We start from the raw sequence: 57,456 nt of genomic DNA on the forward strand, positions 1-57,456 counted from the left end.
CGTGATTTGTTCAAGCAGTTAATGGAAGATTTGGGGCAACCCATTCCAGAATCTGAAATCGTCAATACCGTGGAAGAAGCCGTTGCCTTTGCAAATAGCATCGGCTATCCAGTCATCGTCCGTCCTGCCTTTACCCTTGGGGGAACCGGTGGCGGTATGTGTGCCAACGAAGTAGAACTCCGTGAGATTGCAGAAAATGGTTTGAAACTCTCTCCAGTAACTCAATGTTTGATTGAGCGTTCGATTGCTGGATTTAAGGAAATCGAGTACGAAGTCATGCGTGATAGTGCCGATAATGCTCTCGTGGTATGTAACATGGAAAACTTTGACCCTGTTGGCATTCATACAGGGGATTCGATTGTCTTTGCCCCAACTCAGACCTTGTCAGATATTGAGAACCAACTGCTGCGTGATGCGAGCCTAAGCATTATCCGTGCCCTCAAGATTGAAGGAGGCTGTAATGTGCAGCTGGCCCTTGACCCGCATAGCTTTAAATACTATGTCATTGAGGTAAATCCGCGCGTGTCTCGCTCGTCAGCTCTTGCTTCAAAGGCAACAGGTTATCCGATTGCCAAACTCGCTGCTAAGATTGCGGTAGGCTTGACCTTGGATGAGATGATTAACCCTGTCACAGGTTCGACTTATGCCATGTTTGAGCCAGCTCTTGATTATGTGGTGGCGAAAATCCCTCGCTTCCCATTTGATAAATTTGAAAAAGGTGAGCGCCGTTTGGGAACGCAGATGAAGGCGACAGGAGAAGTCATGGCAATCGGACGCAATATCGAAGAAAGTCTCCTAAAAGCTTGCCGCTCCCTTGAAATCGGCGTAAGTCACAATGAAATGCCAGAACTAGCTCAGATATCTGACGATACTCTGATGGAAAAAATCGTGAAACCACAAGACGACCGTCTCTTTTATGTGTCTGAAGCCATTCGCCGAGGTTACAGTATCGAAGAATTGGCTGACTTGACCAAGATTGATGTTTTTTTCTTGGATAAACTGCTTCATATTGTAGAAATCGAGCAAGCATTACTAGAAAATGTGGGGGATATAGCTGTCCTCAAGCGTGCCAAGCAAAATGGATTTGCAGATGTGAAAATTGCCCAACTCTGGGGACAGTCGGAAGAGCAGATACGCCAACTTCGCTTGGAGCACAAACTCGTTCCTGTCTACAAGATGGTAGATACTTGTGCTGCTGAGTTTGAAAGTGCCACTCCCTATTTTTATTCGACCTATGGGTTTGAAAATGAATCTATCCAATCAGAGAAGGAAGCTGTCTTGGTGTTAGGGTCTGGTCCCATTCGGATTGGACAGGGGGTTGAGTTTGACTATGCGACAGTTCACTCTGTCAAAGCTATTCAGGCAGCAGGTTATGAAGCCATCATTATGAATTCAAACCCAGAGACGGTTTCAACAGACTTTTCTGTTTCAGATAAGCTCTATTTTGAACCCTTGACCTTGGAAGATGTGCTCCATGTCATTGACTTGGAACAGCCCAAAGGGGTCATCGTTCAGTTTGGAGGTCAGACGGCCATTAACCTAGCAGAGCCTTTAGCGAAAGCAGGGGTGACCATTCTAGGGACGCAGGTGGCGGATTTAGACAGAGCAGAGGACCGAGATTTATTTGAACAAGCCTTGAAATCGTTAGATATTCCACAACCGCCAGGGCAGACTGCAACGAATGAAGAAGAAGCTGTTGAAGCTGCTCGCAAGATTGGCTTTCCTGTCTTGGTGCGTCCGTCCTATGTTCTTGGTGGCCGAGCCATGGAAATCGTTGAAAATGAGGACGATTTGCGTTCTTATATGCGGACAGCTGTTAAAGCCAGCCCTGAGCATCCTGTTCTTGTCGATTCTTATATCGTAGGACAAGAATGTGAAGTGGATGCTATTTCAGACGGAAAAGATGTCCTTATTCCGGGAATTATGGAGCATATTGAGCGAGCAGGGGTTCACTCTGGGGACTCGATGGCTGTTTACCCACCGCAAACCTTGTCGACAAAAGTTCAAGAAACCATTGCGGATTATACCAAACGGCTAGCCATTGGCTTAAACTGTATCGGCATGATGAATATTCAATTCGTTATCAAGGATGAAACGGTTTATGTGATTGAGGTTAATCCACGTGCCAGTCGTACCGTGCCCTTCCTCTCTAAAGTGACAGATATTCCAATGGCTCAAGTGGCTACTCGCTTGATTTTGGGAGAAAGTTTGGCAGAAATTGGCTACGGAGATGGTCTGTATCCAGAAAGCCCTCGGGTGCATATCAAGGCACCGGTCTTCTCCTTTACCAAACTAGCCAAGGTTGATAGCCTTTTAGGACCAGAAATGAAGTCAACTGGTGAGGTCATGGGAACAGATACCACCCTTGAAAAAGCCCTCTATAAAGCCTTTGAAGCGAGCTACCTGCACTTGCCGACTTTTGGAAATGTTGTCTTTACCATTTCTGATGACAATAAGGAAGAAGCTCTTGCACTAGCCAAGCGATTTGCGACTATTGGCTACGGGGTACTAGCAACTTCAGGCACAGCATCCTACTTTGGAGAACATGGGGTGCTTGCCCAAGTTGTTGAGAAAATTGGGGACAATGATAGCCAAGACATCCCAGCTTTTGCCCGTCAAGGCAAAATCCAAGCCATTATCAATACTGTTGGCACCAAGCGAACAGCTGGGCGAGACGGAGTGGCTATTCGTCGGGCTGCTGTAGAGCATGGCATTCCACTCTTTACCGCTATTGATACAGCAGAAGCCATGCTAAAAGTACTAGAAAGCCGCAGCTTTATGACAGAAGCGATTTAAAAAAGAATGAATGCTCATTTCCTAAAAGCCATTTCTTGTGATAGAATGGCTTTTTTTGAGCAAAAGACTTGCCAAGTTGATTTTTTTATGATAAACTTGTTCTTGTAATTGATACAACAACAAAAAGGAGAACGTCATGACAAAAGAATACGACAAAAAATTTTCGGTATCTATTTTACTTTGGATGAGAGAGGACAAGCCTCGGCAAGAGGGAATGGACTATTGGTCTGGCCCACATTCACAGATTATCGCTGCCTCACCAGGGCTGTCAGAATACCGCCAACAACATCTTAGTGAAACCCAGCATAGTTTTTGGCCAAGTACAGCTGGTCTTGAAACAAGTATTTCACCTGACCGTCGAATAGATGGCATTGCAGAAGTCACCTTTGACAATCTGTTGTCACCAGTTGCAGGTCGTCATCAAACAGCCTTGGCTTTTCAAGATGAAGTAAATGTCTTTCGTCGAACACTGATGCACATGGGCTTTCCCTTTTCATCCAGATGGTTTAAAACGGCTGAGCAGTCAGGCAGTCAGCTACGAGATGTCCTTTACATCCGTCGAAAAGAAGATGTCAGCAGTGCTTCCTTTAAAAAATTTATCAACGACAGTTTAGCTCCTGAAATTTCAAAAGTAGCTGGAGTAGCGGAAACACGCTCTCAAGTCTACATGCCTTGGAACAAGGCAACTTGGGACACGCCACACGTTGCGCATGACAATCCCAAAGTAGAACATCTACATGCCTCCATTATCATTGGTTTTAGAAATCAGGAAGCCAGAGAAGAATTTTACAAGACAGTTGCTCCTAAGCTAAATCATCAACTGATTTCCTATGCCTCAGCAGTTCATGCCTATCAAATTGATCAGACCTTGACCTATGTTGAAAATGGGCAGAAGAGACCCCTGTAGTTGATTTTCAGGAATTTTCTTGATAGATTGCTCGATATTTTTGAAAAAATTGAGCAAAAGACTTGCCAAGTTGATTTCCTTATGCTAAACTTGTTCTTGTAACGAATACAAGAACAGAAAGGAGGCACTATGGATACAAAATTTTCTGTTGCACTCCATATTTTAACCATGATTAGTGAAAGTAAGGAAGTTCTGAGTTCGCAGGCCTTGGCTGTGAGCGTTGGAACCAATGCAAGCTATATCCGTAAGGTCATTGCGCTCTTGAAAAACGCAGGGCTAATTACGTCCCAGCAAGGTCGCTCAGGCTATCAGCTAAGTAAGAACCATAAAGAAATATCCTTATTGGAGATTTATTTGGCTACTCAGGAAGTAGACCATATCCGTCTTTTTCAAATTCATCAAAATGCCAACAAAGAATGCCCTGTTGGGAAACATATTGAAAAAGCGATGGTTCCAATTTTTACGAATGTAGAAAAACATTTAGAAGATGAATTAGCCAATCAGACCTTGGAACAGGTCATTGCGAATCTTTATCAAATTGCTAATAAAACACGAATCTGACCTTACAATCGGGTATTATGGCAATGATAGATAGCAACGATGAAAGCTGGCTTTGTAACTTTTTGCCAAATAAAGAATTGGAGAGAAAATATGAAATTTACTGTTAAAGAAATAAAAGATAAAGAAGTAAAGGAAAAGATTTCTAAGGAAGTTCTTTATGATCTTCCAGAATGGTTTGGTATGCCAGAAAGCACAGAAGAATATATCACTGATTCACAAGACAAACCTTTCTTGGCATCTTTTTATCAAGATGAGATTGTAGGATTTATAGTTTTAAATACTACAAGTCCAGACTGTGCGGATATATTTGTAATGGGAATAAAAAAGAAGTTTCATCGACAAGGTGCAGCAACACAATTAAATGAAGAGTACGAAAAATTAGCTAAGGATTTGGGATATACCTATTCCCAAGTGAAAACAGTTCAATCTGGGCATTATAAAGAATATGATATAACAAATAGTTTTTATACTTCGGTAGGTTATAAGGAGTTAGAAGTCTTTCCAACCTTATGGGATGAATGGAATCCTTGCCAAATTTATATTAAATATTTAGGTAATTAAAAATATATAAATAATGATAGGTCTCCAGACGTGACTTGAATATAGTTTCTACAAGTATTGATTTGACTATACGATGTCACAAGGAGATTTTCTTACAAACAACATAGACTTGTAATTGATACAAATACAAAATTTTGGTATGAGCGAAGCTGCTTTGACTTGAACCACTGGAGGAAAATACCGGAGTGCGTGGAACGCACAAAGGAATTTTCTGAAGTGGACGTCAAGCCAAGCTGAGCGAACCCAAATAAGAAAAGGAAGAGATAATATGAAAGCAGCACAACACACAACGTATGATAAAAAGAACATTACACTAACCGTAACTGAAATTGCTAAACCGTCGATTACTAGCAACCAAGTTCTCATCAAGGTGACAGCAGCAGGAGTCAATCCGCTCGATAACATGATTTCACGGGGAGAAGTCAAGATGATTGTTCCTTATGAACTACCACAAACAGCTGGGAATGAAGTGGTTGGCTTGGTAGAAGAAGTAGGATCTAATGTGACGAAATTTGCAGTTGGAGACCGTGTTTTTGGTCGTCTTCCTCTCGATAACATCGGTGCTTTTGCGGAATATGTAGCAGTCGATGCTCAAGCCTTGGCGAAAGTTCCAGATTATTTGACAGATGTCGAAGCAGCTGCGGTTCCGCTCACAGCATTGACCATTATGCAGGCCTTGGATTTGATGAAAGCTCAGGCAGGTAAGACTATTTTCATCTCTGGAGGCACAGGGGGTGTTGGTGGTATGGCTATTCCAATCGCGAAAGCCAAAGGCTTAACCGTCATCACCAATGGCGATGGAGCAAATGGGGAGCGTGTTTTGGCTCTAGGAGCAGATCGTTTCATTGACTACCAGAAAGAAGATTATACCAAGACGGTAAAAGATGTGGATTACGTTTTGGACACACTTGGCGGGGCAGAGACTGAAAAGCAAATGTCAATTATGAAAAAAGGTGGGCACTTAGTTTCCCTTCGAGCGATGCCAAATGGGGACTTTGCCAAACGCATGAATCTACCAAAATGGAAGCAGATTTTATTACAGCAAGTTGGACGTAAGTTTGATAAAATGGCAGTCAAGTACGGTGTGCACTACCATTTCATCTTTGTTGAAAGCAATGGGGAACAGCTACAAGAAGTCGCAGATATTTTCAGCAAACTGCAAATCAAACCTTCTATTGATACGGTCTATCCATTTGAGGAAGTGAATGCAGCACTCGATAAGGTCGCTAATGGTCGTTCACGCGGAAAAACAGTCCTCAGTTTTTAGAAAATATAGGAGAATTACATGTCTTACATCACCACAAAAAATCAATACGTGACAGTCGCAGGCCAGCAGATTGCCTATCGTGAGCTTGGGAAAGGAAAGTCAGCTCTTCCCTTGGTCATGTTAGTGCATTTGGCAGCGACTTTGGATAATTGGGATCCCAAGTTACTGGATCTACTAGCTGAAAAACAGCATGTCATCGTAGTAGACCTTCCTGGTGTTGGAGCTAGCCAAGGAAAAGTAGCCCCGACTATACCAGGAATGGCCGAGCAAGCAATTGAAATCTTCAAGGCATTAGGCCATGAGCGGATTAACCTCCTTGGTTTATCTATGGGAGGTATGATTGCGCAAGAGATTGTCCGCATCAAAGGTGGCATGGTCAATCGCTTAATCCTAGCTGGAACAGGTCCTCGTGGTGGACTTGAGATGGATAGGGTGACGGGCAAGACCTTTCGTTATATGCTAAAAGCAGGACTAGAGCGCATTGATCCCAAACGCTATATCTTCTATAATCATGATGAGGAAGGCAAAATTGAAGCCAATAAGGTGTTAGGGCGTATGGGCATGAGAAGGGCTGAACATGCAGATAAGGATATGAATATTCCTGGTTTCTTGACCCAATTAAAGGCAATCAAACGCTGGGGCAAGGCTGCTAAAGACGATATGCGCTATATTACCCAGCCGACACTGATTGTTAATGGGGAAAAGGATATGCAGGTTCCGACAGAAAATTCGTATGTCATGCATGAGAAGATTGCAGGAAGTAAGTTAATCATTTATCCTAAGGCGGGGCACGGTTCCATCTTCCAATACGCAGATGATTTTTCCAAAGAATTGCTAGCATTTTTGGAGGCTTAGGATGTCTAAAACCATTTTAATCACAGGTTCTACGGATGGAATTGGAAAGCATTTGGCTCTGAAATTAGCCAGTGAAGGACATGAAGTCATTCTCCACGGCCGAAATCCGCAAAAATTGGACCAAGCGTTGACGGATATAAGAGAACAAGTTCCCGCAGCTCGCCTCCATGCATACTTGGCTGATTTATCCCAACTGTCGGATATTTACCGTCTGACGGCTGATCTGAAGCGTGATTTTACCAAGCTAGATGTTCTTGTGAACAATGCTGGGATTTTTGCAGGTCAAAACCGTCAGCTGACGAAAGAAGGGGTAGAAGTGACCTTTATGCTCTCTGTACTTGCACCTTATGTCCTGACGACAGAGTTGCTACCGCTATTAGAGAAGGCAGATGCAGGTCGTCTCATTCACACGTCATCCTATATGCATCATTTTGCTAAGATTGAGGAAGGGGATTTTTCACTGGAGGAGAACTATACTCCAAGCTTAGCCTATAACAATGCTAAACTCTACACTATCTGGCTGACCCGCTACCAAGCTGAGCAGTTGGAAAAAGCTGGCTCAAAAGTGACGGTGAATTCTTATCATCCAGGCTTGATTGCCACTAATTTAGTCAAAAATTCGAGAGATGAAAAATCTCAGAAGTCTTCGTCTGATAAGAGTAATCAGTTTGTCCCTAAGGGCTTAGATGAAGGGATCAAAACAGGCTATTATCTAGCACTCTCAGATGAAGTAGAAAACCGTAGCGGACGGTATTTTGACGAGAAACAGGAAAAACGGGTCTCACTCCATGGATATACTCCTGAAAAAGCTGCAAAACTCATGGATTATTGCCAACAAGCGGTAGCCAATCACGCAATTCTTTCGGTAGATAAATCTATTTGAGAAAGACTTTGCCTATTTTTAATAAGAAAACAAGATTTGAAATGTAGTCCAAATCTTGTTTTTTATTACTGTTTTAAGAGTGTCTGTGATAGGACGGCACGATTGTCGGTTTATAGCTTGACAAATCACATTGGGAACGAGTGATTAGCTGATAGAAATAAAAAGAAGCCCACTCAAAATCGTAAAATCGTGATATAATAGTAGTTGATTATCTAGTGATGAGCGATAGATTAAAAGAAAAGGAATGATATAAAATGGCTACTATTCAATGGTTTCCAGGCCACATGTCTAAAGCAAGACGGCAGGTGCAGGAAAATCTTAAGTTTGTTGATTTTGTAACGATATTGGTGGATGCACGCTTGCCCTTATCGAGCCAAAATCCGATGTTGACAAAGATTGTGGGGGACAAGCCGAAATTACTGATTTTAAATAAGGCGGATTTGGCAGACCCAGTAGCGACCAAAGAATGGCGAACTTATTTTGAAGCACAAGGCATTCCAACCTTGACGATTAATTCAAAGGAACAATCCACCGTCAAAAAAGTGACAGAAGCCGCCAAAAAATTGATGCGTGAAAAAATCGAACGTCAAAAAGAACGAGGGATTCAGATTGAAACCTTGCGCACCATGATTATTGGTATTCCCAATGCAGGAAAATCGACTCTGATGAATCGCTTGGCTGGTAAGAAAATTGCAGTCGTTGGCAATAAACCCGGTGTTACCAAGGGACAGCAGTGGCTCAAGTCCAATAAAGATTTGGAAATCCTTGATACGCCGGGGATTTTATGGCCAAAATTTGAAGATGAAGAAGTAGCTCTCAAATTGGCTTTGACTGGGGCGATTAAGGATAATCTTCTACCAATGGACGAGGTCACGATATTCGGATTGAATTATTTCAAAACACATTATCCAGCAGCATTGAAAGAGCGCTTTAAGCAGATGAATCTGGATGACGAAGCCCCTGAAATCATCATGGATATGACGAAAAAACTTGGTTTCCGTGAGGACTATGACCGCTTTTATAGCTTGTTTGTGAAAGAAGTACGAGATGGTAAATTAGGTCTCTATACCCTTGATACAGTTGGTGATGAAGATGGCAACAATTAAGGAAATAAAAGCCCTCCTTGAGACCGTCATAGATAAAGAGGACACGCGTTTAGAGGAACTGGCTAAGGATACTCGAGCGGGAGTGCAAGCCCTACTCCAGAAGAAACACAAGGATTTTCTGGCAGAAGAAGCAGAAGATGCTCGTTTAGAGCAGATGCTTTCCTATGAAAAAAACTTGTATGCACAAGGAATTGAATGGATTGCAGGCATTGATGAAGTTGGTCGTGGCCCCTTAGCAGGTCCTGTTGTAGCAGCTGCCGTTATATTGCCACAGGGCTGTAAAATTCGCTTTTTGAATGACTCCAAAAAAATTCCTAAAAGCAAACACCAAGCTATTTATGAAGAAATTATGGACAAGGCAGTAGCTGTAGGAATTGGCATCAAGGACAGTCAAGTCATTGACCAAGTAAATATCTACGAAGCGACCAAGCTAGCCATGATTGAGGCTTTAGAGCAATTAGCTGTTCGTCCGCAGCATTTGCTGATTGACGCGATGAGCTTGGATACGCCGATTACACAAACCTCTATTATCAAAGGAGATGCCAACAGCCTGTCCATTGCGGCTGCTAGCATTGTCGCAAAGGTGACAAGGGATCGCTTGATGGCTGAGTTTGAGGCGAAGTATCCAGGATATGATTTTGCTAAAAACGCAGGTTATGGAACCGCCAAACACTTGGAAGGCCTGCGTGAAAAAGGGGTGACCCCCATTCACCGAAAGAGCTTTGAACCGATTAAATCTATGATAGATTAGGAGAATACCGTGCTTATCGATAAAGTACTCAATAACAACGTTGTGATTTCACAAGAAAATGGAAAAGAATTCATTCTCATGGGCAGAGGGTTGGCCTTTGGTAAAAAAGCAGCTGATGAGATTGATGAGCGCTTGATTGAAAAACGGTATGTCCTTTCTCATAGCGACCAAGTCTCGCTTTTGGCGGAAATTCCAGTCGAATTATTGGAGGTTGCAGATAAGGTCATCAGCTATGCTAGAGCAACGATGACAAAGCCACTAGCCGACCATGCCTTTCTAGCTATGGCTGACCACATGCAAGGAGTGGCCTTGCGGGTCAAGGATGAGATTTACCTCAAAAACTTTCTGATGTGGGATATCAAACGCTTTTTTGCTGAAGAATTCAAGGTCGGTAGTTTTGCCAATGAACTCTTGAGCCGTTACTTGGGCAAGGACTTGCCAATGGATGAAGCGGGCTTTATGGCCTTGACCTTGGTCAATGCAGAGCTAGATCAAGGGGCGTCGGCTGCCAGAGACTTGACCATGCTGATGGAAGAGATTTTAACCATTGTCAAATACAGCCTAGAAATCCCCTTGGATGAAAATGATATCTACGTGGCACGTTTTATGACGCATCTAAAATTTTTTTGTGAACGGATTTTGACCCATCATGAGGTGAGAAGTCTGGGTGATGGACAGATGTTTGAGATGATGAAGGAGAGCTATCCGCAGGCTTACCAGACGACCCAGAAAATCGTCACCTATCTGGAGCAACGCAGGAATTACCAAACTTCAGAAGATGAGCAACTCTATCTGACTATCCACCTGTCTCGAATTAGGAGAAAAGATGATGAAACGTGAACGTGAAAAGATGGTAGCAGGAGAGCTCTATGACGCAAGTGATAGAGAGTTAGTGGAACTCCGTAGAAAGGCACGCGCCTACCGCATGCAGTTTAACCAAGAATTGGATGAAAAAAAGCGAAGTGAGCTGGTGAAGCATTGGTTTGGAAAAACAGGTGATAAGATCTATATAGAGCCTGATTTTTCCTGTGATTATGGTTGTAATATTCATGTGGGAGAAAATTTTTATGCCAATTTTAATTGCACCTTTTTAGATGTTTGTCCGATTCGGATTGGCGAAAATGCCATGTTGGGTCCCAATGTACAACTCTTGACCCCACTGCATCCCTTGGATGCCAAAGAGCGTATTTCAGGTATGGAGTATGGCAAGCCGATTACAATTGGAGACAATTTCTGGGCCGGTGGCGAGGTAACGATTCTACCGGGTGTTTCCTTGGGGAATAACGTTGTCGTGGGAGCTGGTTCCGTCGTGACCAAATCTTTTGGAGATAACGTTGTTTTAGCAGGCAACCCTGTGCGTGTTGTCAAGAAATTACCCCATTAAACACTGCTCCAAGTGATTGAAATGTTGAAACGCAAGAGTGGTGCTGGACAGGACTTGCTAGGCATGGAGAGATCCTCTAAAATGCCGAAATAGCACCCTTTAAACATCGTTCAGGAAGTAGCAATGCGAGCTCATCAAGCCATTTTATGGAGAAAATATAGGAGGATTCATGTACCAAACACAGTCAACCAAGGAAAAGCTAGGGCTTTTCTTTAAGATTTTTTTACCAATTTTGATTTACCAGTTTGCCAATTACTCGGCTGCCTTTGTCGATACGACCATGACAGGGAGGTATGATACGCTGCATTTAGCTGGGGTTTCCATGGCAACCAGTCTCTGGTCCCCTTTCTTTACCTTTTTGACAGGGATTGTCTCTGCCTTGGTGCCCATCATTGGTCAGCACTTGGGTCAAGGGAAGAAAGAGCGTATTCGCAACGATGTGTATCAATTTATCTACATGGCGCTGGGGCTCTCTTTTTTCTTGTTTGTGCTGGTCTTTTGGGGTGCTCCCTTTGTTCTTCGCCAGATCGGGCTAGAAAGGCTTGTTTCAGAGGTTGCAATTCACTACCTTTTCTATCTATCACTAGGCATTATTCCTCTCCTACTCTTTAGTGTGATTCGCTCCGTCTTAGATGCTTTAGGGATGACAAGTCTTTCGATGTATCTCATGCTCTTGCTTTTGCCATTAAATGCTGGGTTTAACTACGTCTTAATCTATGGGATAGGGGGCTTACCAGAAATGGGGGGAGCTGGAGCGGGTCTTGGAACTTCCCTTGCCTATTGGGTGCTTTTGGTCTTATCCATCTTGGTCTTTTTATTTCACCCTAAAGTCAAGCCCTATCAGTTTTGGAAAAGGGAGCCTTTGGATGTTGCAGCTTTGAAAGAAGGAGTGAGATTGGGGCTACCAATCGGAGGGACTGTATTTGCAGAAGTAGCCATTTTCTCAGCCGTAGGACTTTTTATGGCGAAATTCTCCTCTATCATCATCGCCAGTCACCAGTCCGCTATGAATTTTTCGACTTTGATGTATGCTTTTCCGATTAGTATCTCAACGGCCATGGCCATCTTGGTGTCTTATGAAGTGGGAGCCGAGCGATTTGAGGATGTCAAGGCTTACTGCACCATCGGTCGTTTGACAGCAGCTGGATTTGCCATCTTTACCCTTGGATTTTTATACCTTTTTCGCTATCAAGTGGCAACGCTCTACGGTTCGGATCAGCAGTTTATCCAAATGACAACGATTTTTTTGACCTATAGCCTCTTTTTCCAGTTAGCGGATACCTTTGCAGCACCTTTACAGGGCATTCTGAGGGGTTACAAGGATACTACCATTCCCTTTTATATGGGCTTGGTGAGCTACTGGGGCGTGGCCTTGCCGGTCGGGCTTTTGCTGGATACAACGACGGCCTTGGGTCCTTACGGTTATTGGATAGGACTGATTTTGAGCTTGGTTGTCAGTGGGATTTTGTACCAATCACGGTTGACCTATATATCCAAAAAGTTTCATTCATAAGCAGTTGCACCCTAGCAGTTGGAGCATTCCTCCAACCACTAGGGTATTTTTTAGGGGAAATGGAAATTAAAAATAGCAGACACCCATCCTATGTGTACAATCGACTTTGGTTGGCAAGGAGATAGGGTTTGAATGACCTCTTGAAGTTTATCAATAACCCTATTTAGTGTTCTAATCAGGAGTATAGGGTGGAATGAAGGTGAATTCTATATTCTCAGGGATATTCAAGGTTTGAGATTTATGCTAAACGGCATTATCTATGGCTAAAATAAGGTAGTCCTCACGAAGATGGTGGCTAGCTAGGTGAGGACTGTATCTCTTTGGTGATTAACATGAACTCAGTTTACTAATACGACCAAAACCCGCCTCATCTTGATACAAAAAGTCTGCTGGGGATAGCAGACTTTTCCCTGAGCTTAAACATGAGAGAGCGAAGGCGGGGCTTCTGATAGAATTTTCCAATGAAGCGCTCACTTTCTATCTTTGCGAATAAAAATTTTATTTTTAGACGCTAAGTAGGAAAAATAAAGTTTTTGAACACATTTGAACAGAATTGATTGAATATTTTTTTGTTCCGTGATACAATGATAATAGAAAAGGAGCTGGACGGCAATCCAACTCCCGTGTAGAACCGTTAAAAAGACGGTGACCCAATAATTAGACTATAACTCGTCCAACAACTCGGTCAAAAGTGGGGACGGGTTATTTTTTATCTCGAAGCAGAATTAAGGCAATCACAAATGTTAGTAGGCTGATGATAAAACCACCAAAACCTAACATTACTTGCAATGCTTCCGCAACTGACAAGATGCTACTCCTCTCTAAGTGGATTTGCGTACTTACATTCATAAGCACCACCCCTTTCAAAATTTGTAGCCACCGTCTTCACTTTTCTACGAATCCATTATATCATAGACTATCAATTTTTCTACTCTCATTCTTAAAAATCTGTTGGAATAGCTTGTTCTTTCCAACGGATTTGAAGAATCCAAAAGGGGCTCTCAGAGTCCCCTTTTTTATTTTATTTGTGCTAACAGGATTTCAAAAGCAGTCATGACTTCCTTTTGCTGCTCAGGTTTCAAGCTTTTGAGGTCAAAAATAAGATTACTAATTCTAGGATTTTCTTCTATTATATCTGCATTAAAAAAGGTAGCGATATTTGTATCAAGTGCATCCATAACTTTAACAAGTGTATCCATTTGAATATTTGGGTACAAGGTTTCTAATTTATAACAGTAATTTTGAGGGAGGGAAGCTTTTTCTTCTAACTCGTATTGAGTCCAACCTTTTTGCAAGCGTAGAAGTCGGATTCGCTTTCCTATATATTCGCGTAAGTTATTTGTATCATTCATGTTTGTACCTCTATCTTTCATGATACAAGTTTTTTAGCGATACAAGAACAACTCATAAAGTTTATTTTTTAATATATAACTTTACAAAGTTTATCATTAAGAGTATAATAATAAATATAAGTAGATAAAAAAATAGAGGTAAAACTATAATATGCAAAATAAACAACAATTCAAAACAGCATCTCTTTTAGCCGCAGCAACGCTAGCTGCTACTATCGCAACACAAGAAGTAAAGGCAGACACAGCTCAAGCTGCCACTCAACCTACCCAAAAAGCGAACCAAGAAAACTTAACCGCAGCTGTTCAAGAGCAAGAGCAAGTGGTTAGCGACCTAACTGCAAAAGAAGCTACGGCTGTCGCTGAAAAAGAAGCGGCCCAAGAAGCATTCGCAGCAGCAACTGCCGCAAAAGAAAACGCTACGGCAGAAAACATTCAAGAAGTTGAAGACCACTTGGCTGCAAACGCAGTGGACACAAAAGCAAACGCTCTTGATGTCGAAAGTGCCCATATCGAAGTTGCCGACCTAAAAGCCGACCAAGAAGCCGCTGAAACCAACCTAAAGACTGCTGAAAGCGCAAAAGCTGACGCGGACAAGGCTGTTGACGCTGCAAAAGAAAAGGTCGAAACGGCTGAAAAGAACCTCGACCCAGCAACAGAAAATGAAAAAACGGCTGCTGTTAAAACCGCCGAATCTGACCTAGCAAAAGCGGCAAGCGACCTTACAACCGCAGAAAAAGCCTACGACTTAGCGGTTCGTGCAAATGAGGACGCCGCAAAACTAATTGCGGAAAAAACCTCCGCACTTGATGCTGCAAAAGTTGAAACAAAATCTGCAACGGCTGAGTTAAACACCGCTAAAGCAACGCTTGACGCAGCAACCCTTACAGCAACAGCTGCGGAAAAAGAAGTTGTCGATTTAAAAGCAGATAACGGCTTTTCTGAACCAAAGATTAAGTTAAGTAAATATTTCAAAGAGGACTTTGAAACTTGGTCCAAAGACAAAACCAGCCAGATCTGGAGGGATAGTCTGGCTAGTCAGGGTGTTAAGACCATGGGTCTTTCAACACCGAACATCAGTTTAGCAGAAAAAAATGAGCCTGTTAACAAATTTGACCTAACAAAAGCTCAAAAAATTAAAATCAACCACTACGCTGCGAGCTTTATTAACCAGGTTCGGGAGCAAATGGGGATTACGCAAAAAGTCTACGTTTCTGACCGCGCGATGCAGTTGGTTGACAACATTAAAAAAGAATACGTAGCAATGGGTATTGACCCTAGAGGTCACAACGTTGAAGCTATTAAACGCGCTGCGGCTAAATCAGGCGTCTTCGACACCGGCAACTACTATGAAAACCTAGCTATAGGTCACTACGGTGCCTACCCAGAAGACGGTGACACATACGAAGAAATAGCACCTAAAAACATGTACGACATGTTGATGAACGTCTATAACAACATGAACCTCTTCATGTTCCGCGACGCCATTGCCAACCACGGACATCTTGAATCCTTGTTGTTCGGAGGCGATCAAATCGCTCTTGATTTTTCAACCAATATTATTAGCGGAAGCCCCATTGCTAGAACTAAATCCGGTGATTATCGTGTCGTTCGTACCCACCTCGTTAACCTCGATTGGAAATATTTCACAGAAGGTGGACCTATTGAAATTCCAAATCCGAATGACCCAGCCGCTCATGCAGCAAAACTTGCCGCAGCTGAAGAAAAACTCACAACCGCACTTGCGGAAAAAACCGCTGCTGAAACAGCCTACACGCAAGCAACTGCAAAAGTAGCTACTGCTACTGCTGCGCAAGAAAAAGCTGAAGCTGACCTAACCGCTGCTCAAAACGCCAACACCGACACGACTGTCGCTGCAAGTAACTTGAAGTTAGCTCAGATGGTTAAGAACACAGCTGACCGTAAACTCGCTGACGCAAAAGCAGAACTTGCAGCAGTAACTGCAGGTAAAGCTGATAAAGAAGCTGCTCTTGAAGCTGCTAAAGCAGAACTTGCAACAGCCTTTGCAACTAGCTACGCTGCTGAAACCAAGGTCGCTGACGCTGAAAAGTTGGTTGCTGACATCAAAGCGCAAATCGAAACGAAACAAGCCCGCGTTCAAAAATTCGAAGCCCTACAAGCAAAACTAGCGCAAGAAAAAGCAGACTTGGAAGCTGAACTTGCTAGCTACCACAACGCTGATGCAAACTTAGCTGCTGCTAAAGAAAAATTAGCAACCGCGGAAAACAAACTCGCTGAAGTGAGCAAGGAACTCGCGGCTGAACAAGAAAAATTGGCTGCTCTTAAAGCAAAAGCCGCTATCGCCGCAGAAAATAACTTGGTTATTACGGAAGATGAACACGGCAATATCCACGCAGTTTTGAACCAAAACTTGACCAATGAGAAACCAAGTTTGGATGTAGCAAGCTTACAAGAAAAAATTCTGAAAGAGCAAGCACAAGGTCAGCCAAAAGCGTTTTACGGAAAAGCTCCATTGCTCCAGACAAGCACACACTCCTCAAAAGTAGGAGCTGCTCAAGCCAGTGTACAGTCAAACTACTCTCGTATGGCGAAACACCACAGCCTACCAAAAACAGGTATGATTAGCTCACTATGGACGATTTTTGGTCTCCTAGGCTTCGCTGCAAACCTACAAGCAGGACGCAAATATAAAAGAGGGTGAAAAATGGTAAGATGGTCTGAGAGAGAATACGGATATCAAGTTATTGTTTTTTGGATTCTATTAATAAGCGAATTAATAACTCTATTTCTTGGGATGAACTTTTTAGAACTGGTAAAAGATTTTCATCTTCCTTGTATCACTTTAGGTCTCCTAATAGGTCTATGGGGATATTGGCATAAATATGGAACTAATATTCTTGCCTATCTAAACCATGTTGAACTTCAAGTTCTCGAAGAGTATGAGGTAAGTATAGAAATAGAAAAAACAGATAATGAGCGAATAACTCTAGTTTATCGAACTATTTTATGGACTTTTGGTTTGGCAATTCTATTCAGCATTTTTCTGCTGTTTTGGATGAGTAACAAAAATTCTGTATTTTTTATCTTGGAGTTTCTTATTATTCTATTTAGCTTTATTATTTCTTGTCTTATTTTCATTCCTAGTTATCAAGCGGTATTGAAATATGACAAGGTAGCATTTGATAAAAATTTCTATCTGAATGTATGGAATTCTCTAGCCTTTGAAAATATAACAGAGCTTCAATTATTTCATCGAAATAAAGATTCAGTGACAGTGGAAGAAACGAAAAAAGTTAAGCTAAAATTAAAGGACTTAGATGCAGAGACTTTGGAGATTTTAAAGGGATTTTCTGATGTAAAAATCGGGAAATTCGAAGATAGTGCAAGTCGAACAGTTAGTCAAGTCATGGCGCGTTGGGGGACATTTGTCATCTGGATTGGTGGTATAAATTATGTTGTGCAAAAGTTTTTTGAAGCAGAGTTATTGAAGCAGTTGGATAATCTATGGGGAGAGATTTTTCAGATAGTTATTTTACTAATTGTAATCGGAGTGCCGATTATTCTAGGGGGACTATTTATTTTCAACGAATTTTCCTATGATCAAAAGCGCAAACAAGTTGATATTCTTCTTCCGAAAATGATAGAAGATGTTTTGCAATCCAGAACCTAGCAAGCTTCATTAAAAAAATCAAGACCGAGTGAGTCTTGATTTTTTGTATTCTTGCGGTGTTACTTGGTTCTCATCTCACCTTGTGGAAAGTAGGTGCCTTCTGGCATGTCGTTGATAATGACATGAACGGCCTCTTTTGGGGCACCTGTGTGTTTGACGACAGCTGCAGTTACTTCCTTGGCCAAAGCCTTTTTCTGCTCTAGGCTCCGTCCTTCAAATAAATCAATGCGTACAAATGGCATAAGTTCCTCCTATAATGCTTGATAATATTATTTTATCACAAATGTGGTTTAAAAGCAGGACAGAATATGGTAAAATGGAAGGAAGAAAAAATGGGAGTAGTGATTAGTAGATAAGAGAAGACGATGGCTCAGTTATATTATAAATACGGCACGATGAATTCGGGCAAAACAATCGAAATTTTAAAAGTAGCACACAATTATGAGGAGCAGGGCAAGGGTGTGGTGATTATGACCAGTGCTCTGGATACGCGTGATGGCTATGGCCTGGTGTCCAGCCGCATTGGGATGCAAAGAGAAGCGATGGCGATTGAGGAGGAGACAGATATCTTTGGTTTCATCGAATCCTTACATCCCAAACCCTACTGTCTCTTGATTGATGAGGCTCAATTCCTGAGGCGTCACCATGTCTATGATTTGGCAAGGGTGGTGGATGAGCTAGGAGTGCCAGTCATGGCCTTCGGCCTTAAAAATGACTTTCGCAATGAATTATTTGAAGGTTCTAAGTACCTCTTGCTCTTGGCTGATAAGATTGATGAGATTAAGACCATTTGCCAATATTGCTCTAAAAAAGCAACGATGGTGTTAAGGACGGACCACGGAAAGCCAGTCTATGATGGCAAACAAATACAAATCGGTGGCAATGAGACCTATATTTCCGTTTGTCGGAAACACTATTTTACCCCAGAAATAAAAGGAGAATTAAACAAACATGAACATTTATGATCAGCTTCAAACGGTAGAAGATCGCTATGACGAACTTGGAGAGTTATTAAGTGATCCAGATGTCGTCAGCGATACCAAGCGTTTTATGGAGTTATCAAAAGAAGAAGCTGCAACCCGTGAGACTGTCACAGCCTATCGTGAGTATAAAAAGGTGCTTCAAAACATCATTGATGCCGAGGAAATGATTAAGGATGCGTCAGGAGATGCGGACCTAGAAGAAATGGCCAAGGAAGAACTCAAGACTGCCAAGGCTGATAAGGAAGCCTATGAGGAAAAATTAAAGATTTTGCTCCTACCTAAAGATCCAAACGACGACAAGAACATCATCTTGGAAATCCGTGGAGCAGCTGGTGGAGATGAAGCAGCCCTCTTTGCAGGAGATTTGCTAACCATGTACCAAAAATTTGCAGAAAGCCAAGGCTGGCGTTTTGAAGTCATGGAGGCTTCTTACAATGGTGTTGGTGGGATTAAAGAGGTTGTTGCTATGGTGTCTGGGCAATCGGTTTATTCCAAGTTGAAATACGAATCAGGTGCTCACCGCGTGCAGCGTGTACCGGTTACAGAAAGCCAAGGGCGTGTCCACACTTCAACGGCAACGGTCTTGATTATGCCAGAAATTGAAGAAGTCGAGTATGATATCGATCCAAAAGACTTGCGGATTGACATTTACCATGCCTCAGGTGCTGGTGGACAGAATGTCAACAAGGTTGCAACAGCCGTGCGGATTGTCCATTTGCCAACCAATATCAAGGTAGAAATGCAGGAAGAGCGTACTCAGCAGAAAAACCGTGACAAGGCGATGAAAGTCATTCGGGCTCGTGTGGCAGATCATTTTGCCCAAATTGCTCAAGATGAGCAAGATGCAGAGCGTAAGTCAACCATTGGTACGGGAGATCGTTCAGAGCGGATTCGTACCTACAATTTCCCTCAAAACCGTGTGACGGATCACCGGATTGGTTTAACGCTTCAAAAACTCGATACGATTTTATCTGGTAAAATGGATGAAGTCATCGATGCCTTGGTGCTCTATGACCAAACGCAAAAATTAGAAGAGTTGAATAAATAATGAATTACGCGCAATTGTTTTCACGTTATGAAAGCAAGTTGGATGAGATAGGAGAAGAGCCAGAAAGTTTAGCTTATACCTTTCGTGCATTGAAGCAGCTGACTCTGACAGATTTCGTTTTATTGCTGACGAAAGAAGTAACGAAAGACGATAAGAATCTGTTAGAGATGATTTTTCAGCAGCTAGCCCTGCATGTTCCAGCACAATACATTATTGGAAAGACAAATTTTCATGGTTTGGAATTTTCAGTAGATCCAAGAGTGTTAATTCCTCGTCCTGAGACAGAAGAGCTAGTTGACCTCATTCTGACAGAAAATAATGCAACGAACCTTGCAGTACTCGACATTGGAACAGGAAGCGGAGCGATTGCGATTAGTCTTGCTAAGGCGCACCAGAACTGGAAGGTAACAGCCTCAGATATTTCACTAGATGCTCTTGCTGTTGCTCAGGAAAATGCAAAGCAGAATCAAATCGAACTTGCCTTTGTCCAGTCCAATGTTTGGCAGGACATCAAGGGACAGTATGACATCATCGTCTCCAATCCCCCCTATATCGCACGAGCAGATGTGGAAGAAGTCGGCTTAAATGTGCTTCATTCAGAGCCGCACATAGCCTTATTTGCAGAAGAAGACGGGCTTGCTATTTATCGACAGATTGCAGAAAGAGCAGCAGAATTTCTGACGGAAAAAGGGAAAATTTACCTAGAAATCGGGTATAAACAGGGACAACAAGTAAAAGACCTTTTCCAAACTGCCTTTCCAGAAAAACGCGTCCGCGTTCTCAAAGACCAATTTGGACAAGATAGGATAGTAGTGGTGGATCATGGATAAGATTGCACAAATTTTAGAAACTGGTGGAGCAGTCGTACTCCCTACGGAAACAGTTTATGGCTTGTTTGGTCGAGCCTTAGATAAAGAAGCTGTCCAGCGTGTCTATGATCTCAAAAAACGCCCGCTAGATAAGGCGATGAACTTAAATGTTGCCTCTTTAGAAGAGGTTCTAGCCTTTTCCAAAAATCAACCAGCATTTTTACCGAAGCTCGTTGACCGTTTTTTACCTGGGCCCTTGACCATTATTTTACAGGCAAATGACCAAGTTCCTCACTGGGTTAATTCTGGAATGAAGACAGTTGGTTTTCGGATTCCTAGCCACCCTGTGACACTTGATTTGATTACATCATTTGGACCTCTGATTGGACCGTCTGCGAATCTCTCTGGCAAGACCAGTGGTGTCTTGTTTGATCAGATTATCGAGGACTTCCATGGTGAGGTTATTGGGGTAAAAGATGATGGTTTCTTAACAGGACAAGATTCCACCATTTTGGACTTGTCAGGGGAGGAAGCCCAGATTTTACGCCAAGGCACTATCACTCGCGAGGACCTTCTCGCTCAGCTACCAGAACTCACATTTAAAGGAGAAAACGCATGATTTTTGATAAAGAAGATTACAAGGCATTTGATAAAGAACTATGGGATGCTATTTCTGCAGAAGAACAGCGCCAGCAACACAATATTGAATTGATTGCTTCAGAAAATGTTGTTTCAAAAGCAGTCATGGCAGCTCAAGGTTCTATTTTGACCAATAAATACGCAGAAGGCTATCCTAGTCGCCGTTATTATGGTGGAACGGAGTGCGTGGATATCGTGGAAAGTCTTGCGATTGAGCGTGCTAAAGAAATCTTTGGGGCAAAATTTGCCAATGTCCAGCCTCATTCTGGTAGCCAAGCCAATTGTGCAGCCTATATGGCCTTGATTGAGCCAGGCGATACGGTCATGGGAATGGACTTGGCAGCAGGCGGTCACTTGACCCATGGAGCAGCCGTTAGCTTTTCTGGACAAACTTACAACTTTGTCGCCTACAATGTCGATAAGGAAACAGGTTTGTTAGATTACGATGCTCTTTTAGCCCAAGCAAAAGAAGTCCAACCAAAACTCATTGTCGCAGGAGCTTCTGCCTATGCTCGTATCATTGATTTTGCTAAATTCCGTGAAATTGCAGATAGCGTTGGTGCTAAACTCATGGTTGATATGGCACATATCGCTGGACTTGTCGCAGCTGGTTTACATCCAAATCCAGTCCCTTATGCTCATATCACGACAACAACGACCCACAAAACCCTCCGTGGACCTCGTGGTGGCTTGATTTTGACCAATGATGAAGAATTAGCTAAGAAAATCAATTCAGCGATTTTCCCTGGTATCCAAGGTGGACCACTGGAACATGTGATTGCTGCCAAAGCAGTTGCCTTCAAGGAAGTTTTAGATCCAGCTTTTAAGGAGTATGCTCAAAATGTCATCGCAAATAGCAAGGCTATGGCAGATGTTTTCCTAGCCCATGACAAATTCCAAGTCATCACAGGTGGAACTGACAATCACCTCTTCCTTGTTGATGTGACGAAGGTCGTTGAAAATGGAAAAGTAGCCCAAAATCTCTTGGACGAAGTCCATATTACCTTAAATAAAAATTCTATTCCATTTGAAACCTTGTCACCATTTAAGACAAGTGGTATTCGAATTGGTTCTGCAGCGATTACTGCTCGTGGATTTGGTATTGAAGAAGCACGTAAGGTGGCTGAATTGACCATTAAAGCCTTGGAAAATGCAGACAATGAGGCAGTTCTTGAAGAAGTCCGTCAAGAAGTACGGGCCTTGACAGATGCCTTTCCACTTTATGAGGCTTAATCTCAATGGATTTGTATATTAAAAAGGCAGTTATTCATCAATTTTCGCCTGAGGATACAGAGTTACAACTAGCAGATAAATATCTCAATATTACTCCCAAGATTGAAGAATACCTTCGTAAGAAAATCGAGCGAGTGTATTCAGACGAAGCTAAAACAGGTGTTTTCGAGGCTGAAAACATCTTTTTAGCCGACCTTTCAGACGATTTGCTAGAAACCTCCATCACTATTGCCAAACGCTGGCAGGAAGAATTCGTCATTAGTGAACAGCAAAAAACCAACGATTTGATTTTTATTCAGTTTGATAAGGAAGGCGTTCAGCATTTTGCTTTCTTGCGGATTTCTCTGCGTGAAACGTTGACCCATTTGGGGGTGGAAGCAGACAATCCCATCAAGCTTACGCAAAATAATCTTCCTGGCTTTGGTTCTAGTCCTGATGAAGGCTTGGTCGTGAATATAAGCAGTCGAAAATATCACTTGATTGAAAAGCGGATTAAATACAATGGAGCCTTTCTCAATTATTTTTCTGAGAATTTGCTCCAAGTACAGCCCAAAATTTCTCCGCAAAAGTCCATCAAAGAAATTGAAAAGACAGCTCAAAAGATTGCTGAAACCTTTCAAACGGATGATTTCCAATTTCAATCCAAGGTGAAATCCAGTATTTTTAAAAACTTGGAAGAAAGTGATAGTTTATCGCCTGAGCAATTGGCAAATGACCTCTTTGATGACAATTTAACGGCTCGCTTGCAGTTTGTCGATCGTGTTAAAGAAAGTATCCCAGAGCCAATTCGGTTTGATGAAATCGATAGTAGCCGGCAAAAGAAAAAATTTGAAAATCAGAAATTATCTCTCTCAAATGGAATAGAGCTGATTGTGCCAACAAACATTTATGAGGATGCTGAGTCTGTTGAATTTATCCAGAATGACAACGGAACCTATTCCATCCTGATTAAGAATATAGAAGATATTACCAGTAAATAATGCTTAAATTTTTAAAAAGAATAGTCATCCTTCTTATCCTGATTTTTATAGGCTATAAAGCCATAGAAACGCACCAGAATGTCAAACAAGTGATGAGTTATCAGGCTATGGTCAGAGAAGTCTTGGATGAACAAGATACGCAGGCCAATGAAGAGCTTGTGCTAGCCATGATTTATACAGAAACTAAAGGGAAAAAAGCAGATGTCATGCAGTCGAGCGAAAGTGCGACTGGCGAGATCAATTCCATCCAAGACAATAAGGAAAGCATTCGTCAGGGCATTCAGACCTTATCAGATAATCTGATGGTTGCTGAGGAAAAACAGGTGGACGTTTGGACAGCTGTTCAAGCTTACAACTTTGGACCAGCCTATATTGACTTTATCGCAGATCACGGCGGAGAAAATAGTGTGGATTTAGCTAAAGAGTATTCTCGAACGGTTGTGGCACCGAGCCTTGGAAATGTGACTGGGAAAACCTATTTTTATGCTCATCCGATTGCCCTTTTACATGGCTCAGAACTTTATATCAACGGTGGGAATTATTACTATTCCCGCCAAGTACGGCTAAATCTATACCTTATTCGTTTGCTGGGCTGGTTTTAGTCCTAGAAAGATTTTATCGGATAGGAAAGGGGATAAAAGGAGTAGAAAGACGGATTGGGTATTTCTACCTCTTTTTCTTTCCTAAAATACTACTCAAAAAGGAGAAAAACATGGCACGTTATGTATTGATTACAGGTGCGACAAGCGGAATTGGAAAAGCAATGGCTTACGCATTTGCTGACAACCAAGATTATCTGATTTTGACCGGTCGCAGGGTGAACAAGTTAAAAGAGATTCAGGCAGATTTGACAGCAAAATATGGGATTAGTGTCCATTACTATCAAATGGATGTCACACAAGCAGCAGAAGTGGCAGCTGTTTGTCGGCAAATTCTGCATGATGTTCCTCAGATTGATATTTTAATCAACAATGCAGGCTTGGCTCTGGGGTTGGAAAAGTTCCATAAATATGAGGTGACGGATATGGTTACGATGCTGGATACCAATGTCAAGGGACTGTTGTATGTTACTCGTCAAATATTACCAAGTATGGTAGAGAAAAATACAGGTCATATCATCAATATTGGCTCAACAGCAGGGATCTATGCCTATGCAGGTGCAGCAGTCTATGCAGCAACAAAATCAGCTGTCAAAGTATTGAGTGACGGTATTCGTATTGATACGATTGATACAAATATCAAGGTGACAACTATTCAGCCAGGAATTGTCGAGACGGATTTTAGCGAAGTTCGCTTCCATGGAGACAAGGAAAGAGCAGCGACGGTTTATCAGGGCATTGAAGCACTACAAGCAGAGGATATTGCCCAAAGTGTCTTATTTGTTGCCAATCAGCCTTCTCATGTACAGATTTCCGATATGACTATTATGGCAACCAAGCAAGCAACAGGCTTCCTGATTCATCGAGAAAAATAGGAACTTTCCCAAGAGGTGATTTCGGATTGGGTTCATTTTGCGAGTAATTTTTCATTGTAAGAAGGCAAGAAGCATGCTATACTAGAAAGAGAAAGTGAGGTTCGTGTGAGAGGTAAAGCTATCGGTATTGGTCTAGGAATTATCCTTCTAGCCAGCTTGGGTTGGTTCTTCTTTTCATCCAAGTCAGAGTCCCTAGATACTAAAAATTATGTCCAGTCATCCATTCCGACTCTCTTTTTTCATGGTTATGGAAGCAGTGCCAATGCTGAAAAACACATGACTAGAGCAGCCCAAAAAGCTGGGGTCACAAAAACCATTATCCGTGCAACTGTGAAGCAAGACGGTCAAGTGTTGTTAGAAGGAGAGATTCCATCTGGAGCTGTTAACCCCATTGTGGAAGTCAATTACCAAGACAATCGAAATTCAAATTATCAGCAGGATGCACAATACGCAAAAGCAGTGGTGACCAAATTGCAGGAGACCTATGGTTTTACAGAGATGAATATGGTTGGTCATTCCATGGGAAACATGTCCATTTTATTTTATATGTTGGAATATGGAAGCGATGAACACCTTCCAAAACTGATGAAGCAAGTCAATATTGCCAATCATGTCAACGGTTTAGAAGGTCTGGATTTGCCAAGTCATCCTGACATCAATCCAGAAACCGGTCAGCCCCAAGAAATGAGTGCAAGCTATCAAAAACTTCTCGGATTAAAAGAAATTTTCCCACAAAATCAAGTTAAAGTCCTGAATATTTATGGTGATATTGGAGGGGAAACCGATGGATCGGTCCTAAACCTATCGTCTAGAAGTCTCAAATATCTCCTAGGAGATCACGCTAAATCCTATGAGGAACAAAAAATCACTGGAAAATTAGCCCAACATAGTCAACTTCATGAAAATCCAGAGGTAGATGAGTTGCTAATTCACTTTTTATGGAAAAAATAAAGATAAGCTTTGTTTAAGTTTTATCCCTTATAGTGGATTTATCTGAAAGCAAGAGAAATCAATTGGCTTTTGGATAATCCATTTTTATATGAGAAAATGAGGAGTATATGAAAGTAAAGAAAATAGTAGCATTGACAGGCTTACTGAGCCTAACCATGCTGCACTTACCCGTAGCGTCAGCAGATACCAATGTTCAAAAGGTCATTGACGAAGCCTATGTGCAGCCCGAATATGTACTCGGCTATTCCTTAGATCAAGGTCAGGAAAGTCAAACCTTGGGATTTCTGGGATATGACCAGACTAAGGATACCAAGCCGCTAAAAACGATGACACCTGCTATTTATTCAACCATCATGAATGTGGCAAATGACCCGAGTTTACAGCTCTATTCTTCCGTCAAAATCCAGAAATTAGGTGCCAATAAGCCCTTGGAAGTCAAAATTGTTACGCCTCAAAATATCACGAAGGTAACAGAGGATATGTACCGCAATGCGGCTGTAACCTTGGGGGTCGAACACGCTATCATTACTGTTGCTGCTCCCATTGCTGTGACAGGTGAAAGTGCCCTTGCTGGGATTTATTATTCTCTTGAGGACAATGGAGCAGAGGTCCCTCAAGAAAATAAGGAATTGGCTCAGGAAGAGTTAGCTACTCTATCAGGTATTCATGCAGAAAACACTGGAAAAGAAGGCTATGATGAGAACAAATTAAACGTGGCCTTGACAGATATTAAGTCCTCTGTCGCGAAAGCCAAGCAGGACAATAGCAACCTAACAGAAATAGAGGTTCGAAAAATTGTTGAGGATACCTTGAAAAACTATGATTTGACCAAGGCTATCACAGCAGAGCAAGTCAATCTCATTGTTCATTTCGCAGTGAATTTGTCTAATAGCGGTGTTATCACCAATAGTGATTTCACGAAAACTCTTGGAAGCTTAAAAGATAGTATTGTTTCGAAGGCAGGAGATACTTTTAAAAACATCAACGTCAACTTTGATGCCAATCAGGCACTAGCAGAAGGCGGAAACTTTCTAACAAATATCTGGAATGCTATTGTTGAGTTTTTTAAGGGATTGATAGGTGAATAAATCATAAGACTGAAGGTCCAGGTAGTAAGGATTTTCAGTCTTATTTTGTATATAAATATATGTTTCTTAAAAAATGGAACATCTAATATTCTATAAACATCAAAATCTGACGTCGTGAACTCCTCTTGTTCAACAGTCCAGCGGACTGTTGAAGGTTGGAAATAATCCTCAGCATAACCTCTAGTTTTACCTAGGATTTCGCTGCCTAGTGAGATGTTGATTTGTATAGAGCATAATGTTAGAATTCTAACCTTTAAATGGTGTATTTGAAACCTGTTAGAAAAAAGACAAGATTTTAAAAATCGCATGAAATGCATATAGAAAATAATTGAAAATTTCTTTCTTTTCCATGTGAAAAATCTTAAAACTTGTAAACGCTCACAGATTATGATATAATGGGGGTGTAAAATTAGATTAAAAAGGTAGGATTATTTACATGAGTAAAATTGTTGTTGTTGGTGCAAACCACGCTGGTACAGCTTGTATCAAAACGATGTTAACAAACTATGGTGCGGATAACGAGATTGTGGTATTTGACCAAAATTCAAATATTTCTTTCCTCGGTTGTGGAATGGCACTATGGATTGGTGAGCAAATCTCTGGTCCAGAAGGCTTGTTCTATTCTGACAAAGAGCAATTGGAAAGCCTTGGTGCAAAAGTATACATGAACTCACCAGTTGAGTCTGTAGACTATGACAAAAAAGAAGTACATGTTCTTTTAGAAGATGGTAGCAAACATGTTGAAAGCTACGACAAATTGATTTTTGCAACTGGTTCACAACCAATCTTGCCACCAATCAAAGGTGCTGAAATCAAAGAAGGTTCACGTGAATTTGAAGCAACTCTTAAAAATCTTCAATTTGTTAAGTTGTACCAAAACTCAGCAGATGTGATTGAGAAATTGAAAGATGAAGACATCAAACGTGTAGCAGTTGTTGGTGCAGGTTACATCGGTGTTGAACTTGCAGAAGCTTTTGAACGCAAAGGGAAAGAAGTTATCTTGATTGACGTTGTAGACACTTGCTTGGCAGGCTACTACGACCGTGATTTGACAGATATGATGAGCAAGAACCTGGAAGACCACGGTATCCAATTGGCATTTGGTCAAACAGTAAAAGCCATTGAAGGTAACGGCAAAGTAGAACGTATCGTAACAGATAAAGAAAGCTTTGACGTGGATATGGTCATCTTGGCTGTTGGTTTCCGTCCAAACACTGGTCTTGGCGATGGTAAGATTGAACTCTTCCGCAATGGTGCCTTCCTTGTCAACAAAAAACAAGAAACTAGCATCAAAGATGTTTATGCCATCGGTGACTGTGCAACCGTCTATGACAACTCAATCGGTGATACAAACTACATCGCTCTTGCAACAAACGCTGTCCGCTCAGGTATCGTAGCAGCTCACAACGCATGTGGAACTGAGTTGGAGTCAATCGGTGTACAAGGCTCAAATGGTATTGCAATCTATGACCTTAAGATGGTTTCAACTGGTTTGACACTTGAAAAAGCAAAACGCTTTGGTTACAATGCAGTTGTCACTGAATTTACAGATAATCAAAAACCAGAATTTATCGAACACGATAACTTCCCAGTAACCCTTAAAATCGTTTACGATCAAGATACTCGTGTCGTCCTTGGTGCACAAATGGCTTCGAAAGAAGACATGTCAATGGGTATCCACATGTTCTCATTAGCGATTCAAGAAAAAGTTACAATCGAACGCCTAGCGCTCCTTGATATCTTCTTCTTGCCGCACTTCAACAAGCCATACAACTACATCACAATGGCAGCACTAGGTGCAAAATAAACCAAACTATAGCGGGCTTAGTTAAGCTCCGCTTTTTTTGAATATCAAACTATAGATTTTGGGTTAGAGGAATTTGATCTAGGGAGGAGTGGAAGAGCTTGAAATAAAAATATGAGGAACAAAAAAATCAGCCGCTGATACGACTGATGGTAAGAATTTCTTATTTTTTCTCAAGCAAAGCTTTGATATCTTGAAGTACTTCCAATTCTGTAATTGTAGCTTCTTCTGCAGCTTCCTCTTGTTTCTTTGTAAGAGATTGTGCTTTTTCCATTCCTTTAATAAGGAAGAAAAGAACAGTTCCTACGATGACAAAGTTGATGATAGCGCTAAGGAAGTTTCCGTAAGCCACACCATTCCAGCTCAATTCAGCAATTTTCTCTGCGCCTGCAGCTTTCAAAGCTGGGTTTAAGAAAAGGGGAGTGATGACATCTTCAACGAGTGAACTAATAATAGCTCCAAAAGCTCCAGCGATGATCACACCGACTGCCAAATCAACGACATTTCCGCGAAGAAGAAAATCTTTCAAATCTTTTAACATTTTCTTTTCCTTTCATAATAAAAAAGTTATGTTACTATTCTAGCGTACTTGAAAAAATTTTTCAAGGATTTTGACTTTTCATGTGTTGAATATTTTACTTTTTGCTAAAAATGCGGTAAAATAGGAAGTAATGTTCTATGATAAAATGGAGGTATTGTCTATGGTTAGCAAAGAGATGATTGCTGATATAAAAAATAGTATCAATATCGTCGAGGTCATAGGAGAGGTCGTTGCTTTGACGAAGGCTGGACGCAATTTCTTGGGACTTTGTCCCTTTCACGGGGAAAAAACGCCTTCCTTTAATGTGGTAGAAGATAAGCAATTTTACCATTGCTTTGGCTGTGGTAAGTCTGGGGATGTCTTTAAATTTTTAGAAGATTATCGCGGCATTACGTTTATGGATGCAGTCCTTGTCTTGGCTGAGCGAATCGGGATTCCAATAGAGATTGAGCAGACGCATGCATCTACTCCTAAGAATCCTCACCAAGATTTGTATGATATTCATACAGAGGCTGCTAAATTTTACCACGCCGTTCTAATGACGACGACAATGGGAGAAGAGGCTAAGGCTTATCTACACCAGCGCGGACTGACTGATGATGTCATTCAGCATTTTCAAATCGGTCTAGCACCGAAAGGGAATTCTTATCTGTATCAGAGTGTCGCTGAGAAATTTCGGGAAGATACCTTGATGGATTCTGGCTTGTTTAATATTGCAGATAACAATGCTGTATTTGACGCCTTTCAAAATCGGATTATGTTTCCCTTGCAGGATGATACGGGTCGTGTTATTGCTTTTTCTGGTCGGATTTGGCAAGACAAGGATTCAGATGCTAAAGGAGCTAAATATAAGAACAGCCGTAGTACCCCCATTTTCAATAAGAGCTATGAACTTTATCACTTAGACAAGGCCAAGGCAGTGATGAAAAAGCAGCACGAAGTCTATCTCATGGAAGGGTTCATGGATGTCATTGCTGCTTATCGGGCAGGAATTGAGAACGCCGTGGCTTCCATGGGAACGGCTTTAACGCGGGAGCATGTCCAGCATTTGGGGCGATTTACCAAGAAAGTAGTACTGACCTATGATGGAGATAAGGCAGGCCAAGCAGCAACGGCAAAAGCCCTAGCTGAGTTAGAGGACATGACCGTCGAGATTGTCAAAATTCCAAATCAGATGGATCCAGATGAATTCATCCAGAAAAATTCTTTAGAAGATTTGCAAGATTTACTGACAAAAACACGAATAAGTAAGATAGAGTTCTTAATGCAGCATTTGAGGCCTGAGAATATTGAAAATTTACAGGCTCAAATTTCCTTTGTTGATCAGATGGCTTCCTTGATTGCCAAGGTAAATTCCATTACAGCTCAAAACTCCTATATTTATAAATTAGCGGATTTATTGCCAGATTTTGATTATCAGCAAATCGAGCAGGCGGTGAATCAAACGCGGCTTCTAAATAGACAGCAGCAACAAGAAACTACTCAGCAGAGTCCGGTTTTAACTCTACCTGTCAGTAAGCAGACTTCTCGTTTGATAAAGGCAGAGAGCCATCTCTTACAGCGGATGGTTGATTATCCGATGATTTTAAACGACTATCGTTTACGAGAGGATTTTCAGTTTGCAACGCCCGAATTTGAGAGTATCTACCAGTTGCTAAAGCAAAATGGAGAAATTACTCCGCAGGATTTATCTTTGCAAGAGGAGGCTGTTCAGCAAGCTTGGTACCGCGTGTTGGAGGAGAATTTACCGAGAGAGGTAGGAGAAAGAGAGCTCGAAGAAGTTGAGACGATCCGTGAAAAGGAGTTGCTCCGTAAGGAAAGTCAAATGATTAGCAAGACGATTCGTGAGGCGTCCCATAGTGGTGATCAGGATCAAGCTCTGGCAGAATTAGAACGATTGATTGCACAAAAAAGAAGAATGGAGTAGGTATGACTACAAAACAAAAAGAAGTAACCACCTTTGATGTCCAAGTTGCGGAATTTATTCGTAACCATAAAAAATCAGGTATTGCAACGGACGATGAAATCAATGATCAGTTGGTCATTCCTTTCACCCTAGATGCAGATGGAATTGAAGATCTTTTGCAACGTATCCAGGATGCAGGGATTGCCATTACTGATAAAGAGGGAAATCCAAGTTCACGCGTTCTTCAAACAGAAGAGGAAGAACCTGAATTGAGCGACGAAGAATTGCTTGGCAGCACATCTGCCAAGGTCAATGACCCTGTTCGGATGTACCTGAAGGAAATCGGGGTTGTTCCTCTCTTAACGAATGAAGAAGAGCAAGAACTAGCCCTTTTGGTCGAAAAAGGGGATTTAGAAGCCAAACAACGCTTGGCTGAAGCAAACCTTCGTTTGGTAGTATCCATTGCAAAGCGCTATGTTGGTCGTGGAATGCAATTTTTAGATTTGATCCAAGAAGGAAATATGGGCTTGATGAAAGCCGTTGATAAGTTTGATTACTCCAAAGGGTTCAAATTTTCAACCTATGCGACATGGTGGATTCGTCAGGCGATCACGCGCGCTATTGCCGACCAAGCACGGACAATTCGGATCCCTGTTCACATGGTGGAAACTATCAATAAATTAGTCCGTGAACAACGTAATTTATTGCAAGAATTGGGACAAGACCCTACACCAGAGCAAATTGCAGAACGAATGGATATGACCCCAGATAAGGTTCGTGAAATCTTGAAGATTGCTCAAGAACCAGTTTCTTTAGAGACACCAATTGGGGAAGAAGATGATAGCCATTTGGGCGATTTTATCGAGGACGAAGTGATTGAAAATCCAGTTGATTACACAACCCGTATTGTCCTTCGTGAACAATTGGATGAGGTGCTTGATACGCTTACTGATCGGGAAGAAAATGTCTTGCGCCTTCGTTTCGGACTTGATGATGGGAAAATGCGCACATTGGAAGATGTTGGTAAGGTCTTTAACGTCACTCGGGAACGGATTCGTCAGATTGAAGCTAAAGCCCTTCGGAAACTTCGCCATCCGAGCCGTAGCAAACCTTTACGTGACTTTATTGAAGATTAAAACGGTCCAAAGGACCGTTTTAACGCTGACCTAAAAACTGGAAAGAGTGTCATTCCAAGATAATACTCATGTAATTTCAAAAATAGCCATTTGATATAAACTAATTTAATTTTGGTAAAAAATTGAAGTAGATTAAGTAAGTCAAATAAGATGATTTGTTAGCAGATGAAAAGTATAGGCATAAAAAAATAGATAGTTTATGTTCGAACCATCTAGGAAAGCCACAAAAATGCTGCCTTTGATTTTGGATGAGGATAAGTTTTTTAGACTGACCTACAGTACAACGGTGGGCTAATCTCATCACTAGAGTATTATTACACAGATGAATGAGAAATAAAAACGAATAAGGAAATAAGGATAGGAGAAGAGAGTATGGCTTATACAGAAGAGCAAGTCCATGAAATTCAAGAACGAATTTTTCATGCTTTAGAAGAGGTCATCGACCCAGAATTAGGGATTGATATCGTCAATCTGGGTCTTATCTATGAGATTCGTTTTGATGGAGAAACGGGTCATACAGAAATTGATATGACGTTGACCACCATGGGCTGCCCTCTGGCGGATCTTTTGACGGACCAGATTTATGACGCGATGAAATATGTTCCAGAAGTTACCAAGGTTGATGTCAAACTCGTTTGGTATCCTGCTTGGACAGTTGAAAAAATGAGTCGTTATGCAAGAATTGCCTTAGGCATTCGCTAACTAGCAAGACCCCCTTCATTCAAACGAGTGAAGGGGGTCTTAACGATTTATAGATGTGCAAAGGATTTGATTTCTTCTGCGGTCATAGAGGAGTCACAACGGACTTGAAGTTCTCCATTTTCGATATGAATAAAGGCTGGAACAGTCGGAATATTGTAGGTTTGTCGGAATTCTTGGAGATTTTGAGCATCTTCTACATTATCGCTAGGGACAAAGTAAACAGTCGCTGTCGTCTCCTCTAAAACTGTTGCTAGGGTCTGAGCAAAGCGATGGCAGTAGGGGCAGGTAGTACGCCCTAAAAAGAAGGTTGCTGTCTCTTGGTTGGCTATGATGGCACGGATGTCTTCAACTGATTGTTGTTCCAGTCCATCAACAATTGGGTTAAAATTCATGGTTTCCTCATTTCTTTGTTCAAAATTAATTTTTGGAATAATACTCTATAGAAATCAAAATCTGACTAGGCAACGACACCGCAGGTAGAACTGGAATTCAGCAAGGTGAGTGAACGATGCCTTATTTTGATTGAGGATAGGGTATTCCCAACCTCCCTTTTTTCTATTTGATAAACGCAGTAATTTCTGTTTCAATAGCTGTAATTTTTGCTTCAGCTTCTTCGTTTGAAGTGGCAACAACTGCAATGTAGAATTTAATTTTCGGCTCAGTTCCAGAAGGACGAACTGCAATCCAGGAACCGTCCTCAAGCGTATATTTTAAAACATCGCTTGGCGGAGTAGTTAGAGGTGTGACAGTTCCTTCTTGGTCGGTTGAGGTTTGAGCCTTGAAGTCTTCTGTCGTTGTAATGGCTGTAGTATTGAAAGTCGCTGGTTTTTCTTCGCGGAATTTTTTCATAATCGCCTTGATTTGTTCTGCACCATCAACGCCAGCAAGAGTGACAGAGAGTGTTTTTTCAGCGAAGTAACCATATTCTTGGTAGATTTCTTCAATACCATCTGCAAGCGTTAAGCCACGAGAGCGATAGTAGGCAGCGATTTCAGCGACCATGAGAACAGCTTGAATGGCATCTTTATCACGAACGAATGGTTTGATGAGGTAGCCAAAGCTCTCTTCAAATCCAAATAGATAGGTATGGTTGTGTTTTTCTTCGAATTCTTGAATTTTCTCAGCGATAAACTTAAAGCCGGTCAAAACGTTGAACATGGTTGCCCCATAGCTTTCAGCGATTTTTGCCACCAAGTCTGTCGATACAATGGATTTGGCAAGGGCAGCATTTTCTGGCAAGGTTCCAGCAACTTTATGTGCTTCAAGGATGTATTTGGCAATAATGGCTCCGATTTGGTTACCAGAAAGATTGCGATAACTGCCGTCCTTTTGAAGCACTTCAACCCCGACACGGTCCGCGTCTGGATCTGTTGCAATCAACACATCAGCTCCAACTTCCCGACCCAATTCTTCAGCAAGAGCAAAGGCAGCCTGACTTTCTGGGTTAGGAGAGGAGACAGTTGAAAAGTTTGAATCAGCGATGGCTTGGCTTTCAACGACTTGAACTGAGTCAAATCCTGCTTGAGCAAGGGCACGACGTGCGAGCATTTCTCCAGTACCATGAAGGGGTGTATAGACGATTTTCATGTCTTTTCCGTAGCTTGCAATTAAGCTTGGATTGATATTCACCGATTTGACTTCTTTGAGGTATTCAGCGTCAATCGCATCCCCAATTACCTGAATCAAACCGCTTGTTTTTTCTGCTTCAACATCTGCAACCTCGATAGCAAATGGATTGTCAATCGTACGAATATAATCTGTGAGAGCATCCGCATCGTGGGGAGGCATTTGACCGCCATCTTCTCCATAAACTTTATAACCGTTAAACGGAGCAGGGTTGTGACTGGCTGTAATCATGATACCTGCAAAAGTACCCAAGTGACGAACGGCAAAGGAGAGTTCTGGAGTCGGACGAAGACTTTCAAAGACATAGGATTGAATGCCGTGTTTTGCAAGAACCGCTGCTGCCTCAAAGGCGAATTCTGGTGAGAAATGACGTGAATCATAAGCAATCGCTACCCCACGTTTTTTCATATTCTCCCCTTTTTCATCGATGAGACGGGCCAACCCTTCCGTGGCTTGACGAACAACATAGATGTTGATTCGATTGGTCCCTGCACCTATCAAACCACGCATTCCAGCCGTCCCAAATTCTAGATTGGTGTAAAAAGCATCCTCTTTCGTTTTTTCATCCATCGTGAGTAATTCATCTCTGAGATAAGCTGGGAGTTCTGCAAAATCCAGCCATGTTTGAAAATTTTCTTGATAAGCCATAGACAATCTCCTTAATACTTTTAATCGCTTTCATTATATCATGTTTGAAAAGAAAAATCACGTTTTCACGTGATTATTTTTGTATTTTTTGCAACCGAGGGACAATGGTCATGGTCAGTAAAATAGAGAGGAAAATCTCAGCAACAGAGTTGGTTGAGATGACAGAAGCCAGTAGCAACTGGATATTTCCCTTGTAGACATTTGAAAATAAGAAGAAGATGCCGCCTAGCACAAAGATTGTATTGGTCAGCGAACCAAGACCTCCTGCTAGAGCTAGACCTGTTTTTCCTTTTATAGACTTATAGGTATAGTGAGGGGTTATGCCAATTAAAATCCTTGGAACTAAGGCGATGATAGCTGAAACTAGACGACCATTTGGAACAAAGGGGCTAAAGAGGTAGCTGGTCGGCAAGAGGACGAGTGTGTTAGTCATCAGGCTAATCATGCCCATCAAAAATCCGAGGCTAGCTCCAACACGCGGTCCATAAAGGATACTTGCGATAATAACTGGAATATGGATGATGGTTGGCTTGATTGGGACTGGCAGGATATTGAAAATGACCGAACTCATCAAGTGAAGAACGAGCATGACGGAAAAAAAGATAGCAATGGGAGCAAGGTTAGATTGTTTTTTCATGAATAATTTCCTTCACAGTTTCAAGGATGAACGGGAGATCTGCAAGAGCACCCTTACCATAGTCTCCACAGGCGAGCAAGGTTTCCCGCGGGTCTATTAGTTGATAACCAACTTTTTTTAGAGTTTCAAGATTTGCTTGGGTCAGGCTGTTTTCATACATAGCTGTATTCATGGCTGGGGCAAGTACCTTCGGAGTCCCTTTAGGAAGGGCCAAGGCAAGGGTCGTGACGATATTGTCTGCAAATCCGTGAGCTAATTTGGCAATTGTATTGGCCGTTGCAGGGGCAACAAGGAACAAATCCGTTTGTTTTGCGAGTTCGATATGATTCACCTTATCAGGAAAGGGTTCGGCCATAACATCCGTGTGAACCAGTTGTTTGGACAGCACTTGCAAGGTTAAAGGCGTGATAAATTGTGTCGCAGCTTCTGTCATCAGAACGGTCACTTCAAAGCCAGCCTTGGTGAGTTGACTGGTCAAATCTGCAGCTTTATAGGCTGAAATACTGCCAGTAACAGCTAAGGTAATTCGTTTCATAGTGCCTTCCTTCTATGTATATAAGAATAAAGAGTTTGAGCAATCTCCTCTTTGGTTGCAACAGGAGTGACCTTATCTCGTTCGACCAAGTAGGCACGGTGCTGCTCTGTACCAATATCTGCCAAATCATTGGCAACAATCAAGTCTGCTTGATTATGGATAAGACTTCTGCGTGCGACATCTAGTAATTCTTCTCGAGACACATCGACTAATAATTTAAAGCCAATGAGGGAAATAGTTGGATTCCAATCCTTGACATAACTGATAATTTTAGGAGTTTTTTTGAGAAAGAGGACCTGGTAGTCTGAACTTGAGGAAATCTTACTTTCCTGATTTTCTTGATGCAAAAATGCCTGCAAATCCCTTGCTTTTTGAACCTGTTCAAAATCAGCCATATAGACTGGTGTATAATCAGAGACTGCCATGGCATGAATCAAAACCTGATGTGTTTTCACGAGTGGCTCAAGCGTTTCTAACAGGTCATTCACATTTTCAATGAGTTGAATAGTCAGATTAGACCGAGCTTCTGGTTTGATTGCTTTTTTGGTCGTAATCAAGGTGACCTCATCTCCTTTTTCTGAGAAATAACGAGCCAGAATACTACCTAGTTGACCAGTAGAGTGATTGGTTATGGAGCGAACTTGATCAATTTTTTCAGAAGTTCCTCCAGATGTAATCAAAATTTTCATACCTTTTATTGTATCAAAAACTTGAATTTTCGTAAATGAAAAGGTAATCATTCTTGTCAAAAACAGAAATACCGAACTTTTTTAGAAAATTACAGATAAACAATACACTTTTTTTACTTTTTTGCTATAATCAAAATAGGAATTCGAAAGGAGTTGCTATGAAAACAGATATTGAAATTGCACAAGGTGTGGAGTTACAGCCGATTGTTGATGTGGTTGAAAAAGTCGGGATTAGCTATGATGACTTGGAACTATATGGGAAATACAAGGCTAAATTATCCTTTGAAAAAATAGAAGCCGTCAAAGAAAATGAGCTTGGGAAACTGATTTTGGTAACAGCCATTAACCCAACGCCAGCAGGAGAAGGAAAGTCGACTGTGACCATTGGTCTAGCAGATGCGCTTTCTAAGATTGGTCAGAAAACGATGATTGCACTTCGTGAGCCGTCGCTCGGTCCTGTCATGGGAATAAAAGGCGGTGCAGCTGGTGGTGGCTATGCTCAGGTCTTGCCGATGGAGGATATTAACCTGCATTTTACAGGGGATATGCATGCGATTACCACAGCTAATAATGCTCTTTCTGCTCTGATTGACAACCATATTCATCAAGGAAATAGCTTAGGCCTTGATCAACGTAGAATTATCTGGAAACGCGTGGTAGACTTGAATGATCGGGCACTTCGTAAGGTAACAGTCGGTCTGGGTGGTCCCTTGAACGGCATTCCACGTGAGGATGGGTTTGATATTACGGTTGCCTCTGAAATCATGGCTATTCTTTGCTTGGCAACGGATTTGAAGGATTTGAAAGAGCGATTGGCGAGTATTGTCATTGGTTACCGTTTTGACCGCAGTCCAGTCTATGTGCGAGATTTGAAGGTTGAGGGTGCGCTCACCTTGATTTTGAAAGAGGCTCTAAAACCCAATCTTGTGCAGACGATTTACGGGACGCCTGCCTTTGTTCACGGTGGTCCCTTTGCCAATATTGCACATGGCTGTAATTCTGTTTTAGCGACTTCAACAGCGCTTCGTTTGGCAGATATTGTGGTAACAGAAGCGGGATTTGGGGCAGATCTTGGAGCAGAGAAATTCCTTGACATCAAAACACCAAATCTCCCTAAAGCCCCTGATGCGGTTGTGATTGTGGCAACTCTCAGAGCACTTAAGATGCATGGCGGTGTAGCAAAAGAACATCTTTCAGAAGAAAATATAGCGGCGGTGGAGGCAGGCTTTGCCAATCTCAAACGCCATGTTGAAAATATTCAAAAATATGGGGTTCCAGCAGTTGTGGCCATTAACGAATTTGTCACAGATACCCCAGCAGAAATTGCAATTTTGAAAGAACTCTGTGCAAAAATTTCTGTTCCTGTTGAACTGACAAGTGTTTGGGCAAATGGTGCAGCAGGTGGTGTGGACTTGGCTGAAACTCTCATTAACACGATTGAAGCACAACCTGCCCAGTATAAACGTCTTTATCAGGCAGATGATAGCTTGGAAACAAAAATTATGAAGATTGTGACAGAAATCTATGGTGGTAAGGGGCTTGTCTTTGAAAAGAAAGCCCGCACGCAATTGGGTGAATTTGCCAAGCACGGCTGGGACAAGTTGCCTGTTTGTATGGCCAAAACCCAGTACAGTTTTTCAGATGATCCAACTGCTCTTGGTGCCCCTGAAAACTTTGACATCACGATTCGTGAATTCGTACCAAAACTGGGAGCAGGCTTCATTGTGGCTCTGACTGGAGATGTCATGACCATGCCAGGTCTACCGAAATTGCCTGCGGCTCTGAATATGGACGTGGCAGAAGACGGAACTGCAATTGGACTCTTTTAAAAGCCCATCACCAATCGCATTTTATCGTAAAACTGGGGATTTTCTCCAGTTTTTTTGGTATAATACTTTAGATAAAGGAGGAAATAAACACATGAAAAAGAAATGGTTGAAACTAGCTTTAGTGCTCAGTTTATCGGTTGGAGTATTGGCAGGCTGTCAATCCATTCAGAACTGGTGGAAAAATACTGAGGCAGAGTGGAAAGGGCTTGAGATGACGGTGCGGACCTATGATGAAAATTCTCAACTCATCGATCAAATGTCTGGGAAATCCTTATCCATGTCTCGAAATGAAGAGTTTGATTCAGTGGATAGCGAAGGCAATTCAAAGGGAGATAGTTCCGTTTTGAAAATCACTTTGGGTAAATACGAAATTGACCACGTGGGGTCATCCTTGATTGCAGTCGAAGATGGTTTAGAAGATCTTTTCTTGAAATACCAGAAAAATGCGACCGCTGATGACCAACAAGCAGCAGTTCCAATACTGAACCGCATGGTTTCGAAATTTAAAAATGACTTTACTGGAAAGGCAAAAGTGATTTTGATTCGCTCACAAAATGGGACACCGCTTGCGACCTACGCAGGAAATAAGGTTTCCTTGTACGCTTCTGATGCACCAAAGACTTCAGAACTGCTAATTGACGGCAAACGCTTGATTATTTACCGCTGTGACTACACTATTTATGATAGGGAGTTGTTGGAGAGATGAGGCAAATCTATGCTTATGAAACAGAAAACGATCGGCTAGCAATTCAGCCAGTAACAGAAGTATTGATTGAAAAAGCTCAGGAATACCAAGACTATCTTGCGAATTATTTTGCCTTAAAAGAACCAGCTTTGTTTGTCGTTTGGACCAAGGCAGACTTTGCCAATCTGGTGTTTGGCAACCATGACTTACCTGCCTATAACAATGGGACGCGGATAGTGATGTGTCCTGATAAGAAAGAGTGGGAAATCTTGTTTTTAAAGGCTTTTAAAGCGTATGAGTTGCCCCTACAATTAAGTCGGTATTACCAGTCGTTGCCAGACTATCAGATGCTACAGATATTTTTACACGAAATCACTCACGATAGCGATCTCTTTGGCTCGGAATATGGGGATACGAGAGAAAATCTCTGGTTTGAGGAGGGGATGTGCGAGTACCTATCTTATCGCTATCTATTAAAAGAAGAGGAATTGTCAGAATTACGGGCTTTATTACAACAACAGGTAGATTTCTTTAGCCCCATTTTTGGAAGATTTGATGTAGAGAAATTTTCAGAAGAAACCTATCAAAAAGGGAATCTTGCCTATCTTCACACCTTTTATGTCCATGCTTTTTTGACGGTCAGTGATTTGGTAGACCGATTTGGGAGTGTTGAACAGGTCTTTGCTTGCTACAAAAATTGGTGGGAAGATTCGAGCAATGTGAGCTTATATGACTGGTTGATGAAAGAAGAAAAAACATGTTAGTGATCCGTACTGCACAGGTGACCGATGCGGCAGCTATTCGAGCGATTTATGAGCCTTATGTGCTCAAAACAGCGATTACTTTTGACTTGGAGGTACCTAGCAAAGAGGATTTCCGGCGAAAAATAGAGCAGATAAACGAGCGTTTCCCCTTTCTCCTTGCTGAAGATAACGGGCAGGTCATGGGCTATGCTTACGCTTCTACTTACTATGATAAAGCCGCTTACGATTGGACGGCAGAATTAACGATTTATCTGGACGAGGAAAAGCGTGGTTCAGGCGTGGGGAGCGCTTTGTACGATGCCTTGGAAAATGAATTGACCCAGCGTGGATTTAAGAACTTTGTAGTCTGCATTTCTCTGCCCAATGATGCCAGTATTGCCTTTCATAAGAAGCGTGGGTATGAGCAGGTGGCCCATTTTAAAAAGGTTGGCTACAAATTTGACAAATGGCATGATATTGTTTGGTTACAAAAGAGTTTATTGGAGGAATAAGGATGCGGGTAGAAGAACTTCAAGACCAATTGAAGGCAGTTGCGTCTGTCGAAGATGCAGAAAAAATGACTGCCTACCTTCGAAACCAATTTCCTTTTTTGGGTGTGAGAGCTGGCTTACGCAGGAAAATCAGCAAGGAATTTTTCAAGCCTTATCAGAAGAAACCTATTGATTGGAACTTTGTCGAGCAGGCATGGGCTAATCCCTATCGTGAAATCCATTATGCAGCAATTGATTACCTGGCTACGAATAAACGAAAGTTGACGCCTGAGGATTTGCCTCGCTTGAAAACCTTGATTACAACGCATTCATGGTGGGACTCAGTCGATGGATTGGATAAAATTGCGGGGGAGATTGCTTTTTCCTATCCCAAAGCCAAGTCTGTTTTACTGGACTGGAGTGTTTCGGATAATATCTGGTTGCGTAGGGTTGCGATTGACCACCAACTATTGCGCAAGCAAGATACAGATACGGAGTTGTTAGAGCAAATAGTGGTCAATAACCTCGGTCAAACAGAGTTTTTCATCAATAAAGCGATTGGCTGGAGTTTACGCGATTATTCCAAAGTCAATCCAGCTTGGGTGAGGGACTTCATTGCCAAATATGAGGAGAAAATGGCACCTCTCAGCATTCGTGAAGCAAGTAAGTATATATAAAACGGTAATATCTGCTATATTATTGGTAGCCCAAAAAAGCTGACATTTCATTTCTCAAAAATCTCAACGCAAACCGACCTAAACGTCAGACTTGCATTGGCGGTAAAATCTGCTATAATAGAACTATGCGATGAGCCGAATGTGGCAGTAGCCACTTTCACGCTAGGGAGGTCAAAACGCAGGAGCGGACCTTGATAAGTTGTGTGAACCTGCTTATCACACGAAAGTGCCCTTGGACCAGGAGAAATCTTGGTCTTTTTTCTATCCCTTCTGCATTCGTATGGACTATTGTTCAAAAATTTTTATATTTTTCTAACTTTTTCTATTTTTTTGCGAATAAATCAAGTAAGAAAGTAAAAAGAAGGAAGAAGGAAGAAGGAAGAGAATATGGAAATTACAAATTTTTTTATTTATAAATTGAAAAAAGCAGGCTTGTCCAATCAGGAAGTGATCAATGTTTTGAGCTATGTCGAAATTCAGGCAAAAGAAGTCAGTGTTCGAAATATGGCAATTGTCTCCAAGTGCCGCAATCCTGCTCTTTTTATCGAACGTTACAAAAATCAAAATGACGAGTTATTGAAAGAAGAGTTTGAAAAGTTTCCTTCGTTTTCAATCATGGATGACGTGTATCCATGGGATTTAAGTGAAATTTATAATCCACCTGTCTTGCTCTTTTATCAAGGAAATCTAGATTTATTGAATTTGCCCAAACTAGCGGTAGTCGGTAGTCGTGACTGTAGCCAAGACGGAGCACAAGCCGTTAAAAAGATTATTACGGAATTGCAAAATGAAATCGTGATTGTCAGTGGGCTTGCTAAAGGCATTGATACAGCTGCCCACATGGCTGCGCTCCAAAATGGGGGACGAACTATTGCCGTTATCGGGACAGGATTGGATGTCTATTACCCAAAAGCTAACAAAAAATTGCAAAAGTATATTGGAGAAAATCATCTGGTGCTTAGCGAATATGGTCCAGGTGAGCAACCCTTGAAATTCCATTTTCCAGAGCGAAATCGAATTATCGCTGGCTTGAGCCGCGGGGTCGTTGTGGCAGAGGCTAAAATGCGTTCTGGAAGCCTCATTACCTGTGAGCGAGCGATGGAAGAAGGGCGAGATGTATTTGCCATTCCAGGATCCATTATCACTGGGAAAAGTGATGGGTGCCATCATTTGATTCAAGAGGGTGCAAAGTGCATTACATCAGGCTCTGACGTCCTTTTAGAGTTCCAATTTTAAATGAAGTTCTCCTATAAGAAAACTTGGCAGTTGACATCCTTGGAAAAATAGTTTACACTCAATGAAGTTTAATGAATGTTCGAGGATAACAGTTTGGTTACAAAAACAAAGAAAAAAACCACAATCAAGAAAAATTTGGTGATTGTGGAGTCGCCTGCCAAGGCAAAAACCATTGAAAAATATTTAGGACGCAACTACAAGGTTCTAGCCAGCGTTGGACATATCCGTGATTTGAAAAAATCGACCATGTCGATTGATTTTGACAATAATTATGAACCGCAATATATCAATATAAGAGGTAAAGGTCCTCTCATCAATGATTTAAAAAAAGAAGCAAAAAAAGCCAAGAAAGTCTTTCTCGCAAGTGACCCGGACCGGGAGGGAGAAGCGATTTCTTGGCACTTGGCCCATATCCTAGATTTGGAGAAAGACGCGAAAAATCGGGTGGTTTTTAATGAGATTACCAAGGATGCTGTAAAAAATGCCTTCAAGGAACCTCGTCAAATCAATATGGATTTAGTAGATGCTCAGCAGGCACGTCGTGTCTTAGACCGTATCGTGGGGTATTCGATTTCGCCCATTTTATGGAAGAAAGTCAAAAAAGGACTCTCTGCTGGACGTGTGCAGTCCGTTGCTCTGAAATTGATTATTGACCGTGAACATGAAATCAATGCTTTTCAGCCAGAAGAATATTGGACAATTGATGCCACTTTTAAAAAGGGCAATAAGCAATTTCAGGCGAATTTCTATGGCTTACATGGCAAAAAGATGAAATTATCGACCAATGAAGAGGTGAAAGAAGTCCTATCCCACCTCAAGGGAGATGATTTCACTGTTGAGCAAGTGGATAAAAAGGAACGCAAGCGTAATGCTCCACTGCCGTATACCACATCCTCTATGCAACAAGATGCTGCCAATAAAATCAACTTCCGAACACGGAAAACGATGATGGTTGCTCAGCAGCTCTACGAAGGAATTAATATCGGATCTGGTGTTCAAGGGTTGATTACCTATATGCGTACGGATTCAACACGAATTAGCCCAGTTGCAGCCAATGAAGCGGCTGGTTTCATCACAGAGAAATTCGGTGCGAACTATTCCAAGCATGGTAGCAAGGTGAAAAATGCCTCTGGTGCCCAAGATGCTCACGAAGCCATTCGTCCATCCAGTGTCTACAACACTCCCGAAGCTATTGCCAAATACTTGGACAAGGATCAGTTGAAACTCTACACCCTCATCTGGAATCGTTTTGTAGCTAGTCAAATGACAGCAGCAGTATTTGATACGATGAGTGTGAAATTGGAGCAAAACGGTGTTCAATTTTCAGCCAATGGGAGCCAAGTAAAATTTGATGGATATTTAGCTATTTACAATGATTCGGATAAAAATAAAATGCTGCCTGATATGGCAAAAGGGGATTTGGTCAAACGAGTCAATACCAAGCCTGAACAGCATTTTACACAGCCTCCTGCCCGCTATTCTGAGGCAACCTTGATTAAAACCTTGGAAGAAAATGGAGTTGGACGTCCCTCAACCTATGCACCGACCATTGAAACCATTCAAAAGCGCTATTATGTCAAATTGGCTGCCAAACGCTTTGAGCCGACTGAATTAGGGGAAATTGTCAATAGTTTGATTGTTGAATTTTTCCCAGATATTGTCAATGTAACCTTTACAGCTGATATGGAAAAGAAGCTTGATGATGTCGAGATTGGAAAAGCAGAATGGCAAAAGGTTATCGATGCCTTCTATCAACCGTTCGAAAAAGAGGTCCAAAAGGCAGAAGATGAGATGGAAAAAATCCAAATCAAGGATGAACCTGCTGGTTTTGACTGCGAGGTCTGTGGCAGTCCCATGGTCATCAAATTAGGACGCTATGGGAAGTTCTACGCATGTAGCAATTTTCCTGATTGCCGCCATACCCAAGCCATTGTCAAGGAAATCGGTGTCACCTGTCCAACTTGTCACAAAGGGCAGATTATCGAGCGTAAAACCAAACGAAATCGCCTCTTTTATGGTTGCAATCGCTATCCAGACTGTGAATTTACTTCGTGGGATAAGCCAGTGGGAAGAGAATGTCCCAAGTCTGGTCACTATTTGATTGAAAAGAAAGTACGCGGAGGCGGAAAACAGGTCGTTTGTAGCGATGAAAAATGTGATTATCAGGAAGAGAAAATTAAATAGTAACGGGCACTGATTAGACAGTTCAGCTAAAATTAGAAATAAGAACTGGACGCAGTGATTGAGTGATCATTTTGTTGGTTTTCCAACTATGCGGGAGTGGGAAGAGGAACTCTTTTTGAAGGATTAGAGTTCTTTCTCACTCCTATTTTTTCCTTTAGCGGTAATTTTTGATATACTAGAAAGAAGCAAATTAGAAAGAGTAAGAGGTACCTTGATGTCTCAATCCTATATTACGGTTATTGGAGCTGGTTTAGCTGGTTCTGAAGCGGCTTATCAAATTGCAAAACAGGGAATTCCTGTAAAACTTTATGAAATGCGGGGCGTAAAAGCAACACCCCAACATAAAACAGACAATTTTGCGGAGTTGGTCTGCTCAAACTCCCTGCGTGGTGATAGCTTGACCAATGCAGTCGGTCTCTTAAAAGAGGAAATGCGCCGTTTGGATTCGATTATTATGAAAGCAGCGGAACAGACCCGCGTCCCAGCTGGAGGTGCTTTGGCTGTTGACCGCGAAGGTTTTTCACAAATGGTGACAGATGAGTTGCACCAACATCCTCTGATTGAAGTCATTCGTGAAGAAATCACAGAATTGCCAAGCGAAGGAATTACCGTCATTGCGACAGGACCTCTGACCAGTGATGCCTTGGCAGAGAAAATTCATGCCTTCAATGGTGGAGCTGGTTTCTATTTCTATGATGCCGCAGCACCGATTGTTGAAGTCAATACGATTGATATGGACAAGGTCTATCTAAAATCCCGCTATGACAAGGGAGAAGCTGCCTATCTTAATGCTCCAATGACCAAGGAAGAGTTTATGGCCTTTCACGATGCTCTTGTCAATGCAGAGGAGGCGCCTCTTAATTCCTTTGAAAAAGAAAAGTATTTTGAAGGGTGTATGCCGATTGAGGTCATGGCAAAACGCGGTGTGAAAACCATGCTTTATGGACCAATGAAACCTGTTGGACTGGAATATCCTGATGATTACACCGGTCCACGTGATGGAGAATTTAAAACACCCTATGCTGTCGTTCAACTACGTCAGGACAATGCAGCAGGTAGCTTGTATAATATTGTCGGCTTCCAAACTCATCTGAAATGGGGCGAGCAAAAGCGGGTCTTCCAAATGATTCCAGGACTTGAAAACGCTGAATTTGTTCGCTATGGGGTGATGCACCGCAATTCCTACATGGATTCGCCCAATCTTTTGACGCAAACTTTTCGTTCTAAGAAAAATCCGCAGCTCTTCTTTGCAGGTCAAATGACAGGGGTTGAAGGCTATGTTGAGTCTGCGGCATCTGGCCTCGTAGCCGGTATCAACGCAGCTCGCTTGTTTAAAAATGAAGAAGAAATCATCTTTCCTGAAACAACGGCAATCGGAAGTTTACCGCACTATGTCACCCATGCAGATAGCAAGCATTTCCAACCGATGAATGTTAATTTTGGCATTATCAAAGAGTTGGATGGTCCTCGAATTCGTGATAAAAAAGAACGCTATGAGAAAATCGCTGAACGTGCCTTGGCAGACTTGAGCCAGTGTATGAAAGTGTTGAATAATCAGTAAAGGCTAGGTTTTCCTAGCTTTTTTGACAATCTAGCTTGACTTATAGTTCACTACAAGTGATATAATGATTTGGATAAAGGAGAGGTACAATGACCAATACAGAGAAGACCTATACGATTACAGAAGTCAGCGAACTTTATCAAGTTAACCCCAATACATTACGCTATTATGAGCGTATCGGATTATTGCCGACTATTCCAAGAAAATCAAATGGAAATCGCTATTTTACGAGAGAAATGCTGAACTGGCTTGAAATGGTGATTTGCCTGCGGCATTCAGGAATTCCAATAGAAGCTTTAAAAACTTATGTCAAACTACTACAACAAGGGGAGAAAACCCAAAAAGAGCGAGAATGGCTTCTAAAAGAACAATTAGAGACTCTATACCAGCGAAAAGAAAATTTGCAACGCTCCATCGACCGCTTAGAGCATAAAATTTCCCTTTATGAGAGCGGTGAGATCAATCAAGCTACCTCTTATTTTGAAGAATATGCGATTTTAGAAGATCAGGAAAATAGTTGGAAGGAATAAAAAGATGAAAATTGATGTATTTGCCCATGTTTTATTACCAAGGTTTTACCAAAAAATGCTTAGGCTAGATCCACATTTGCCGGATAAAATGCCCTTTTTACAGAATCCAGTTTTGACAGATATGAAGAGTAGAGCACAGTATCAACACAAAGATACCCAACAAATTATATCTTATGTTAATGTCAATCCAGAAGATTATGTAGAGGCCGATGAGGCTTTAAAACTCGTTCAGGAAGCCAATCAAGAATTGTTAGAAACGCTGCAAGCTCATTCGGAGCAATTTGCAGGAGGTGTCGCGATGCTCGCCCTCAATCACATGGATGGAAGTCTTGAGATTTTAGAAAAATTTGTTACCCAAAATCAAAATATTGTAGGTGTCCAATTATTTAGTCGCCACCTTGGTCAGTCTGTTGCTGCACCAGAATTTGCACCTATTTTTGAAACTTGTGCAAGGCTAGAGATTCCAATTTGGCTTCATCCTGTGTTTGATACGAGAAAACCTGACAATAACATTGTCTTTTCATGGGAGTACGAGCAGACACAAGCCATGCTTGAAATAGTAGAAGCGGGCTATTTTAGAAAGTACCCTAATCTGAAAATCATTGTTCACCATGCAGGGGCAATGGTTCCTTATTTTGCAGAGCGGATTCGTCATATCCTGCCAGAAGAGATGGTGCAGGATTTTAAGAAATTTTACGTAGATACAGCCTTATTAGGCAATCCAAAAGCTCTGGAATTAGCTGTCGACTATTTTGGTATTGAAAAGGTTCTTTTTGGAACGGATGCTCCTTTAGGAATTTTACCTGCAGGTCCTACCAAAGAGATTATTGCTGCGATTGAAGCGATGGCTCTCTCAACAAAAGAAAAACAAGCTATCTTTGCGGATAATTGGTATCGCTTATTGAAACAGAAAGGAAGCTAATGCAGCCTATTTTTAACATATTTAAGCTAAAAGTAGCTGAGAATCATGTAGAGAAATTTTTCCAGATTGGACAGACAAATTTCAATCAATCCATCACAAAAGAAGAAGGAACTTTAGCGATGTATTTGACAAAAGTTGATGATCAGCAAACATTTTGTGTGGTAGAAGTCTATCGTGATGCTATGGCCTATCAAGCACATGTCACTTCTTCTCATTTTAAGGATTTTGCCACTTTTGCACAAGATTACATTCCTTACAAAGAACGTGTAGAACTGATTCCTCAAATTTTGTATGAACAAGAACAGCCGGTTCAAGAAGAAGATTTGTCAAGTCTATTTGTTAGATTGATATCTGTGCGTGTGAAAGAAAGTAGGGAAAAGGCATTTAAAGACGAGCTTTTTGATGTAGTAAATCAGGCAAAAGACACGAAGATTCTCTATGCAGGCTTTGTTGCAGATTCTCCCAATACATGGTATATCATTGATATTTCTAGTACAGAAAATAGCATAGTAGCAGCATTTTTAGAACAAAACGCTTCTATTGAGCAGCAGGTCAAACAGAACTTCTCACTGCTTGAATGCGTCAACAAAGGGAATTTGAGGTATAGAGCTGTCACAGAAAAGGAGGCAAAATGTCACTAATTCGCCATAAAAAGGTAGAACTAACAGAACTCTTTTATGATTTAGTCTATGTCTATGCCATCTCTCAGATGACTCATCTGTTATCCCATGTTCGCCATGGAAAGTTCCTTTTAGAAAATGTGATTGTCTTTAGTATTGCACTGATTATTTTTATCAATTCTTGGATGATTCAGATGGTTTTTACCAACCGTTTTGGAAAAAATAGCTTGACGAATACTGTCTTTATGTTGCTACAGATGATATGCCTGCTAGTTGCTGCAGGTTTGCTATCCAATGATTTCCAAAGCATGGTCATCCCTTTTTTTAGCACGATGGCAGTTCTCACGGGACTCTTACTTGCACAATATGGTCTCGAGTATCGCATCACCAGAAATACGGCCGATCAATACTTTATCAAGCAATTTTTCTCTATTTTGGGAGTACGAATCTTGAGTCTCTTGTCCTGTCTTTTTCTCCCTTATTCATCTAGTCTAGTAATTGCTGTTTTAGGAATCATTGTGACATGGCTCATGCCGTCTTTCTTACTTAATCCAGCAAAAAACGGAGCTTTAAAGGAATTAACTCCAATTTCGTTTCCTCACCTTGTTGAACGTTTATCTCTGCTTGTGATTATCACCTTTGGCGAGATGATTATTGGGATTGCTCCTTATTTTTCTATCGATAAATTGTCACTTTCTTCCTTCTTTCCTTTTTTGATTGTGGCAAATTTATTTCTCTTTTATATCACAGAGATGGATCACAGGATTGATGTCAATAAAACGAATGTATCAGGAAACGGAGCTATTTATTACCATTACTTTATTTTCTTTGGTTTAAGCTTTATTACGGCGGCTTTTACCTTATTGCAGGAGCATCAGCTATCAAACGATGCTATTGCGTGCCTTCTCTATGGTGGTATTTTCTTGTTTTTGGTTGGAATTCTCCTACATGCACCTTATAACAAGGCAAACTTTAGCTGGACTTCTAAATTTTACCTTGCCGAATTGGCTTTGCTGACTATTGGTTTCCTGCTTAGTCTACTGGTTGCTGAAAATTCTCTGATGTTCACTTTGGTTACTTTCTTTGTGACAGTAGGGATGACGAGTTTAATGATGCGGCAAAGATGATCATATAGACTTGTGAGTGAGAAACAGGAAGTGCAAAAATTGAAGAGTCTGCTTTGGCAAATTTAGGTTATATGCTAAAGCAAGTGAATAGAGACCCAAAAAGTTAGGGAAACCTAGCTTTTTATTTCAGCAAAACCCCAAAATATGATATAGTAAATATAACAAAAATGAGGAGGCCGACATGGATAATCAAGAAACAAACCTTCTTCACTACAAACAGATCAATTCTTCTATGATTAGTCTATTTCAATATCTGTTTTCAATTTTCGTCATTCTTGTTCATAGTGGCCGCTTGGTGGAAAATGAACTGTTGCATTTTACCTTCAAGAGTGTGTTTGCCAGAATGGCGGTGCCTTTTTTCATGATTTGTAGTAGTTTCTTTATTCGAGGTTATCTAACCGTTCATCATCGTGTAGGTATTTATATTCGCCATTTGGTGAAAACCTATCTGTTTTGGAGCTTGATTTATCTCCCTTATGCTTGCTTCTACCTCCAGAGTTTACCTCTTCCTTCACACCATCCTCTAATTTATTTGATTGGCTTAGTGGTGGCACTTGTTTATACTGGTATGTGCTATCAGTTATGGTATATTCCCGCTTTTCTTTTAGGCGTGTGGTTGGTAAGCCAACTTTTGAAATTTATAGGGAAGATAAAGACAGGTATCCTTCTTTTTCTGCTGTATCTTTTTGGAAGTATCGAAACTTATTCAGCCTATCTCGGCCATACGCCCTTTTTCACTGCTTATCAGGCCTACGCTCGTATCCTTATCACCAGTCGCAATGGGATTTTTTATGCTCCTATTTTTATTTTTTTAGGTTATTTGCTCTATGATTTTTATCAAACAAATCTCTTTAAAAACAGCTACGTTTGGAAAGTAATAGCGTGTTTTGCTCTCTTATGTGTGGAATATATTCTTGTCTTTTTGCGACAGGGTTTGGATAAAAATTTCTTTCTGGGCTTGCCTCTTTTTATTCTCTTTTTGTTTAATGCTATCAGTCGAACATCGGTATTTGCTAAGAAAGATTTTTCAACCTTACGAAAACTCAGCACTCTTTACTTCTTTATCCATCCTATCTTTATCGAATGGACCCTATTTGCTCTAAGGGAGAGAAGCATGAGTCCTGCAGAAAAAGGAAGCTATCTTTTCTTTAGCAGTCTCATTTGTACCCATCTGGTTTCAACATTCATGTTGAAAGTCAAGCAGTGGCGCATTCGACACATCAATCGAATTCGATGAGAAATGTTTAACTCCCTGTTCCTATCAGCGGAGTTTTTTGTTCGTTTATTCCGAATTTTAAGAAAAAATAACTAAATTTTCTGAATATTTCAGCAAAAGTATGCTATACTAGGGATACTAGAAATTGAAGCGAGAAATCCTATGAACAAGTCTTATTTTTATCTGGATATGAAAACCCATGAATTAGAGGTTCCCTATAGTAAAAAGAAGCGACGGGTACGTGTGTTATTGCCTAAAAATTACGAAACTGAAACAGACACGACCTATCCGGTGGTTTATTTCCATGATGGACAAAATGTCCTTTATAGCAAGGAATCCTTTAGTGGGCATTCTTGGAAGGTTATCCCCGCTATCAAGCGAAATCCTGACCTAGCTAAAATGATTGTTGTCGCTATTGATAACGATGGTTTCCAACGTATGAACGAATACTCTGCTTGGAAATATAAAGAACTCAATATTCCCGGTGTTCAATTTGGCGGTCAGGGAACAGAATACGCTGAATTTGTCATGGAAGTAGTCAAACCCTTTATTGATAGTACCTACCGTACCAAGGCTGACAAGCTTCATACAGCCATGATTGGCTCTTCCTTGGGCGGCAATATTACCCAATTTATGGGCTTGGCTTATCAAGACCAGATTGGATGTCTGGGTGTTTTTTCATCAGCTAACTGGCTCCACCAAGAAGCCTTTGACCGCTATATTGAGCGTCAAAAGCTAGACAAGGAGCAACGTGTCTATATCTATGTAGGAACAGAAGAAGCAGATGATACCGATAAAACGCTGATGGCAGGAAACATCAAACAGGCCTATATTGACTCGTCATTGATCTATTACGAACAACTGATTCGAGGAGGAATTCCCTTGGATAATCTTCTTCTTCGGATTAAATCTGGGGCGGAGCACAATGAATTGGCTTGGTCTGAGCAGATGGTCGAATGTTTTCAATTTTTTAGTGCGAAATGGTAAAAAAGGAGAGAAGCGAATGCAAGTAGAATATCTTAATCACTGGAGTGGTCATCTAAATCGGGACATGAAGCTAAATCACTATGGACACGCAGGGATGCCTGTGGTTGTCTTTGCCTCATCAGGAGGAAGCCACAATGAATATGCAGATTTTGGCATGGTTGAGGCTTGTTCGGCGTTTATTGAAGCTGGGAAAATCCAGTTTTTCACCCTGAGCAGTGTAGATTCTGAAAGTTGGCTGGCTGATTGGAAATCGCCTCACGATCGTGCCACCATGCACCAAGCCTATGATCGGTATGTGATTGAAGAGGCAATTCCTTTTATCAAACACCATACAGGTTGGTTTGACCCAATGATGACGACCGGTTGCTCCATGGGGGCTTATCACGCACTGAACTTCTTTTTAAACCATCCAGATGTATTCAGTAAAGTCATTGCTCTTTCTGGTGTTTATGACGCTCGATTCTTTGTGGGCGAATATGGATCAGATGAAGCGATTTATCAGCATTCACCCGCGGACTTTATTTGGAACCAAAATGATGGTTGGTTTATCGATCGTTACCGCCAGGCAGATATCATTGTCTGCACAGGTTTGGGTGCTTGGGAACAAGATGGTTTGCCATCTTTTTACACCTTAAAAGAAGCCTTTGACCACAAAAATATTCCAGCTTGGTTTGCTGAATGGGGACAAGACGTGGCTCATGACTGGGAGTGGTGGAGAAAACAAATGCCTTACTTTTTAAATGAATTGAATCTATAAACGAGGATTGCTATGAATTATATCGTTATTTCACCTTATTATCCGCAAAATTTCCAACAATTTACGATTGAACTCCACAAACAAGGAGTCAACGTGTTAGGGATTGGAGAAGAACCCTATGACCAGTTGGACGAACCGCTAAAACAAGCTTTGACGGAATATTTTCGTGTTGACAATTTAGAAAATCTTGATGAAGTTAAGCGAGCTGTTGCCTTTCTTTTCTATAAGCATGGCCCGATTGATCGCATTGAATCCCATAATGAATACTGGCTAGAGTTAGATGCTGCCTTGCGTACTCAGTTCAACATTTTTGGAGCAAAGACTGAGGATTTGGTCAAGACCAAGTTTAAGTCCGAAATGAAAAAATATTTCCAACAAGCAGGTGTCCCAGTGGTGCCTGGAAAAGTCATTAAAAAGCTGACAGATATTGATCAAGCAGTGAAAGAAATCAAACTTCCTATGATTGCAAAACCAGATAATGGAGTTGGGGCTGCTGCAACCTATAAATTGGAAACTTCAGCTGATGTGGCTCGTTTCAAAGACGAATGGGATCAAACCACGCCCTACTTCTTTGAACAATTTGTTACATCAAGCGACATTTGCACCTTTGATGGGCTGACAGATAAGGATGGCAATATTGTATTCTGCACAACCTTTGACTATGCCCATACACCACTTGATTTGATGATCCATAAGATGGATAATTCCTACTATGTTCTCAAGGAAATGGATGCTAAATTACGCAAGTACGGAGAAAGGATCGTTCGAGAATTCGGCATGAAAGAGCGGTTCTTCCATATCGAATTTTTCCGTGATGGTGATGATTATATTGCTATCGAGTACAACAACCGCCCAGCTGGTGGCTTTACGATTGATGTCTATAATTATGCTCATTCGATTGATTTGTATAAAAACTATGCTTCGCTAGTTGCAGGAAATGGGTTTGAAGCATCGAACTTTGAACCACTTTACTGTCTCGCTGTGTCACGGAGAGATAACAAACACTACCAATATTCTGAAGAGGAAATTCTTGGAAAATACCAAGGGCAGCTCAAGACCGTAAAACGAATGCCACGTGCCTTTGCAGAATTGCAGGGTGATAGCCTTTATATGCTAACCACAGACAGCCGTAAAGAATTACAGCAAATGATTGCAGATTTCGGTGCTACAGAGTAAAAAAGGGAGCATGCTCTCTTTTCAGACTGAAGACAAACTAGCCCTTAAACTAGTTTGTCTTTTTGTTTGCTGTGTTATTTTTGAAAAAAGTAGTCTAAAAGAGTAGATTAGGGCAACATAAAAAGGCCTTCCTGCCCTCATTTTCACCAGTTTTTTGAGATTAAGGCACGCCAAAGTCAGCCCAACTTTATCTCGCATTTTGGGCTTACCAATTTCTCTTGTATAGCGGAGATTATGGTATTCTTTAGCCGTCCCAAAGAGTCGCTCTATCGTCTCCTTGCGGTGCTGATATCGCTCTTTCATCCCTCTTTGGTGGCGAATCTCTTCACAAATCTCCATGTAACCTTTCCAGATATGTCTGGTGACTAGCTTCTGCTTGGTCTTACTTTCAGTACAACTCTTTAGGAGTGGACAGGTTGCACAAGTCTTAGGGTCACTCTTGTATTCTCGATAGCCAGAACGGTTGGTAGTGCTGTAAGACAAGACTTGGTTTTCAGGGCAGAGGTAGACGTCATAATGCTCGTCATAAATGAAATCATTCGGTCGTAACATGCCCTTCTTGCCACGAGGTCTGGTGTAGGGAAAGACAGGTGTGATATGCTGATCCAGTAGACATTTGGCAATACTGGGAGTTTTATAACCAGAGTCAGCGATGATATAGTTGGGGTGAAACGGTTCTAGCTTTGCGAAAGCAGGGAAAGCTTGACTATCATGGACATTGCCTGCTTCAACAGTATAGGCTAATGCCCAACCGTGTTTGTCGCAAGCCACCTGTGCTGCATAAGCGAAAACCTCCTTATGCTCCCCCTTATGAAACCAACCACTATCAGGGTCAGTCGTGGACATCTTTTTAGTGTTAGCCTCGCCTTTTGCGGCGGGCTTTAAGGGCTTTTTTTCATGTGTTACCCGATCTTGTGCGATTTCTTTTTCGAGTTGTTCACTCATCCATTTAGCTTGAGCCTCGACCTCTTGTCGTCTGTATTTATGGTTGTTGGCAGCTGCTTTGATGTGCGTTCCGTCGATGAAAATCTCATCTGTATCCACTAATCCAGCAGTCAAACAGAGATTGAGGACATGTTCGAAGATACGCGTGATCACTTCTGTTTCAGCGAAACGACGGCTGTAGTTTTTACCGTATGTGGTAAAATGAGGCACCTTATCGTCCAGACTCAAGCCCAGAAACCAACGATAGGCAACATTGACCTCAATGTCCTTGATGGTCTGACGCATGGAGCGAATGCCATAGAAGCACTGAATCAGAGGGATTTTGACCAGCATAACAGGGTCAAGGCTAGGACGACCCTTGTCTGAGGAATAACTATCCTCCACCAAGTCATAGATGACAGAAAAGTCGACAGTTTCCTCCAACTGACGCAGAAAGTGGTCCTTTGGAACTAACTCTTCAAGCGTATAGAAGCCTACTTGACGACGGTTATAATCGGGATTTTCTTTGTGAAACATAGCCAACACCTCACATTCTTCTTACCTCTATTATACTCCTTGACATCAAAAAAAGCCCTCAGAAACAAGTATTTCTAGGACTTTGTCTTCAATCTGAAAAGGGAGCATGCTCTCTTTTTTTAGTTTGTCAAGAAGTTGTGAAAAATGAACAATTTATTTTGACAAGGCTTTCATAAAGGGATATAATGAATGAGAGTATATAAATATATAATCCTAGAAAGGTTGTGGTGTGATGACACTTGACAAAACGCTATTGCTAGAGATGTTCCGTAAGATGGAAGAAATTCGTCGTATGGATCTAAAAATCGCCCAACTCGTGAAAAAAGGGAAAGTCCCTGGGATGACCCACTTTTCGGTAGGAGAAGAGGCTGCTAACGTTGGAGCTATGTTAGCTCTCAACGAAGATGATTTGATCACCTCCAATCACCGTGGGCATGGGCAAGCCATCGCAAAGGGAATCAACCTCAATGAAATGATGGCAGAAATCCTTGGCAAATACACAGGAACCTGTAAAGGCAAAGGTGGTTCGATGCATATCGCAGACTTAGATGCCGGCAACCTCGGTGCCAACGGTATTGTAGGTGGTGGCATGGGTATTGCTGTTGGAGCGGCTTTAAGCCAGCAGATGAAGCAAACTGGTCGGATTGTGGTCTGCTTCTTTGGAGATGGGGCCACTAATGAAGGAGTTTTCCACGAAGCCGTCAACATGGCTTCTATCTGGCATTTACCAGTGATTTTTTATTGCATTAACAACGGTTATGGCATTTCTGCTGACATTAAAAAAATGACCAATGTTCAGCACATTCATGAGCGGAGTGCTGCCTATGGTATTCCAGGATTGTTTATTCCAGATGGAAATAATGTTCTAGAAGTATATGAAGAATTTCAAAAAGCGGTAGAACATGTTCGTAGTGGTAAAGGTCCTGTCTTAATTGAAAGCGTTACCTATCGTTGGTTGGGTCATTCTTCATCTGACCCTGGAAAATACCGCACGCGCGAAGAAGTGGAAGAGTGGAAGAAAAAAGATCCGATTGAGAAACTTCGAAACTATTTAGTCGACAATCAGCTAGCAACAGCAGAGGAGCTAGAAGCAATTCAAGCCCAAGTCAAAGAAACAATCGAAGCGTCGGTCGTATTTGCGGAAGAAAGTCCATTCCCACCGCTAGAATCAGCTTTTGAAGATATTTATGCAGACTAGGAGAGGAGAAAAGAGAGCTATGGAAACAAAAGTAATGTCATTCCGCGATACCATTATCCTTGCAATGTCTGAGGAAATGCGTCGTGATGAAAATGTTCTCCTGATGGGAGAAGATGTCGGTATCTTTGGAGGAGACTTTGGAACCTCCGTTGGTATGTTGGAAGAATTTGGACCAGAACGTGTTCGGGACTGTCCGATTTCTGAAGCTGCTATTTCAGGAGCAGCTGCTGGGGCAGCTATGACTGGACTTCGTCCGATTGTGGATATGACCTTCATGGATTTTTCTGTCATTGCGATGGATGCCATTGTCAACCAAGCGGCTAAAACTCGCTATATGTTTGGCGGAAAAGGACAGGTTCCGATGACTGTTCGCTGTGCAGCAGGAAATGGTGTTGGCTCTGCAGCTCAGCATTCCCAATCCTTGGAAAGTTGGTTTACCCACATTCCGGGCTTGAAAGTTGTAGCCCCAGGGACACCTGCTGATATGAAGGGGCTTTTAAAAGCATCTATTCGGGATAATAATCCTGTCATCATCCTAGAATACAAATCTGAATTTAATCAAAAAGGAGAAGTTCCTCTAGATCCTGACTATGTGATTCCACTCGGTGTGGGTGAGATCAAAAAAGAGGGGACGGATGTTACTGTGGTCACATACGGGAAAATGCTACGTCGTGTGATGCAAGCAGCACAAGAATTAGAAACCGAAGGCATCTCTGTTGAAGTGGTGGACCCTAGAACCCTAGTCCCGCTTGATAAAGATATTATTATCAATTCTGTCAAAAAGACAGGTAAGGTTGTTCTTGTCAATGATGCCCATAAGACAAGCGGCTACATTGGCGAAATTTCTGCCATCATCTCTGAATCAGAAGCCTTTGATTATCTCGACGCTCCGATTCGCCGTTGTGCAGGCGAAGATGTGCCAATGCCTTATGCACAAAATCTGGAGAATGCTATGATACCAACCGTTGAGAGTATTAAGGAAGCCATTCGTAAAACCTACCGCAAAGAATAGCGAATTTAGTTTACATAATTTATGTTATGT

The 57,456-nt window shown here is 41.6% G+C and carries 55 protein-coding genes and 2 pseudogenes (1 of these 57 running past the window's edge); 46 read left to right on the forward strand and 11 right to left on the reverse strand.

Going from position 1 to position 57,456, the window contains the following annotated elements; all coding sequences use genetic code 11:
- The 12 genes from carB to BFM96_RS07605 all read left to right on the forward strand — a co-directional run.
- Nucleotides 1-2,796 carry the 3' portion of a carbamoyl-phosphate synthase large subunit gene (gene carB, locus BFM96_RS07550; protein ID WP_068992503.1) on the forward strand. Its footprint begins 384 nt before the window's first position, so 2,796 of the gene's 3,180 nt are visible here — the last part of the coding sequence; its start codon lies off the left edge, out of view; the stop codon is at nucleotides 2,794-2,796.
- A 136-nt stretch (nucleotides 2,797-2,932) separates the two neighbouring features.
- Complete coding sequence (locus BFM96_RS07555) at nucleotides 2,933-3,703, forward strand: hypothetical protein (RefSeq protein WP_068992506.1); 771 nt, start codon at nucleotides 2,933-2,935, stop codon at nucleotides 3,701-3,703.
- A gap of 129 nt (nucleotides 3,704-3,832) precedes the next feature.
- Entirely contained in the window at nucleotides 3,833-4,264 is a 432-nt protein-coding gene (locus BFM96_RS07560) for an Rrf2 family transcriptional regulator (protein WP_068992508.1), read from the forward strand.
- 90 nt (nucleotides 4,265-4,354) lie between these two features.
- The gene (locus BFM96_RS07565; RefSeq protein ID WP_068992509.1) at nucleotides 4,355-4,825 is read left to right on the forward strand and encodes a GNAT family N-acetyltransferase; all 471 of its coding nucleotides are present in this window, start codon (nucleotides 4,355-4,357) and stop codon (nucleotides 4,823-4,825) included.
- Nucleotides 4,826-5,093: 268 nt separating this feature from the next.
- Nucleotides 5,094-6,092, forward strand: coding sequence for an NADP-dependent oxidoreductase (locus BFM96_RS07570; protein ID WP_068992511.1), 999 nt, complete (start codon nucleotides 5,094-5,096; stop codon nucleotides 6,090-6,092).
- 18 nt (nucleotides 6,093-6,110) lie between these two features.
- Nucleotides 6,111-6,947, forward strand: coding sequence for an alpha/beta fold hydrolase (locus tag BFM96_RS07575; RefSeq protein ID WP_068992513.1), 837 nt, complete (start codon nucleotides 6,111-6,113; stop codon nucleotides 6,945-6,947).
- Between the two features lies 1 nt (nucleotide 6,948).
- Nucleotides 6,949-7,830: an SDR family NAD(P)-dependent oxidoreductase gene (locus BFM96_RS07580; protein WP_068992517.1), complete on the forward strand. Its 882-nt coding sequence runs from the start codon at nucleotides 6,949-6,951 to the stop codon at nucleotides 7,828-7,830.
- A gap of 254 nt (nucleotides 7,831-8,084) precedes the next feature.
- Nucleotides 8,085-8,936, forward strand: a complete 852-nt coding sequence (ylqF, locus tag BFM96_RS07585) for a ribosome biogenesis GTPase YlqF (RefSeq protein ID WP_068992520.1) — start codon at nucleotides 8,085-8,087, stop codon at nucleotides 8,934-8,936.
- Nucleotides 8,923-9,687, forward strand: coding sequence for a ribonuclease HII (locus BFM96_RS07590; RefSeq protein WP_068992522.1), 765 nt, complete (start codon nucleotides 8,923-8,925; stop codon nucleotides 9,685-9,687). Before ylqF ends, BFM96_RS07590 begins: the two co-directional genes overlap by 14 nt.
- A 9-nt stretch (nucleotides 9,688-9,696) precedes the next feature.
- Nucleotides 9,697-10,527, forward strand: coding sequence for a PRD domain-containing protein (locus BFM96_RS07595; RefSeq protein WP_068992525.1), 831 nt, complete (start codon nucleotides 9,697-9,699; stop codon nucleotides 10,525-10,527).
- A complete protein-coding gene (locus BFM96_RS07600; RefSeq protein WP_068992528.1) occupies nucleotides 10,517-11,071 on the forward strand; it encodes a sugar O-acetyltransferase in 555 nt (184 codons plus the stop codon). The genes BFM96_RS07595 and BFM96_RS07600 overlap by 11 nt, the downstream gene beginning before the upstream one ends.
- Before the next feature lie 169 nt (nucleotides 11,072-11,240).
- Nucleotides 11,241-12,584 carry an MATE family efflux transporter gene (locus tag BFM96_RS07605; RefSeq protein ID WP_068992531.1) on the forward strand — a complete coding sequence of 448 codons (1,344 nt, stop codon included), beginning with the start codon at nucleotides 11,241-11,243 and terminating at the stop codon, nucleotides 12,582-12,584.
- Nucleotides 12,585-12,634: 50 nt separating this feature from the next.
- Here BFM96_RS07605 and BFM96_RS11585 read toward each other — a convergent pair.
- From BFM96_RS11585 to BFM96_RS07610, 3 genes and pseudogenes are all read right to left on the reverse strand, one after another.
- A pseudogene (locus BFM96_RS11585) lies at nucleotides 12,635-12,965 on the reverse strand (hypothetical protein); the annotation flags it as partial.
- A 321-nt stretch (nucleotides 12,966-13,286) separates the two neighbouring features.
- The gene (locus BFM96_RS10955) at nucleotides 13,287-13,433 is read right to left on the reverse strand and encodes a putative holin-like toxin (protein ID WP_083201737.1); all 147 of its coding nucleotides are present in this window, start codon (nucleotides 13,431-13,433) and stop codon (nucleotides 13,287-13,289) included.
- A gap of 167 nt (nucleotides 13,434-13,600) precedes the next feature.
- Nucleotides 13,601-13,936 carry a helix-turn-helix domain-containing protein gene (locus BFM96_RS07610; protein ID WP_068992539.1) on the reverse strand — a complete coding sequence of 112 codons (336 nt, stop codon included), beginning with the start codon at nucleotides 13,934-13,936 and terminating at the stop codon, nucleotides 13,601-13,603.
- A gap of 151 nt (nucleotides 13,937-14,087) precedes the next feature.
- Here BFM96_RS07610 and BFM96_RS07615 point away from each other — a divergent pair, with 151 nt between their 5' ends.
- On the forward strand, nucleotides 14,088-16,616 hold the full coding sequence (locus tag BFM96_RS07615) for an SEC10/PgrA surface exclusion domain-containing protein (RefSeq protein ID WP_068992542.1): 2,529 nt from the start codon (nucleotides 14,088-14,090) through the stop codon (nucleotides 16,614-16,616).
- Nucleotides 16,617-16,619: 3 nt separating this feature from the next.
- Nucleotides 16,620-17,585: a hypothetical protein gene (locus tag BFM96_RS07620; RefSeq protein ID WP_068992545.1), complete on the forward strand. Its 966-nt coding sequence runs from the start codon at nucleotides 16,620-16,622 to the stop codon at nucleotides 17,583-17,585.
- A 59-nt stretch (nucleotides 17,586-17,644) separates the two neighbouring features.
- On the opposite strand, the gene BFM96_RS07625 is transcribed toward BFM96_RS07620, so the two are convergent.
- Entirely contained in the window at nucleotides 17,645-17,827 is a 183-nt protein-coding gene (locus BFM96_RS07625; protein ID WP_068992548.1) for a 4-oxalocrotonate tautomerase, read from the reverse strand.
- 123 nt (nucleotides 17,828-17,950) lie between these two features.
- Between BFM96_RS07625 and BFM96_RS07630 the strand changes: the two genes are divergently transcribed.
- The 11 genes from BFM96_RS07630 to nox all read left to right on the forward strand — a co-directional run bounded on the left by BFM96_RS07630 (nucleotide 17,951) and on the right by nox (nucleotide 28,597).
- Nucleotides 17,951-18,550, forward strand: coding sequence for a thymidine kinase (locus BFM96_RS07630; RefSeq protein ID WP_068992552.1), 600 nt, complete (start codon nucleotides 17,951-17,953; stop codon nucleotides 18,548-18,550).
- Entirely contained in the window at nucleotides 18,537-19,616 is a 1,080-nt protein-coding gene (gene prfA / locus BFM96_RS07635; protein WP_068992555.1) for a peptide chain release factor 1, read from the forward strand. Before BFM96_RS07630 ends, prfA begins: the two co-directional genes overlap by 14 nt.
- Entirely contained in the window at nucleotides 19,616-20,446 is an 831-nt protein-coding gene (gene prmC / locus BFM96_RS07640) for a peptide chain release factor N(5)-glutamine methyltransferase (protein WP_068992558.1), read from the forward strand. Before prfA ends, prmC begins: the two co-directional genes overlap by 1 nt.
- Nucleotides 20,439-21,044 (forward strand): L-threonylcarbamoyladenylate synthase, encoded by a 606-nt coding sequence (locus BFM96_RS07645; RefSeq protein WP_068992561.1) that lies wholly within the window; start codon nucleotides 20,439-20,441, stop codon nucleotides 21,042-21,044. Before prmC ends, BFM96_RS07645 begins: the two co-directional genes overlap by 8 nt.
- Complete coding sequence (gene glyA, locus BFM96_RS07650) at nucleotides 21,041-22,297, forward strand: serine hydroxymethyltransferase (protein ID WP_068992564.1); 1,257 nt, start codon at nucleotides 21,041-21,043, stop codon at nucleotides 22,295-22,297. The genes BFM96_RS07645 and glyA overlap by 4 nt, the downstream gene beginning before the upstream one ends.
- A gap of 5 nt (nucleotides 22,298-22,302) precedes the next feature.
- Nucleotides 22,303-23,277 (forward strand): nucleoid-associated protein, encoded by a 975-nt coding sequence (locus BFM96_RS07655; protein ID WP_068992567.1) that lies wholly within the window; start codon nucleotides 22,303-22,305, stop codon nucleotides 23,275-23,277.
- Nucleotides 23,277-23,879, forward strand: a complete 603-nt coding sequence (locus BFM96_RS07660; protein WP_068992571.1) for a lysozyme family protein — start codon at nucleotides 23,277-23,279, stop codon at nucleotides 23,877-23,879. Before BFM96_RS07655 ends, BFM96_RS07660 begins: the two co-directional genes overlap by 1 nt.
- Nucleotides 23,880-23,989: 110 nt before the next feature.
- Nucleotides 23,990-24,751 carry an SDR family NAD(P)-dependent oxidoreductase gene (locus BFM96_RS07665; protein WP_068992574.1) on the forward strand — a complete coding sequence of 254 codons (762 nt, stop codon included), beginning with the start codon at nucleotides 23,990-23,992 and terminating at the stop codon, nucleotides 24,749-24,751.
- 156 nt (nucleotides 24,752-24,907) lie between these two features.
- Complete coding sequence (locus BFM96_RS07670; RefSeq protein ID WP_373283965.1) at nucleotides 24,908-25,702, forward strand: alpha/beta hydrolase; 795 nt, start codon at nucleotides 24,908-24,910, stop codon at nucleotides 25,700-25,702.
- A gap of 155 nt (nucleotides 25,703-25,857) precedes the next feature.
- Nucleotides 25,858-26,790: a DUF1002 domain-containing protein gene (locus BFM96_RS07675; RefSeq protein WP_223245878.1), complete on the forward strand. Its 933-nt coding sequence runs from the start codon at nucleotides 25,858-25,860 to the stop codon at nucleotides 26,788-26,790.
- Nucleotides 26,791-27,226: 436 nt separating this feature from the next.
- Complete coding sequence (gene nox / locus BFM96_RS07680; protein ID WP_068992583.1) at nucleotides 27,227-28,597, forward strand: H2O-forming NADH oxidase; 1,371 nt, start codon at nucleotides 27,227-27,229, stop codon at nucleotides 28,595-28,597.
- Nucleotides 28,598-28,757: 160 nt separating this feature from the next.
- Here the strand turns inward: nox and mscL are convergent, their stop codons facing one another.
- Nucleotides 28,758-29,135 (reverse strand): large conductance mechanosensitive channel protein MscL, encoded by a 378-nt coding sequence (mscL, locus tag BFM96_RS07685; protein ID WP_068992585.1) that lies wholly within the window; start codon nucleotides 29,133-29,135, stop codon nucleotides 28,758-28,760.
- A gap of 160 nt (nucleotides 29,136-29,295) precedes the next feature.
- Here mscL and dnaG point away from each other — a divergent pair, with 160 nt between their 5' ends.
- The 3 genes from dnaG to BFM96_RS07700 all read left to right on the forward strand — a co-directional run bounded on the left by dnaG (nucleotide 29,296) and on the right by BFM96_RS07700 (nucleotide 32,879).
- Nucleotides 29,296-31,062 (forward strand): DNA primase, encoded by a 1,767-nt coding sequence (dnaG, locus tag BFM96_RS07690; protein ID WP_068994257.1) that lies wholly within the window; start codon nucleotides 29,296-29,298, stop codon nucleotides 31,060-31,062.
- Between the two features lie 2 nt (nucleotides 31,063-31,064).
- Nucleotides 31,065-32,177 (forward strand): RNA polymerase sigma factor RpoD, encoded by a 1,113-nt coding sequence (gene rpoD / locus BFM96_RS07695; RefSeq protein WP_068992588.1) that lies wholly within the window; start codon nucleotides 31,065-31,067, stop codon nucleotides 32,175-32,177.
- Between the two features lie 372 nt (nucleotides 32,178-32,549).
- A complete protein-coding gene (locus BFM96_RS07700) occupies nucleotides 32,550-32,879 on the forward strand; it encodes a metal-sulfur cluster assembly factor (RefSeq protein ID WP_068992591.1) in 330 nt (109 codons plus the stop codon).
- 47 nt (nucleotides 32,880-32,926) lie between these two features.
- On the opposite strand, the gene traF is transcribed toward BFM96_RS07700, so the two are convergent.
- From traF to BFM96_RS07725, 5 genes are all read right to left on the reverse strand, one after another.
- Nucleotides 32,927-33,271, reverse strand: a complete 345-nt coding sequence (traF, locus tag BFM96_RS07705) for a conjugal transfer protein TraF (RefSeq protein WP_068992594.1) — start codon at nucleotides 33,269-33,271, stop codon at nucleotides 32,927-32,929.
- 163 nt (nucleotides 33,272-33,434) lie between these two features.
- Nucleotides 33,435-35,153: a phospho-sugar mutase gene (locus BFM96_RS07710; protein WP_068992597.1), complete on the reverse strand. Its 1,719-nt coding sequence runs from the start codon at nucleotides 35,151-35,153 to the stop codon at nucleotides 33,435-33,437.
- A gap of 73 nt (nucleotides 35,154-35,226) precedes the next feature.
- The gene (locus BFM96_RS07715) at nucleotides 35,227-35,790 is read right to left on the reverse strand and encodes an ECF transporter S component (protein WP_068992600.1); all 564 of its coding nucleotides are present in this window, start codon (nucleotides 35,788-35,790) and stop codon (nucleotides 35,227-35,229) included.
- Nucleotides 35,774-36,325, reverse strand: coding sequence for a phosphopantothenoylcysteine decarboxylase (gene coaC / locus BFM96_RS07720; protein ID WP_068992603.1), 552 nt, complete (start codon nucleotides 36,323-36,325; stop codon nucleotides 35,774-35,776). Before coaC ends, BFM96_RS07715 begins: the two co-directional genes overlap by 17 nt.
- Nucleotides 36,322-37,014 (reverse strand): phosphopantothenate--cysteine ligase, encoded by a 693-nt coding sequence (locus tag BFM96_RS07725; protein ID WP_068992606.1) that lies wholly within the window; start codon nucleotides 37,012-37,014, stop codon nucleotides 36,322-36,324. Before BFM96_RS07725 ends, coaC begins: the two co-directional genes overlap by 4 nt.
- Nucleotides 37,015-37,172: 158 nt before the next feature.
- Between BFM96_RS07725 and BFM96_RS07730 the strand changes: the two genes are divergently transcribed.
- The 16 genes from BFM96_RS07730 (at nucleotide 37,173) to BFM96_RS07805 (ending at nucleotide 53,755) form a co-directional block, all read left to right on the forward strand.
- Entirely contained in the window at nucleotides 37,173-38,843 is a 1,671-nt protein-coding gene (locus tag BFM96_RS07730) for a formate--tetrahydrofolate ligase (protein ID WP_068992609.1), read from the forward strand.
- Nucleotides 38,844-38,934: 91 nt separating this feature from the next.
- On the forward strand, nucleotides 38,935-39,549 hold the full coding sequence (locus tag BFM96_RS07735; RefSeq protein WP_068992612.1) for a DUF5052 family protein: 615 nt from the start codon (nucleotides 38,935-38,937) through the stop codon (nucleotides 39,547-39,549).
- The gene (locus tag BFM96_RS07740; protein ID WP_068992615.1) at nucleotides 39,546-40,292 is read left to right on the forward strand and encodes a hypothetical protein; all 747 of its coding nucleotides are present in this window, start codon (nucleotides 39,546-39,548) and stop codon (nucleotides 40,290-40,292) included. The genes BFM96_RS07735 and BFM96_RS07740 overlap by 4 nt, the downstream gene beginning before the upstream one ends.
- Complete coding sequence (locus BFM96_RS07745) at nucleotides 40,286-40,783, forward strand: GNAT family N-acetyltransferase (RefSeq protein WP_068992618.1); 498 nt, start codon at nucleotides 40,286-40,288, stop codon at nucleotides 40,781-40,783. The genes BFM96_RS07740 and BFM96_RS07745 overlap by 7 nt, the downstream gene beginning before the upstream one ends.
- A 2-nt stretch (nucleotides 40,784-40,785) precedes the next feature.
- Nucleotides 40,786-41,439: a DNA alkylation repair protein gene (locus BFM96_RS07750; RefSeq protein WP_068992621.1), complete on the forward strand. Its 654-nt coding sequence runs from the start codon at nucleotides 40,786-40,788 to the stop codon at nucleotides 41,437-41,439.
- A gap of 387 nt (nucleotides 41,440-41,826) precedes the next feature.
- A complete protein-coding gene (gene dprA, locus BFM96_RS07755) occupies nucleotides 41,827-42,675 on the forward strand; it encodes a DNA-processing protein DprA (RefSeq protein WP_188595277.1) in 849 nt (282 codons plus the stop codon).
- A 93-nt stretch (nucleotides 42,676-42,768) separates the two neighbouring features.
- Entirely contained in the window at nucleotides 42,769-44,859 is a 2,091-nt protein-coding gene (topA, locus tag BFM96_RS07760; RefSeq protein ID WP_068994263.1) for a type I DNA topoisomerase, read from the forward strand.
- Between the two features lie 214 nt (nucleotides 44,860-45,073).
- Nucleotides 45,074-46,420, forward strand: a complete 1,347-nt coding sequence (gene trmFO / locus BFM96_RS07765) for a methylenetetrahydrofolate--tRNA-(uracil(54)-C(5))-methyltransferase (FADH(2)-oxidizing) TrmFO (protein WP_068992624.1) — start codon at nucleotides 45,074-45,076, stop codon at nucleotides 46,418-46,420.
- An 89-nt stretch (nucleotides 46,421-46,509) separates the two neighbouring features.
- Complete coding sequence (locus BFM96_RS07770; protein WP_068992626.1) at nucleotides 46,510-46,950, forward strand: MerR family transcriptional regulator; 441 nt, start codon at nucleotides 46,510-46,512, stop codon at nucleotides 46,948-46,950.
- Nucleotides 46,951-46,954: 4 nt separating this feature from the next.
- Nucleotides 46,955-47,872: an amidohydrolase family protein gene (locus BFM96_RS07775; protein ID WP_068992629.1), complete on the forward strand. Its 918-nt coding sequence runs from the start codon at nucleotides 46,955-46,957 to the stop codon at nucleotides 47,870-47,872.
- Nucleotides 47,872-48,513, forward strand: a complete 642-nt coding sequence (locus BFM96_RS07780; RefSeq protein ID WP_068992631.1) for a putative quinol monooxygenase — start codon at nucleotides 47,872-47,874, stop codon at nucleotides 48,511-48,513. The genes BFM96_RS07775 and BFM96_RS07780 overlap by 1 nt, the downstream gene beginning before the upstream one ends.
- A complete protein-coding gene (locus BFM96_RS07785) occupies nucleotides 48,504-49,619 on the forward strand; it encodes a low temperature requirement protein A (RefSeq protein WP_083201773.1) in 1,116 nt (371 codons plus the stop codon). Before BFM96_RS07780 ends, BFM96_RS07785 begins: the two co-directional genes overlap by 10 nt.
- Nucleotides 49,620-49,800: 181 nt before the next feature.
- Nucleotides 49,801-50,856 carry an acyltransferase family protein gene (locus tag BFM96_RS07790; protein WP_068992634.1) on the forward strand — a complete coding sequence of 352 codons (1,056 nt, stop codon included), beginning with the start codon at nucleotides 49,801-49,803 and terminating at the stop codon, nucleotides 50,854-50,856.
- A 141-nt stretch (nucleotides 50,857-50,997) separates the two neighbouring features.
- The gene (locus BFM96_RS07795; protein ID WP_068992637.1) at nucleotides 50,998-51,822 is read left to right on the forward strand and encodes an alpha/beta hydrolase; all 825 of its coding nucleotides are present in this window, start codon (nucleotides 50,998-51,000) and stop codon (nucleotides 51,820-51,822) included.
- A gap of 16 nt (nucleotides 51,823-51,838) precedes the next feature.
- Entirely contained in the window at nucleotides 51,839-52,579 is a 741-nt protein-coding gene (locus tag BFM96_RS07800) for an esterase family protein (RefSeq protein ID WP_068992640.1), read from the forward strand.
- Between the two features lie 12 nt (nucleotides 52,580-52,591).
- On the forward strand, nucleotides 52,592-53,755 hold the full coding sequence (locus BFM96_RS07805; protein ID WP_068992643.1) for an ATP-grasp domain-containing protein: 1,164 nt from the start codon (nucleotides 52,592-52,594) through the stop codon (nucleotides 53,753-53,755).
- Here the strand turns inward: BFM96_RS07805 and BFM96_RS07810 are convergent.
- Nucleotides 53,686-55,216: pseudogene (locus BFM96_RS07810) on the reverse strand (IS1182 family transposase). The gene BFM96_RS07805 and the pseudogene BFM96_RS07810 sit on opposite strands and share 70 nt — an antisense overlap.
- 229 nt (nucleotides 55,217-55,445) lie before the next feature.
- Between BFM96_RS07810 and BFM96_RS07815 the strand changes: the two are divergent.
- Together BFM96_RS07815 and BFM96_RS07820 are read left to right on the forward strand one after the other, a co-directional pair.
- Nucleotides 55,446-56,414 carry a thiamine pyrophosphate-dependent dehydrogenase E1 component subunit alpha gene (locus BFM96_RS07815; protein ID WP_068992649.1) on the forward strand — a complete coding sequence of 323 codons (969 nt, stop codon included), beginning with the start codon at nucleotides 55,446-55,448 and terminating at the stop codon, nucleotides 56,412-56,414.
- Between the two features lie 19 nt (nucleotides 56,415-56,433).
- On the forward strand, nucleotides 56,434-57,426 hold the full coding sequence (locus BFM96_RS07820) for an alpha-ketoacid dehydrogenase subunit beta (RefSeq protein WP_068992652.1): 993 nt from the start codon (nucleotides 56,434-56,436) through the stop codon (nucleotides 57,424-57,426).
- Nucleotides 57,427-57,456 lie beyond the last annotated feature (30 nt).

It is taken from the genome of Streptococcus himalayensis (assembly GCF_001708305.1).
Classification (GTDB): Bacteria; Bacillota; Bacilli; order Lactobacillales; family Streptococcaceae; genus Streptococcus; species Streptococcus himalayensis.

What these genes read in the sequence shown, in the direction of transcription:
- BFM96_RS07555 (WP_068992506.1), top strand. Translation starts at nt 2,933, where the DNA reads ATGACAAAAGAATACGACAAAAAATTTTCGGTATCTATTTTACTTTGG.
- BFM96_RS07560 (WP_068992508.1), top strand. Translation starts at nt 3,833, where the DNA reads ATGGATACAAAATTTTCTGTTGCACTCCATATTTTAACCATGATTAGT.
- BFM96_RS07565 (WP_068992509.1), top strand. Translation starts at nt 4,355, where the DNA reads ATGAAATTTACTGTTAAAGAAATAAAAGATAAAGAAGTAAAGGAAAAG.
- BFM96_RS07570 (WP_068992511.1), top strand. Translation starts at nt 5,094, where the DNA reads ATGAAAGCAGCACAACACACAACGTATGATAAAAAGAACATTACACTA.
- BFM96_RS07575 (WP_068992513.1), top strand. Translation starts at nt 6,111, where the DNA reads ATGTCTTACATCACCACAAAAAATCAATACGTGACAGTCGCAGGCCAG.
- BFM96_RS07580 (WP_068992517.1), top strand. Translation starts at nt 6,949, where the DNA reads ATGTCTAAAACCATTTTAATCACAGGTTCTACGGATGGAATTGGAAAG.
- ylqF (WP_068992520.1), top strand. Translation starts at nt 8,085, where the DNA reads ATGGCTACTATTCAATGGTTTCCAGGCCACATGTCTAAAGCAAGACGG.
- BFM96_RS07590 (WP_068992522.1), top strand. Translation starts at nt 8,923, where the DNA reads ATGGCAACAATTAAGGAAATAAAAGCCCTCCTTGAGACCGTCATAGAT.
- BFM96_RS07600 (WP_068992528.1), top strand. Translation starts at nt 10,517, where the DNA reads ATGAAACGTGAACGTGAAAAGATGGTAGCAGGAGAGCTCTATGACGCA.
- BFM96_RS07605 (WP_068992531.1), top strand. Translation starts at nt 11,241, where the DNA reads ATGTACCAAACACAGTCAACCAAGGAAAAGCTAGGGCTTTTCTTTAAG.
- BFM96_RS10955 (WP_083201737.1), bottom strand. Translation starts at nt 13,433, where the DNA reads ATGAATGTAAGTACGCAAATCCACTTAGAGAGGAGTAGCATCTTGTCA.
- BFM96_RS07610 (WP_068992539.1), bottom strand. Translation starts at nt 13,936, where the DNA reads ATGAATGATACAAATAACTTACGCGAATATATAGGAAAGCGAATCCGA.
- BFM96_RS07615 (WP_068992542.1), top strand. Translation starts at nt 14,088, where the DNA reads ATGCAAAATAAACAACAATTCAAAACAGCATCTCTTTTAGCCGCAGCA.
- BFM96_RS07620 (WP_068992545.1), top strand. Translation starts at nt 16,620, where the DNA reads ATGGTAAGATGGTCTGAGAGAGAATACGGATATCAAGTTATTGTTTTT.
- BFM96_RS07625 (WP_068992548.1), bottom strand. Translation starts at nt 17,827, where the DNA reads ATGCCATTTGTACGCATTGATTTATTTGAAGGACGGAGCCTAGAGCAG.
- BFM96_RS07630 (WP_068992552.1), top strand. Translation starts at nt 17,951, where the DNA reads ATGGCTCAGTTATATTATAAATACGGCACGATGAATTCGGGCAAAACA.
- prfA (WP_068992555.1), top strand. Translation starts at nt 18,537, where the DNA reads ATGAACATTTATGATCAGCTTCAAACGGTAGAAGATCGCTATGACGAA.
- prmC (WP_068992558.1), top strand. Translation starts at nt 19,616, where the DNA reads ATGAATTACGCGCAATTGTTTTCACGTTATGAAAGCAAGTTGGATGAG.
- BFM96_RS07645 (WP_068992561.1), top strand. Translation starts at nt 20,439, where the DNA reads ATGGATAAGATTGCACAAATTTTAGAAACTGGTGGAGCAGTCGTACTC.
- glyA (WP_068992564.1), top strand. Translation starts at nt 21,041, where the DNA reads ATGATTTTTGATAAAGAAGATTACAAGGCATTTGATAAAGAACTATGG.
- BFM96_RS07655 (WP_068992567.1), top strand. Translation starts at nt 22,303, where the DNA reads ATGGATTTGTATATTAAAAAGGCAGTTATTCATCAATTTTCGCCTGAG.
- BFM96_RS07660 (WP_068992571.1), top strand. Translation starts at nt 23,277, where the DNA reads ATGCTTAAATTTTTAAAAAGAATAGTCATCCTTCTTATCCTGATTTTT.
- BFM96_RS07665 (WP_068992574.1), top strand. Translation starts at nt 23,990, where the DNA reads ATGGCACGTTATGTATTGATTACAGGTGCGACAAGCGGAATTGGAAAA.
- BFM96_RS07675 (WP_223245878.1), top strand. Translation starts at nt 25,858, where the DNA reads ATGCTGCACTTACCCGTAGCGTCAGCAGATACCAATGTTCAAAAGGTC.
- nox (WP_068992583.1), top strand. Translation starts at nt 27,227, where the DNA reads ATGAGTAAAATTGTTGTTGTTGGTGCAAACCACGCTGGTACAGCTTGT.
- mscL (WP_068992585.1), bottom strand. Translation starts at nt 29,135, where the DNA reads ATGTTAAAAGATTTGAAAGATTTTCTTCTTCGCGGAAATGTCGTTGAT.
- dnaG (WP_068994257.1), top strand. Translation starts at nt 29,296, where the DNA reads ATGGTTAGCAAAGAGATGATTGCTGATATAAAAAATAGTATCAATATC.
- rpoD (WP_068992588.1), top strand. Translation starts at nt 31,065, where the DNA reads ATGACTACAAAACAAAAAGAAGTAACCACCTTTGATGTCCAAGTTGCG.
- BFM96_RS07700 (WP_068992591.1), top strand. Translation starts at nt 32,550, where the DNA reads ATGGCTTATACAGAAGAGCAAGTCCATGAAATTCAAGAACGAATTTTT.
- traF (WP_068992594.1), bottom strand. Translation starts at nt 33,271, where the DNA reads ATGAATTTTAACCCAATTGTTGATGGACTGGAACAACAATCAGTTGAA.
- BFM96_RS07710 (WP_068992597.1), bottom strand. Translation starts at nt 35,153, where the DNA reads ATGGCTTATCAAGAAAATTTTCAAACATGGCTGGATTTTGCAGAACTC.
- BFM96_RS07715 (WP_068992600.1), bottom strand. Translation starts at nt 35,790, where the DNA reads ATGAAAAAACAATCTAACCTTGCTCCCATTGCTATCTTTTTTTCCGTC.
- coaC (WP_068992603.1), bottom strand. Translation starts at nt 36,325, where the DNA reads ATGAAACGAATTACCTTAGCTGTTACTGGCAGTATTTCAGCCTATAAA.
- BFM96_RS07725 (WP_068992606.1), bottom strand. Translation starts at nt 37,014, where the DNA reads ATGAAAATTTTGATTACATCTGGAGGAACTTCTGAAAAAATTGATCAA.
- BFM96_RS07730 (WP_068992609.1), top strand. Translation starts at nt 37,173, where the DNA reads ATGAAAACAGATATTGAAATTGCACAAGGTGTGGAGTTACAGCCGATT.
- BFM96_RS07735 (WP_068992612.1), top strand. Translation starts at nt 38,935, where the DNA reads ATGAAAAAGAAATGGTTGAAACTAGCTTTAGTGCTCAGTTTATCGGTT.
- BFM96_RS07740 (WP_068992615.1), top strand. Translation starts at nt 39,546, where the DNA reads ATGAGGCAAATCTATGCTTATGAAACAGAAAACGATCGGCTAGCAATT.
- BFM96_RS07745 (WP_068992618.1), top strand. Translation starts at nt 40,286, where the DNA reads ATGTTAGTGATCCGTACTGCACAGGTGACCGATGCGGCAGCTATTCGA.
- BFM96_RS07750 (WP_068992621.1), top strand. Translation starts at nt 40,786, where the DNA reads ATGCGGGTAGAAGAACTTCAAGACCAATTGAAGGCAGTTGCGTCTGTC.
- dprA (WP_188595277.1), top strand. Translation starts at nt 41,827, where the DNA reads ATGGAAATTACAAATTTTTTTATTTATAAATTGAAAAAAGCAGGCTTG.
- trmFO (WP_068992624.1), top strand. Translation starts at nt 45,074, where the DNA reads ATGTCTCAATCCTATATTACGGTTATTGGAGCTGGTTTAGCTGGTTCT.
- BFM96_RS07770 (WP_068992626.1), top strand. Translation starts at nt 46,510, where the DNA reads ATGACCAATACAGAGAAGACCTATACGATTACAGAAGTCAGCGAACTT.
- BFM96_RS07775 (WP_068992629.1), top strand. Translation starts at nt 46,955, where the DNA reads ATGAAAATTGATGTATTTGCCCATGTTTTATTACCAAGGTTTTACCAA.
- BFM96_RS07780 (WP_068992631.1), top strand. Translation starts at nt 47,872, where the DNA reads ATGCAGCCTATTTTTAACATATTTAAGCTAAAAGTAGCTGAGAATCAT.
- BFM96_RS07785 (WP_083201773.1), top strand. Translation starts at nt 48,504, where the DNA reads ATGTCACTAATTCGCCATAAAAAGGTAGAACTAACAGAACTCTTTTAT.
- BFM96_RS07790 (WP_068992634.1), top strand. Translation starts at nt 49,801, where the DNA reads ATGGATAATCAAGAAACAAACCTTCTTCACTACAAACAGATCAATTCT.
- BFM96_RS07795 (WP_068992637.1), top strand. Translation starts at nt 50,998, where the DNA reads ATGAACAAGTCTTATTTTTATCTGGATATGAAAACCCATGAATTAGAG.
- BFM96_RS07800 (WP_068992640.1), top strand. Translation starts at nt 51,839, where the DNA reads ATGCAAGTAGAATATCTTAATCACTGGAGTGGTCATCTAAATCGGGAC.
- BFM96_RS07805 (WP_068992643.1), top strand. Translation starts at nt 52,592, where the DNA reads ATGAATTATATCGTTATTTCACCTTATTATCCGCAAAATTTCCAACAA.
- BFM96_RS07820 (WP_068992652.1), top strand. Translation starts at nt 56,434, where the DNA reads ATGGAAACAAAAGTAATGTCATTCCGCGATACCATTATCCTTGCAATG.